The following is a 42,148-nucleotide window of genomic DNA, read 5'->3' on the forward strand; positions in this document are numbered from 1 at the left end:
AGGCCGATACAGCCTCAGCTTCGTCCTCGGCAGTAAGTACGGACCCGAATACCGATAGCATGTCCGTAAATTTGGCGCGTGAGCAAGGCGTAGTGGTACATCCTACGCTCGGTATGAGCGAGCCCTGGCGGTATCGCAACAAAGCCCAGGTGCCGATTGGTGTCACCGAGGGCGGACTTGTCGGCGGCTTCTACGCACGTGGTAGCCATCGCATCGTGGATATGGACACCTGTCTCATTCAGGATGAGCGCAACGACGAGGTTGTCGCACGTGTCAAAGAGATTGGCCGAATGCTGGGTATCAGCGCATATAACGAAGAAACTGGACGTGGACTGCTGCGCCATGTCGTCGTGAAGACCGCTTTTCGCACAGGTGAAATGATGCTGGTCCTCGTCACGAATGGACGAGATATTCCGCATGCCGATGCCTGGATCGGCAGCATTCGTGAGCATGTCCCACACGTGGCAAGCATTTGCCAGAACGTGAATACCAAGCGAACGAACGTTATTTTTGGCGACGAAACTCGTGTACTATGGGGCCGTGACGTGATCTACGACTATATTGGAAACGTTCAGTTTGCGATTTCCGCCAGATCATTTTATCAAGTGAATCCCGTTCAAACGGAAGTGCTGTACAGCAAAACCGTCGAATATGCCGGGCTTACGGGCAAAGAAACGGTGATCGACGCGTATTGCGGTATTGGCACGATCTCTTTGTTCCTCGCTCAGCATGCGGATCAGGTGTACGGGGTGGAGATCGTCAAAGAAGCCATCGAGGATGCGCGGAGTAATGCGCTGCTGAACAACATGCGTAATGTGAAGTTTGAGGTTGGCGCGTCCGAGGACGTCATTCCGGCATGGAAAGAGCAAGGTATCACTGCGGACGTCATCGTCGTCGATCCGCCCCGTAAGGGCTGCGATCCACGCCTGCTCGACACCATTCTGGAGATGAAGCCAGAGCGCGTGGTGTACGTATCCTGCAATCCAAGCACGCTGGCGCGGGATTTAAGGATATTGGAGGATGGCGGGTATAGGACGGTGGAAGTACAGCCCGTAGATATGTTTCCGCATACGGTGCACGTAGAATCGGTTGCATTGCTGGTGAGGGATGGTATACATCGCTGAGAACGCAGTGATGAAGAGTAGTACAGATGATAATAGAATATGAAACAGGGACAAGGAAATAAGAGGATTGACAGATTGTTGACGAATTCAATAGATGGATATTAGATAACACCCGTTGTAAAAACGGGTGTTTTTCTTTGAAAATAACTATAACTCTGTTCTGTGAAAAGGTATAAGAGGCTTGAGTATATAGTAACCTAGGTAATAGTGAATTACAGTAAATAAATATCATGGGGTAATTTTTTATGTAATGCTTGTTTCGTTCATAGTAAGCGAGGTTAGAGATGATGAAGGATGATATAAATTGTATTTCCATAAGTAACACTCAATCTGTGTAATAATGTTACACAGTAATTGCAAATTATAGAGTAACTTGGGATAAGTAAAACATGCGTTGTTTGAAAATTTAATACTGGACTACCGAAGGGAGATGGATTCAATTTTAGAGGAAATCAAATTTTCTAATGCAGAGGAGTTGGCCAAAACTTGGAGGCCGATATATCCAGCAAAATGGTAGACTATGCTATATCCTACAAGACAAGAGCTGCTTGAAGAAAATATGTTTGATTGACGTAAAGGTTAAACTAAATGAGTACGAGGAAATGTTGAATACACGCCCTAAAACTAAGAGAACAAAAAAACATGTAATAGAGGAGCATTAATAGTTGACTACAACATCAATGCTCCTTGTTAAATGACAGCAATTATTTAAAGTTATTTTAGCAGTCCTTTCGAGTCTCCTATTTTCATTGATGGTGGGCTTTCCTTTTTAAGATCACATCAAACATTTTTTCTATGTCTTCAAAAGTAAGCAGAGAAAAAAGACCATCAACCGCTCTCTCAGGTAAAGAATTCACATTAACAATGGTATGAGTTGCAGCTGTTTGTAAAGCATCATCGTCAGCACCGGTTATCATCTCACTAGATGCGCCAAAATACTTAAAGGCTGCTTCACGGTCCCAGTGACGCATTTTCAAATGAGCAAATAGTGACTTAAGAATGTTGCCTTCATGTACTACCTGAAGTCTTCTATCGGGGCGCAGAGATGTTTTGACTCCTATTCCTGCTTTCAAACTGTCCCAATGACATTTACTTTCGAGAACCTTATACAAATTGACAGCTTTCATAATGCTTTGAGTGTCAAGACAGGATATAGGTATATTGTGTTCTTCCAATACAAGTTTTTCTTGTTCAACTATTAATAAATCCGGGTTTGAAGTGATTAACCGTACATTGCTCTTAAGTAACGATAATTCAAGTTGCTTCAGCATCTTATCTGTCTTTTCTTCAAAAATTCTTCGGAAATTAAATGAGCTTACGTTGGGCATTTTTACTATTAGCACTTCACTTAGGTTCTCTTTAATTCGATAATTCCAAGCATAGACAGCTATGAAGACTTCAAACCAAAATCCCCGGGTATTTGAGAAAGCTTGTGAATTAGGAACCATCATTCCTTGTGCCAATGCTGCATTCTTTGTGTGCTGCTCAAGTTTATCAAGATTCTCCTTGATGGTCCCAGTTGGGAGAATTTTTCCAAATACCTCAGCCAAAGCGAAATAGGGTTTTATCCGTGTTTTTTGTTTTTTTTTCGGACCGTACAGTTCAACGCTATTGCTTTTAGAGTAGTCAAATTCTATTATTCTGAGCTACCTCCTTTTATTCTTTGTTCCAATCTTAGTAATTCTTTAGCAATGTGAATTAAAGTTTGTCGCCCTTCGGAGCTCAGATTGTTAAATGTGTTTTGTAAAGCAATAAAATTTTCATCGAATAATAATCGCTTTTTTTGATCAAATAAAATGAAGTCGATTGTTACATGAAACTCATCTGCAATTTGAGAGAGAATTTCAAAACTTGGAAAATTATTCCCAGATTCAATGTTGTGAATGTGACGCTCGGATATACCTAACACTTCGGCAAAAGCCTTTGCAGTTTGGTATCGTCCCTTTCTCAAGAATCTAATCCGTTTACCCACTTCTTTTAAGTTCGGATTCACCACCGCACCTCCGTAATAGAAGTATATCCATAAAAAGGACGGCATAAAATGAACCATTTTTTCATATAAAAATGAAAAATAAATTCATTTATTTCAAGTAAATACTCATAAACTCATGGATTTTCCCATTATTTAAATGCATTTTTTTGAAATTAACGAACGGCATTATGATCAACAGTATTAAGAAGAAAATGGATATTTGTCATTTATAAGTCAAAACTGTATTTGAATGTAGTGTAAAAAACAGAAAAAAGAGCAGCTTGCAAATTTACGCAAACTGCTCTTTTTGGGGCTGGGTTACAGAATCTTTAGTCATACTTTCATTTGTTATTCTTATTAATTCTCTTCGTTCCTTAATTGCATGGTCGTAGTTATCCAGCACGATTTTAATTTCTTCCGCTAATAAATTTGCCAATTTATAAGCGACTCCGTTGCTTATCATTTTAAACATCTTATCAAGTGGTGTACCTTCTTCAAAGTGAAACCAGTCAGGGACAGATTGTAGTCTCAGTGCTTCACGCACGGTTAAGCGCCGAGGCAGGGTTGGATGCAGGTGCACCTCATTATTACCATAAGCTACGGTAGGGCTATATCTGAAACGATGCAGGCGTTTAAACGATTTTCTCTTAACGTCCCCTTCTAGTACAGTGAAAAATCGTTGAGAATAAGGTTTAAATGAAGTATGGTTTGGCAAACTCTCTAGTTCGTTTTCATTTCCAATAACCGAATGAATAGTTAATTCATAAGGTGCCTGTAATTTAGCGATGTAGTCCGCTTCATTAACTTCTGTCCCAATTTCCCATACATCTGGCCATACAAATGTTTTTTTAGGATCTTCATAGATGGGGGTTGGCCATTTAAAAGTTTCATAGCCACGCTGTCTTAATGTTATAGGAATATACTTTCTAAATCCAACAATAAATACTCTTGATCGGTCTTGAGGAATTCCATAATTAAGAGTATTAAGAACTTTAAATTGCACTTCGTAGCCAAGCTCATTAAATTTATCAATAAGCGGATTTAAGGCCTGAACCCGGTGTTTCTTCGTTTTGTACAAAGCTTCAACGTTTTCAAATAGAAAAAAGTCAGGCTGCAGCTTCTCAATTTTATCTAAAAAATCCCAAACGAGTTTTCCTCTATCTCCCTCAACACCTGGGCTATTAGCATTTCCAATCGAATAGTCCTGACAAGGGGGGCCCCCAATGATACCAACTGCTCCTTTAGGGATATCTTTTAAAGGGTCAATTTGAGTAACGTCAGCTGTGATAACTCTATCAAGATGGCCATAGCGTTGCCTCATGTTGTAGTTATTCGATTGCGCAAAATCCTTTATTAACTCTGTTCCCCAAAGAATTGAAAAGGCATGCGTCTCGGTAAACCCTAAATCGAGAAAGCCTGCACCTGAAAAAAGTGATATAACGGGATAAGTCATCAGTCTAATAGGTCTCCTCTGTCGTAAATGCTCTTTCTATTATCTCTGATTATTGAAGGATATTCAATAAACTTCTGAGAAAAATCGAATATATGTTCCCTGGTTGATTTTGGGCATAGTATGTACATAGATGGTGAAGGTGTATTGGTATCATGAATGATATGTATACTATTTATTTTAAGATCTCCGTAAGCCTTGTAATTAAGCTATAATTATACCTAATTACGCGTGACTCGTGTATTGAGTTTGAAAGGATGTTATAAATGAATAATAATCAAAGTAATAATATCCCGATCTTATCATTTTTTACTGGAGCTGGTTTTTTAGATATCGGTTTCATGAAAGCCGGGTTTCAGATAGTCTGGACTAATGAATATGATCCGCATTTTGTGAAGGGGTTCGAATATGGGCTTAGTTCTATGACGGGAAAACTTCACAAAATTGCAAACAGTTCATCAATAGTAGGGATAGGACCCAACCAAATTGCCAGAGAGGCTTTTCATAACACCCCAATTCCTGAGACTTTTGGGATAATAGGAGGGCCTCCATGTCCGGATTTTTCTGTAGGAGGAAAGAATAAGGGGCGTACTGGAGAGAATGGAACTCTCTCTAAGGTATACGTTGATAAAATAATGGATCTCCAGCCAACCTTTTTTCTATTTGAAAACGTGAAAGGGCTCTTTAAAACGGCGAGACACCGTGAATTTTTTGATAGTCTGAGGCTGCAGTTTTCAGAACACTACTTAACGGATGTGCGCATATTGAATGCCCTCGATTTTGGTGTGCCACAAGACAGGGAGCGTGTGTTTATGGTGGGATTGAAAAAGAAATGGTTAAAAAAGAAACTCAGTGTCCGGAATATTCCCAAGGACTATAGCTGGTTTCAATGGCCGATGGATCATCGTTTCGCAGGTTCAAAACAGCGTTTTGTTTGGCCGCGGGAAACCCCGTTTGGAATTACTCCTGAGAAACCCATTAGCATTCCAGAAGAATTAATGGTGGGACCTATTATATGTAATTTGGAAGAGATAGCTTCATTACCAAACGGTCTTGAAGGATTAAGGCCGTTAAGCGATAAGTATTATGTTATACATGAAGGGGATGTATCCCGAAAAAGTTTTAAACGGCTGCATCGTTGGCGGTATAGCCCTACTGCAGCCTACGGGCATAATGAGGTTCATTTGCATCCGACACAGCCAAGGAGGCTTACTATCCGGGAAACCCTAAGAATTCAAAGTGTACCTGATACCTACATACTGCCACGAGAAATGCCACTGACGTATAAGTTCAAAACAATCGGGAACGGCGTGCCAGTGAAACTGGCTCATGTAATGGCGGTTGCAATCAGGAATATGATAGAGGGGGAAAAGAGATGACACAATCCGGGTTGTTTTTTGATTTTACACCGGATCCAAAAGTGCTGATAGCTTTAACTCATACACCAATGCTTCCTTTAGATGCGTTATGTGAATTGGTCGATAATGCGATAGATTCATTTCAGGCTGCGAAACTTACAGGTGTAAAAATAGATAATCCTTTAATCTCAATTGAATTGCCAAGAAATACAGATCTCAATAAGAATGCCGGAATAGTACGTATTCGTGACAATGGGCCAGGCATGACGGCCGAAATGGCTGAGAAATCAATAAAGGCGGGATTTTCCGGTAATAATCCATACGACAGTCTTGGATTATTTGGTATGGGATTTAATATTTCTACAGGTAAACTTGGCAGGGTAACCCGGCTGCTGACAGCGCGAAAAGACGAGAAGAATGCAATAGAGGTAATAATTGATCTAGATAATATTAATCAATCCAAAAATTATCAGCTTTCTGTCAATATCGTTGATAAACCAAGAGAAGTCAATCATGGGACTGTTATTGAAATAAGCCAATGGTGGCCTGAGGGGAATGCAAACAGCCAATTTGTCAAACGCCTGGTTCAATACGGGCTTCCTAAAGTCCGTTCTGAGCTTGGTCGGCGGTATGCCTCAGTGTTATCTAAACGTGAAATCAGAATTTTGGTGAACGGAGAGCCGTGTGAAGCATTTGAGCATTGCGTTTGGGACTCTAATAGGTTTGTTGAACGAAAGGGGCACGGCCAAATTCAGGCAAGATATGATTTTGATTATACTATTGGAGTACAGAGGAGATGCAGCAATTGTACAGCTCTAGTTCCGGCCGAACTGATTGAATGTCCAGTTTGTAAGTCTTCAAGCATCCGAAGTGTTGAGGAACGGGTAAGAGGTTGGGTTGGTGTTCAGAGATTTGACGACAGTACGGAATATGGAATTGATTTAATACGGAATGGCCGTGCAATCCGAATAGCTGAAAAAACAGCTTTCTTTGAGTATGTGGACGAATTTAAAAAAACAATTAAGGATTATCCTATTGATGGGCCCTATGGAAGGATTGTAGGTGAAGTACATCTCAATCATGTTCCTGTAGATTTCCTCAAGCAGGATTTCCAGCGAAGCAGTCCTGAATGGCAGCGGGCCGTCTCGTACTTAAGAGGTGAAAGCTCCCTACAGCCTAATAAGCCTGGTGCAGATCAAAATGAGAGTTATATTTATAAACTGTTTCAAGGTTTCCGCAGAGTCAGAAAACCTGGAAAAGCTGATTTGTATATGGGTTATTGGGATAAGGAAGCGAATGAACCAAAGAGAATATCTAGAGATGTGGAAAAAGAATACTATCAAAAGTTTCTTGATAAGCTCCCAGGGTATTATGATGATTCAGAGTGGTGGAAATTGGTGGAGCAAGCTGATTATCCCCCACTTGAGGAACTGGTTGAATGTCCAGCCTGCAGCGCACAGAATCTAAAAGAACATGATACATGTGCGGTGTGTGGCTTTGTATTAATAGGAAAGCCATGTATCAATCCGGAATGCAAACACGAAATACCCAAATCTGCGCACTCTTGTCCGAAATGCGGAATGTCACAGCAGCCTAAAGTTGAAGAACCGTGGACATGTCAGGTTTGTGGTACGAAAAACAGAGCGACAGAAAAAAAATGTACATCATGCAGCGTAGAGAAAGGGACTGAAAATACACTTTCAAAAGAGTTTCTTTCGAAAAATGCCAATAAATCTGATGATTTGTCCATACCAGGGTGTTCGATTCTGTTGGCAGATGGCACATATAGTTCTCCCGTGAACGTAAATGTGTATATAACACAGCTATCGATAAAGGCTAATCAGCAACAAGATGGAATTCCTCTAATTGTATTTAAGGGAGAAGAAATCGACATATATCTTGATAAGATCCACAAAGTATTTAAATCTTTCCGAATCCGCCCTGAGCAAATGATAGCTGCAGAAGTAGCACTTTACATCTACGATATGAACAGGAGACTTTCTGGAAAACAATTTCAGGGTCAACATACGCTTTCAAATATTGAATGGCAGATATTAAATAGTAGATGGTCGGACAAGCTGGAGGATAGTCCTGAAAAAATTAGAGAAGAGATCAGTAGATTTTTTATGCAATTAAAAGATAGATTTCCAGAAATACTCAAAGATATGGCTGTTGATATATTTAATGAAATGTCCGAAGAACAGAAGAAGGCAATGGTTGATAACATGCTTAATCAAAGTGCAGATATCAGCCAGCTTGGGGAGATGAAGGAAAGTGGGACATTTCTACTATACATTGATGAGGAAGGAATAACCGATATATTCAAAAGGTACCCGCACGTGTTCTTTGATGGTGGAATTTGGGATATTTCCTATTCCGTTTCGGCAGAACTAACAGGTGCTATTTTGCAGCAGACACAAATAAGAATTCGGAACATTTATCTGAACTGTTTAAACGATATAGCGAATTATATAAAATACCGTTCCTCTGAGGCAGGTATTGCTCAAAAAACAAGGTTGTCTTTGGACTTCCTGCAGCAAAAGGTGATAAAGTGAGCATTTTTATCAATGATATAAATCTGAGGTTCGGTACTTGGCAGGCATTTGAAAGAGTGGTTTCACGTTTATTAGCCCATGAAGGCTTCGATGGAATAAGACTTGTTGGACAGTCTGGTGACCGGGGCGCTGATGTGCTTGCGCACCGGGCCGGTAAGCGGTGGCTTTTCCAAATGAAGCATTGGAAGAACAAAGTTGGTGTCGAAGTCGCAGACCAGACACTGGAAGCTATGAGAATATACAGGGCTCAAGTGCCGGTAATTGTTGCTTTAAGTGGCTTTGATGAGAAGTTAAAAGTACACCAAAGAGCTCTTATGAGCAGAGGAATCCCGCTTCAGCTTTGGGATACAAAAGCCCTTGTCAACAGGGCGAAGAAGCTTCCTGAAATGCCCTTGGTTGATAGATTCCCAAGGGAGTATCAAGAGCAGGCTATCCGTTCTACGATACGAGCATATAACGAAGGGACTAAGAGAGCTCTTGTCGTGATGGCTACAGGTCTTGGTAAAACATTCGTGGCATGCGAAACGGTTAAACGAATTAATGCAGTATCTCCGGTAAGAGTTCTGGTGATAGCTCATACCAATGAACTTGTCTATCAGATAGAGAAGGCTTTCTGGCCATTTTTCTCTAAGCAGCAGGAAACAGCAGTATGGAATGGATATGAGCAGCCAAGCGAAGAACGGCTTGAAAAGAGCAGTGCTGTCTTTGCATGTTTAAATACCGTAGCTGATTATGTGCAACGGGGAAGAGAATTGCCGCATTTTGATCTTATCATCATAGATGAATGTCATCATGTAGGCGGACAGATGTATAGCACGGTTTTGCATGATACTATGGCTGGATTGGAAAATGGCCCTTTTCTATTGGGACTAACAGCAACCCCTTGGCGTCCTGATGATATTAACCTCTATGATTATTTTGGTGAACCTTTAGTGAGTGTGGACATTGTTACCGGCTTACGAAATGGCTTTTTATCAAATGTTGATTACAGAATGTACACAGACAATATTAACTGGGAGGCGCTAGGAGAGCTAGATGGGAAGAATTTTTCGCCGCGGCAGATCAACAGGACATTATTTATAACCGAATGGGACGACGCAGTTGTATTTGAACTGAAACGGGTCTGGCAAGAACAGCATAAACCACGGGCAATAGTATTCTGTGGAACGATAGATCATGCTGCTACTATGAGGGACCGGATTAATTCACTCGGCTTTTGTAATGCCTCGGCAATATATTCTCAAACTTCTACAGGACGTTCAATGGACCCGGCAGAACGTAACCGAATACTCTGTGATTTTCAAGACGGAACTATTGATGTGTTATGTGCAGTTGATATCTTAAATGAAGGTGTTGATGTGCCAGATGTCAATATTATCGTGTTCCAGAGAGTAACTCATAGTCGTAGAATATTTATTCAGCAGTTAGGCAGGGGGTTAAGATTATCGAAAGATAAGGAGAAGGTTATTGTTCTCGACTTCGTATCTGACATCCGAAGATTTGCCGCAGGTATTGATTTAAAAGATGGTCTTGCGGCAGGCGGTCCCGCTCCTGGTAATCCGGTCAGAATCAGTTTGCCGCATAAAGTTACATTCAGAAAAGCTGGAGGGGAAGACCCGCAGGCTGAGTCATTTTTAAGGCAATGGCTTGAAGATGTTGCAGCCGTTGAGGGAGCGGGCGAGGATACTAGCATACTTAAATTTCCGCCAGAGTTCCCGGGAGGGCGAAAATGATATTCGATGAACTTATTAATGATATAGAGAAAATGGTCGGTCTGGAGTTGGAAAGTATTAAGCCAGGGGCAAACATTATCCTGACAGGCGTTGACCGGACGGCCAAAAGAATAGAGTTAATTACTTCCGCAGGTAAAGAAAAGACAAGGCCTTTCAGTGAACTAAAAAAAATATGGGATAAACTATGTTCTTCACCGGCTGCCCATGTAGATAGCGTGCTTGGGGGTTCCGGCTCAAGCAGAAATCAGCCAGAAACTATAATGGCTAATTTGCCATATATAGAGTGGTTTTTTATGGACAGTAAGAAGCATCTCGCTTTAATGAAGGAATCGACGCATGATTATGGGACGCTTTTTAGAATGGATGAAGTAACCGCAATTGAGATAAAAGATAAACTTTCGAATGCAGAAAATACTGCCTGTGAAGTTGTCATAGTCACAGAGGATATTAAAGTAACAGCTGCTGCTTATGAGAAAGTTACGGGTATACCCCTGAGACCTGTTTCTCTGGGGGTTTATGAGCAGTACAAGGATAAAGTTAGATTTATTATTGTTTCAAAAAGCAATTTGAATGACCAAGTAAAAGCTGGGACATACACAGTTGTAACTGGAAAGGCTAGTATTAGTACAGGCCCGTCTATCTTTATAAATGAACGTGAATTTCTATTATTTAATGAGGGAGGACTTCAATTTCTAATATCAAAATAACTATGCATATATTATACACCCATTTTATAGGGTGTATTTTTATTATTGACAAAATTAGGAAGTGAAATGTATGCCATGAGATACTGGAGCGGATTGGAAGAGGTGAATTTGGTTAGTTAGCTGATCAAATTTAAAGTTTATTTAATCAAATGTGTCATGATTAATATTCCGAGGCAGAAAAAAGTATCTATTCAGGAGAAGGTTGCTACTCCAGAAAAATGGCCGGGCTATAATATACGTCTTGCTCGTCTTAAGATTGTCAGGAAAAAGTTATGGCTAGATAGAAAGAATTCGGTGATCAGGAATTCGAGGCAATTCTTAGAACAACATGTAAAAGCATTTGATGGAAAGCTACGTGGAAGACCAGATCGTTTTACCTTCTTCTCCTCGGATGAAATTTTAATTGAGGACTACAAATCAGATTTAATTTACGATAACGATTTAAAAGTACAGGAGGCTATAAGGCAACAAATATATTATTATACGTTGGATTACTACTCAATGTATTTCCAACTTCTTAATCTGTTTTCGTATTACCCTTTTTAAGGATCCTATTTTTGAAGAATTCGTTAGAAATGATGAAGCTCTAAATCTTGTAATGGATGCAATTAAGTTATTAGATAGTATTAATTCTAATCTTAAACAATTAGCTGTATTTAATGAATCATATAGTGTCTTAGCTAATCCTAGTAAGGATAATTTCTCTTACTATCCATTTAAGCTTAGGTATGGACGTTTTTTTGAATGTATTTGGGGCTTCATTTTAAGTATTAAGGGAAAACTTGAATACGTAAACCAAAAGATCAATTTATTCAGGCTGTTGTAATAGTGAAAGATCAAAGAGTTCATATAGATGTTTATCAATTCAAACATTGGCTTGTTATTACTAGACAAAAAAAGCTGACCAAGGTGTCAGCTCTTTTTACATATAAATAAAGTTAAATTTCGCAGAATATAACTAGTGCGTTCAAACGTCTTTGGCGTTGTCCTTTTGACCGTGTATTATATGACATGCTGTTCTTATACTGCCGAATCGGCTCGTTTGAATAGTCTTTATTCCTTAACAGACTGAAGAACTCTAATAATTTAACTTTGATACGTTCGGGGGGAATGTTTTTACGAACGCAATTCGTCGAGAGTCCCCACAACCCGTACAAATGACTGACACCTTCGATTTTGTATGCTTTATAATCAAGGGTTAATCCTTCAAGAAATGCTGTAATTGTTTTAAACTCTTCGGTTACTTTTTTAAATATATCATCATTTTCTATTAATGTTTTATTCCAATTAGAATATAAAGTGTCCAATGTCTCTGGTTTAGAATCGACAACATCGTCTTCAAGTAAGGTGAATAAAAGTTCTGATATGAACTCGTCATCTTCCATTCTTGAAGTATCTAAGTATTCAGAAGCGCGGATTTTCCAATAATCAATTTTACTAAGATCTTGTACAAGTTTTATTATTTTAGAATTGTTATATTGAGCATGACGCAATTCTTGTCGGTTTAACGGTTCTCCATTTCTGTTTAATCTATCAAATATTGTATTAACAACTTCCACATTATCAGTATCTACATACTCGATGGGGATTTTATATTTCCAAAAATTAGATTTAAATTCGGCATTTATCTCACTAAATTTAAGGCCGTTAAGATCTTCTGATCCGAACTTATCGTCCCCGAAGTTCTCAGGCAATTCAATCTCGTCATTTATAAATTTCACTATTGAAGTTAACCGTTGTTTCCCGTCTATTACGTCATAAAACGTTTTTCCTGTTTCTGCCTCTATCTTTGCATGCAAGAAAATAGGGGGTATTGGATAATTTTTGATAATGCTGTCAATTAAAAATGCTTGCTTTTCTATACTCCAGGCATCTCCTCTTCTTTGATAAGGAGGGGAATAGTTATATTTATCAAGAGAGTGATTCTCATAAAATTCTGAAATTGTAATGTTATTTGTATTTCGACTTAGAACGAGAGTCTTCTTTTCTTTTTCTTCCATCTATAGCGCCCCCAAGATATCAGAATTATTATAACCTATATGACGGTTGAAAAGACTTGTCAGAACTGCATTAAGTACACTTGGAGTACTGGGATTAACAGCCTTTACATTAATGTCAGCGTTTATGTTAATTAATAGCTGATCGATTTCGGTTCTATCAACATGCCAGTAAGAAATGCCACACATAATAAATTCGTCGGCATAGGTTAATTTTCGTGCTTCTTCAATTGCTATATTTCTAAGTTCATATGCCCAGCTTGTATTAATTCTTAAAGAATCTCCGGCAGGTGGGATCATTGCATTAAACATATAGATATTGTCCAAATTTGTATAATTAATATGATAGTTAGCTAATGTGCCATTTGTTAAAGCTCGTTGGGTTGATGTAATAATATAACTGCTTGGATCTATTGGTTGCATATATGAGAAACTTATTGATCCATGTGGTTTAATAATGCTGAATTTATATGGCTGTGTTGAGTCATATAAGCCATTTGTAAATCCGGAAATGTTAAAATTTATCCCTTGTGTTATTAAGATCCTTTCCAGCCATATATCATAATTTAAAGTAATGATCGTAACAGATCCGCAGTCAGGTGAAGTATTTAATTTATTAAATAATTTACACCATCCCCAATCTTCAATAGAATCCGAAATCTCTTGATCTGTTATCTTTTTGTTATAGAATATAAAAAGATACTTAAGGTATGCTTGGAGTTCTTGATATGCCTGGATATATTTGGAATCCAAGTGGCGAACTCCAGCACTGCTAGCTGTATTTGCGCAGGAAATTATGTCCTCAATTAAAGTAATGGAAGCCTCTTTGCTCATATTAGGTCTTGCCCCAAGATGCCATAAGTTGGGACAGCGTTTATAAGAAAGAAATCCTGGTTCATTATCAGCTGGCCAAGGCACGCAATCTCCGTAGGAAAACAGATTACCTACATCGACCGAGTTACTTTTCTTCAAAAAGTTGATAAAATCTATCGTAAAGCCATTACCAAGTAAAATGAAGTAATTTTTCATCATTTCTTCCCCAAATTCATATTTAAATACTCTTGGAAAATTATATCGAAAAAAAGAAAAAACTAAAACTATTTTTTCAGTTTTTATGATTTCCTATTGGCTGCCTATACTCAAATGTTTGAAGTAGCAGATGATGGAGCAAGTCTATATGTATTCCATGCAGATAGCGAAGGTTTGAATTTTAGGAAGGCATTTATTGAAGCTGGATTCAAACTGGCCCAGTGCTGCATATGGGCAAAGCAAGCGATGGTAATGGGCAACGCCGATTATCACTGGATGCACGACCCCGTATTATATGATTGAAAGCCGACAGGTGGACACTACTGGAATAGTGATCGTAAGCAAACGATACTATGGCAATTTGATCGTCCCTTTCGGAATGAATATCATCCCACGATGAAGCCGATTCCCTTGATCAGCTACCCGATTAAAAATTCCAGTAAGCTTGGTGATATCGTGTTTGACCCATTTGGTGGTTCAGGTTCAACGTTGATTGCTTGCGAGGAAACGGATCGGATTTGCTATACCAGTGAGCTTGATCCCAAATATGTAGATGTGATTGTGAAGCGATATATTGCCCACGTTGGCGATAATAGTAGTGTATATTTGATTCGGGATAGTAAGCAGTATGACTATCAAGAAGTTGTTGCTGAGTCGGCAAAGTCAGAGGTATCATGTGCTGACTAAACCGAAAGGGTGATTCAATTGGGTAAGGCAAAAGTGAATATGGTGATTCGGTTCCTAAAGGGTATGCAAGCTGAAAAGGTAAATGTGCTAGGTGCTGAGGAGGCTCAAGAGGATAACGAGTTGATTCAAAAGTTGATTGAGGATATCGAATTGTTTTACGAAGCTGAGTTAGAAGGGTAAGCTGATACATATAGGGAATGAACTTCTGTTTTATATGTTTTCGCACTAAATTTATGAATAGGAATAGACCCTACATAATTGTGCAGGAATTGTCGGATGGATACATTCAACTACTGTTATTCTAATGATGAAGGAGGTCATATAGTGGATTTGCTTAAGAGCATGAATGAAGCAATCAAGTATATTGAAGAAAACCTGACTAACGATATTGACTTTAAAGAGGTAGCAAGGCTGGCTTACTGCTCTGAATTTCATTTTAAAAGGATGTTTTCTTTTCTTGCAGGTGCTACGTTATCAGAATACATCCGCCGCAGACGCCTCACTCTTGCAGCATTTGAGCTTAAAGATAGCAATGTAAAAGTCATTGATATCGCGATTAAATACGGGTACAATTCACCAGATTCTTTTGCGAGAGCTTTTCAAAATTTACATGGCTTAACGCCGTCTGAAGCCAGAATTAATGGCCGTTCACTTAAAGCATATCCACGAATGACCTTCCAGTTATCAATTAAAGGGGGAAGTGAAATGAACTATCGAATTGAAGAAAAAGGGGCATTTCGCATCGTTGGTATCCAAAAAAGAGTTCCTATTATTTTCAACGGGGTCAATCCAGAGATTGCCGCGATGTGGGAAAGTTTAGATGGTGAAACGATCAATAATCTTAAAAGACTTTCTAATGCCGAGCCTATGGGAATGCTTAGTGCATCCACGAACTTTTCTGAAGGTAGAATGAAGGAAAAAGGGGAGCTTGACCACTATATTGGCGTTGCAACAACAAAGGAGTGTCCGGATAGCCTAACACAGCTTGAAGTTGCTGCCTCAACATGGGCAGTATTCGAAGTAATCGGGTCATTTCCTGATGCGCTACAAGATGTGTGGGGACGTATTTATTCCGAATGGTTCCCATCCTCAAACTATGAACAAATAGAAGGCCCGGAAATCTTGTGGAATGAGAATAAAGATATAACCTCACCGAATTTCAAAAGTGAAATATGGATACCCATTTTGAAAAAGTAACATAATGCGTGTGATTATTAAGTATCCGTTGAGCTGTTTCGGCAGCTCTTTTTTTATTCTTCTATTAGAGGAGGATCAGAATGAGAGAATCAAAGAATGAGTCGATGAAATCATACAAATTTTAAGCTCACGGCAAGATATACTGGAACAATTTGATGATAACCTATTCAATGCGTTGGTGGAGAAGATAACCGTTCTCTCACCAGCGCATTTTGTTTTTACCTTGAAGAGTGGAATGAGTATAGATGAAATATTGGACTAACAGAATCATATGCTAATTAGATCATTGTTAAAAGCATTGATGAGCAAACGAAATCATAGACTAAACTATAAATGGGCTAACAAGTAACAGTGGGTTGTATGACGGGAAGAATCAATCGAATCCCGTCTTTTACTCCTTCCATATAGATGGACTGTTTATCTTGACTTAGTTGATAGCCTATTGCTTCTTCCCATTCAAATAACAGGCGTTGAATATCCTTGTTTTGGTTGGTTTTGAATTGATTCATTTTAGTGAATAGATTTTTGTTCTCTGATGAAGCCTCTTGTTCATTAGCGAGTTCTAATTGATAAAATCGTTGGCGTAATGCTTCGAGAAACCAATCTGGCCAATTTGACATAGCGTATTTTCCCTCTCGTTGTTTGAGTGTGTTTATGTTAACTCTGATGGGGAGGAACGACAAGTTATTGTTTTGGTTTTCTTTGGGGAATCGTGAGATAGAATGTGCAACGCCTTATAGACCTAAATAGCATTAAATACTTAAAAACTTAATTACTAAAATTTATCTCTTTGATTTTTGGCATATGAAAATAAAATATAAAAAATGGAAGGGGGTATCTAAAATGTATGTATATTGAATATATATAAAAATTTTCATAATCGAAGAGGGCAAAGCATTATAAACCTTTTTTTATTAATCATCTTTAGGAGGAATAACAATGAAGAAAAAATTAACAATACTTAGTCTGGCTGTAGCTATCACAGCCTTCTCTACTGTAAGTCTAAGCGCTTCTTACGCTTCTGATTATGACGTTTCCTCTGAAAATTCTTCTCCCTTAATTAGCGCGAATGCAAACGGTGCTGCTGTTGAGCCTCAAGCAATAGCATCCCTTGCTCGTAAAGCAGTACAAGTTGGTAAAGCAGCTTATGAAGCTAACAAGGATGCTTTGAGGGAAGCGACCCGCCTAGGAAGTTTATTAGGCACAGGTGTCTCTAGTAGTGATGTAGAGAATGCAGAAGTAATCTTCGATAAATAGTTGAAACAGCAGGGAGAGGATCAGATTTTTATATTTCTCTCTCCCTGATGTTATTTAAAAGAGGTGATTGATTAAATGAAAAAAAGAAGTGAAACATGTATTTTAAATGCTACGTTACTCTCTTTATCGTTGTTCTTGATGGTTCATTTCTTCTTTATTTTTCTTCACGCCGGACCGCTTAACCCGGTCTCTGTTTCATTGAAATCAGTAACTGATAATTATGTCGGACGATTTTTCCAACAAAACTGGCACCTATTTGCTCCCCAGCCTATGACTCAAAATCTAAAATTATATGTACGTGTGAAGTATAAGGAGGAGGGCAGTAACAAAACTGTTATAAGCAATTGGTATGATGTTACTGAACCTATGATCAGGACGAATGAGGCGACAGTATTTTCACCTTATAATAGGATGCTCAGAATTGGAAGTGGATACATACACCAATTATATATAGGAGGAAAAGATGATCTAACATATAAATTAATGGAGAAAATATCTAAAAAAGATAATGTCGCCAAAGAAATAAATGCTTCTTTAGAAAAGGATTCGGATCAAGTTAAACAAATCATATACCGCTATGCCTCTGCGTTTGCGAAAAGGAAGTTTTTGGAGCATGAAATAACCGATGTCCAGTTTATGACCTCAATATCGAATGCGATTCCATATTCAAAGCGAGATGATCTTCATTTTAAAGTGAAAGAAGATAATGGCGTATATGGTTGGAAAGGAGTTGTAAAGGATGTTGTTGAACTACCGTAATTTTTTTATAAATGAACGCTTTCTTATTGGTACAAGTATCCTTCGGATATGTATCGGGTTGATATTACTTTTCAATTATTTTATTCATTATAAACAAAGGTATTTTTTTTGGCACGAATCTGGAATTAATATATATTCTGCTGGGTACAAGTCATTAACGTGGTCTTTATATAATTTTAATTCATCAGCTTTATTTTTTGACTTTATCTATCATCTAGGAATTACAGTTACTATTTTTTATTTAATTGGATATAAAGGCCGTCTTTTTTCAATTCTGGCCTACCTATTTTTTTATTCATTGTATGTTCGCTCTTTTCATATTAGTGACGGAGGAGACAACTTACTTATAGTGAATATGTTTTTTCTGTTGTTCACCAATAACACTGCCTATTTCTCTTTGGATTCTAAAATGAACATCTCACGTGGAAAAGACTCGAAAGACTCTTTACTCTATAAGTTATCCGTGATAATCCACAATTTTGCAGTACTCTTTTGTATTATACAACTGTGTATCGTTTATTTTTTCTCAGGAATGTACCAGCTTATGGGCGAAATGTGGCAAAATGGAACGGCGCTTTATTATATATCTCAAGTGAGAGAGTTTAGCAGACCTATTTTGGATTATATGGTTAACCATTATGTTGGACTCACCATTGTATTCACTTATTTATCCATAATTATTAAAATTGCTTTTCCTTTTGCTGTGATTAATAAGAGACTTAAACCGTTTGTAGTTATTGCTATGATATTGTTTCATGTAGGTATCGCTATAGGGATGGGTTTGCTGACATTTTCATTAATTATGATTGTTATGGAATTATTGTTGTTTACGGATCGAGAATATAAAAAGTTATACCATTTTATAAAGATCAGTTTCCGGAAAATATCAATTACAATTCGAAGAAAAACAAGAAGATTAGGATATGCAAGCTTTCAACACAAACAAATTTTGGTTTTCTATGATGGTTGGTGTCCTGTCTGTACAAATATAAAGGACAATTTGTACAAGCTGGATTATTTTAGAATGCTACGGCTTGTTAGTTTTCGGAATTCTTCATTGGTTCAAGCATACAAATTAGATGTTAATGAATTAGAAATGCGAATGCATAGTTTCTCAATGAATGATTCCAGTAAAATACAACGTGGAATTGACTCCATTGCACAAATTTGTACAAGGATACCGTATCTTTGGTGGGCGGTTCCTTTTATAATTATTTTCAAAAAGATGGGTATAGGCGGTTATTTGTATGATTATATAGCTTCTAAAAGAAAAGTGGTTCCCGTGGGGAACTGTGACGACTTATGTGAACTTCATCCGAAGCGTGTCCATTAAGGAGCAAAGTATGAAAATAATTTTATTGATAGTAGCTATGATTTTAATATTTGCGTTCATATGTATCCTGTTTTTGTTCATTGCGAAGGGGCAAAATAATAGGAAAACAGAAATGGATGTTCTAAGCTTTTTGAAAGAAAATCCGAGTAAAGCATCTTTGTATATGATCAAAAATGGTATGGAGAAAATCAGCTATAACTCAGAAGTTAAAATGCCGCTTGCCAGCACGGCCAAAGTAATCATTGCTATCGAATTTGCTCTCCAAGTAGCGGCGAAAATATTAGATGAGCGGGAACTTGTCCCTTTAGTGGAATTAAATAAATTTTATATCCCTGGTTCGGATGGTAACGCTCATAATAACTGGATCAGTTCCATTCGCTCCAACCATAAAGAAGTTCGAGGAAAAATCACGTTATTGGATATTGCTCACGGAATGTTAGCATATAGTTCCAATGCCAATACAGAATTTCTGATGGCGAAAATGGGTTTGGATAAGATCAATGAGAATATTATGAAACTCTCGCTTTCCTCCCATGATAAAATCTTTCCTTTTTCATCTGCGGGATTCATGTCTCCTTATATCCAAGAGACCGAAAACATAGGATTTACAGAGACGATACAAAGAATAAGTGAGATGAGCTATGAGGAATACATGAAGAAATCTATTGAAATTCATCAGATTTTAAATCGTGATCAGGGGAAAGAATGTATTCAGAAATGGAACACCAGGAAAAATTATGCACGAAAGCTTCAAGTGCTGGAATCGTGCAAGCTTCCTCGTTCAACGACTAAAGAATATGCTTATCTCATGAAGCTCATACACAAGGAGGAGTTGGTTCCTCCTACAGCAAATTCATATCTGAAACAGCTAATTCAGCGGCAAGTAGATGATTCCAAGCTAATAGAGTTTGGAAACAAAGGAGGATCTACCATTTCTGTTCTAACCGAGGCTTTATATTGTACGGATCTGGAAGGAAACGATATTCAATTAGCTCTGTTTATTCAAGATGATTCTGGGATGGATCATATCTGGCTTAAACAGAAGTTAGATTTGTTTTTTTATAAAATATTAACGGATATTGAATTTCAAGAAGAGGTAAGTCGCAAATTATCAGATAATAAGGAATGAATTTGAATGTTCTATTATATCGTAAAAATGCTGCTGATTCCGATTATGCTCTATTGGATAATGGCTTGCTTCCCATTTAGAAATCGTTCCTTGTGGGTCATACACACTTTGTTTACAAGTGGATATACGTTCATGATTTTATTCATAAATGATTGGACAGAAATCAGCTATTATTTACGTCTTGTTTACATCGTCTTGTTTGGATGCGCTTTATTTCGCAAAATGACCTCTTTACGCTCTTTTGAATCTAAAGCTACAAATAAAAAAACAAAAATATTCACGATCTTTTACGGCTTAATAGCGATTTATCAGGTTTCTATATGTATTTTATTTAGCATGTCGTACATTATATCCACTCCTAAACACGAAGAGGCAGTTGATTTAACATTTCCTTTAAAAGGAGGGATTTACGAGGTTGTGAATGGAGGAATGAGTTCATCTATGAACTATCATTTTTCGCATCGTACTCTGAAATATGCGGTGGATATAACCAGGCTCACCCCTTTAGGATCAAGAAAAAAACAGTTTGAGAGTCCCAAATCTTTGAAATCTTATCCCATTAATGACGATTCAGTATATAGCCCTGTTGAGGGCAGAATTATCGAAGTTGTGGATGGAGTAGATGATAATGTGCCAAATACCCTGGGTGGTAGTGCTACAAATATGATTATCATCAAGTATAAAGAATATAATGTTTTGTTGTTACACTTGAAAAAAAATAGTCTGCTAGTTAAGAAAAATGATTTTGTCAAGATTGGACAAGAAATAGCGAAAGTAGGGAACTCAGGTTACAGCAGTGAGCCGCATCTTCATGTACATGCTATAAAACATGATAATAAGGGAGATTATTTCAATGGAACTTCGGTTCCTATTACTTTTAATGGTAATTACTTGAAGAGAAATGATTTACTATTTAATCAAACACTTATTTTTCGATAAAAATGAATATCCACTTAGAAAGTCGGTTTGAGAATTTGTTTACCAGGTTTTCAGTATCGGGAGGACACAGCACGATTGTCGAGCATTGGATTAATAACACCAAATTGGACAATAATTATGAGGAATATCTTTTCCTTTTATTTTGATTATCTATTAAATTAAGCGAGAGGGAGTATATCCCTTCCATCGTTTCTGCTCAAAGGTAAAATCCCAGGTGTGAGAAGCGTTTGTAAAGCAGCCGTGCTTTAGTTTTCAGAACGAGATGATCTATGGTCAGAGTGGGAGCGACAATATAATAATTTGCAGGATGAAGACAGGATCAATACGGCCTTGTCTTTTTTTATAGCTCATGAGGAGGAAATGCTTAAGGGTACGGAAATCCTGTGGAACGAGTATTTGGACTATTATTATTTGATGTGCAAGAAACAAGCCATGGGTGAAAAGAGCTTATATAAAGAATTACAAAATGATCCGCGTTCAACGGACGAATACATATTTCAGAATCTCATGTATTGGGACAGGTTGTCTGAGTCGGTCAAGAGTCTGAAATTTTATGAGCGCAGTTTGTTATTTTGAGGCTTCTGCTAAAAAATATATATTGAATCACTCGTTAAGCAAATGGACAGTTACCTTCATTAACCATAAAGATTGAATATTAATTGTTTAGAATTTGGTGTTGCCATTCGTTTATGGCCTCAGGCTCGTACTCTTTTTAAAACCTTTATATAGGCAAGTGCATAGAATGAAAATAAACAATAAATGCTGAGAGGAGAATGAATATTGTACCGTAATTCATGCTATCCATATCAATGGCATGCTCCAATGCACGACTATTGGAATAACATCCGTTGGAGTAATTATTGGAATGGTCATTACTATAATGGAGCCAATACGAACGGGTATCTTTATAAATCAACAGATTATGGGCAAAGACCATTTGTAGTAAATATTGACCAAGCTGCTAAGCAAAATAATACTTACCGCACTGCTGTGTGGACAGGGAAACACCTTCAAGTAACCCTGATGAGTATTAATGTTGGAGATGATATTGGTTTAGAAGTTCATCCTACAACGGATCAATTCATACGTATTGAAGAAGGTCAGGGACTTGTTCAGATGGGTGAAAGTAAAGATAATTTGAATTTTCAAGCAATGGCCTGTGGTGGGTATGCAATTATGATACCTGCTGGAACATGGCACAATGTTACCAATACGGGAAATACCCCACTTAAAATATATGTCATCTATGCGCCGCCTGAGCATCCATATGGTACGGTTCATGTAACAAAAGCGGATGCCATGTCTGCTGAATAAAGCCAATATTATTAATGGATCAAGTAAATGAGGTTGGAATGAATTACTAACGGTGAACGTTAATTAACAAGGAACTACCTTAGTAAAGGTGGTTCTTTTCTTTATTCAAGCAACTGAAAGGAAGGATGTATTTGCAAATAACCGACAAGAACTATGCGATGCAAGAAAGTCGAAGCAATCAAAAGCTTATTTTTAATTTCCCTCGTAAGTTCGTGGATAATGAAGTTGGTTATCTGCTCGGTAAGTTTTAGGAAAAAGAAGGAATTCCATTCAAATTTGTTGAATTAACCCCGATAAGACAAATCAACATGTTCAACAGCATGAAAAGGGGAAGCTATATGATCTGGAATATAAGAAATTTTGTCATAATTGCATTTGTCATTTTGATGTGGATGATTGTGGATCGTTTACACATCAATAATGCGTTAGCTTTTGTAATCATTTTTATCCTGATGTTTTTGATACTATATGTGCCTATTCTTTTTGCTGTATTATGGGATTCTAATTTGAAGAGAATAGAGAAGTTTTTAATGTCGAATAAGAGTAAGCCAGAATACCATCTATTTTATGCTCTAGCCCATGAAATCGATGAAGAAGTAGAAGACTCAATCCGACTATTGCTCCAAAAGTATAAGGGAATTCACAAACAAGCGTTATATAAAACCGTTTTTGCTTTCTATAAAAAAGAAATCCTGACGGTTAAAGAAGAAATCGAGTTCATCAAACCACTGGCATATAAAAATTACTATCGAGCTATCGTGTGTATGGAAGAAGGAAATAATGCGGAAGCTCACAAAATCATTCACGAGATTCCAACGCCTTGGATGAGAAACGCACTTCTCTCTGAATTGGAGTTGAAATCAAATCATCATGCAGCAGCAGCTGAACTGGCACAACAAGCCCTGCATCAATCCAAAGGTTTACAAAAGTATGTGTTATTTAAAACGTATCAACGGAAATTCCCTAAGATGAAGCCTGTTAAGGCAAGGTAACCTTAAAGAATTTGTGGTGAGATTATTCTAGGACTGACTGTATTCCTGAATCGGAGTAGAGGTTCACATCGTGAAATATATGCGCGGGAGCTCTTTATGAAGGTATCTATAAGAAAAGGTTTTGATCAAGAAATTGCAAATCACATAAAAAATCTATTTCAATGTAAACATGAATCTAAAGCCCTGTTATAATCATTTGAGTACTGGTGTATTCTCAGTCTTATTTAGGCTGGGGATTTTTGTTTTAAGGGAGGAATTAAATTGTTAAATGATTCTGAAAGAGAAGGTATATTTAAAGCCATTTTTGAAAGGAGAGATATTCGATCCTTTAATGGAAAACCCATATCCAAAGATAAGTTAAACAACATATTAATGGCTGGTCATCATGCCCCTTCTGTTGGTTTTATGCAACCTTGGGATTTTATTGTCATTGACTCTCAAGGGGTTAAAGAACGATTGGCGCATGCATGTCATAAAGAAATACAAGCATTGTCCATACACTATGAAGATGAAAAAAAGACAAGATTTCTCTCGCTAAAATTAGAGGGTATAAGGGAAGCACCTATAACGATCTGTATTACATGTGATCCCACAAGAGGTGGCGGACATGTAATTGGACGGAATTCTATTCCTGAAACGGATATTCTATCCGTCGCCTGTTGTATTCAAAATATGTGGTTGGCGTCTTATGCAGAAGGAATAGCTATGGGATGGGTTAGTTTTTACAAGAAAACAGACGTACGAGAAATACTAAATATCCCGCCACATATTGACCCTATTGCTTTGATTTCATTAGGATATACGGATTTTTATCCTGCAAAACCAATCCTAGAGCAAGTAAATTGGGAGAGACGTCGAAATCTAAATAACCTAATACACCATAATGCCTGGGAATGATTTGAGTTCAACAAGATTATGTGCTTTTTAGAATGCGCCAAGATTATTGCACCGTTATTTGGGTGATAAACGTCTTCATTGCAGTACTAAGATAGGAGGTTTTGCGATAAACCAGACCAATCTTCCGTGTAGGAGCAGGATCTCTGAGGCTGATTTTGGTGATGGCAGGCTGGTTAACTGTCTGAAGGTAGGAGCGTGGCAGCACGGCTGCGCCAACACCTGTTATCGCGACCTGCAGCAGTGATTCCAGAGTGGAGAGCTCCAGGATCGGCTTGGCGTGGAAGCCAACGCTCTCACAATACTGGTCAAAGAACTGACGTACGAGAAACTTGGGCTGGAGCATGGCAAAGGGATACGCTTGAAGCTCTGCGAGGGGGACGGTATCTGCTGCGGCGAGCGGGTGCCCTGCTGCGACGACCAATTGCAGCTCGTCCTCGAACAGCTCAATGCTCTCTAGCTGTTCGTGATCCAGCGGTAGATAGACAATACCGAGATCAATCCGATTGGTTAGCAGTTCCTTCTTAACTTCTTCGGTCGCCAGTTCCTGGACCGACAGTTCAATCTCTGGATATTGCCGATGAAACGCAGCGATGGCAGGCAGAAGTAAATGATTGCCCGCACAGCCGATCCGCAGGCGGCCTCGCTTCATGCCTCGCAGTTCTTCGATGGCGGCCCGAGCTTGATCCAATTCGTGAAAGGCGTTTAACACGTGGCTCCGCAAAATGTGCCCAGCCTCGGACATATAGACCTTCTTACCAATACGGGTAAACAAGGGCATGCCTAGCTGGTGCTCTAGCAACTGGATTTGGTGGCTGAGCGTTGGCTGGCTGATCGACAGTCGTTCAGCCGCCCGCGTAAAATGAAGCTCCTCGCAGACCATTAAAAAATAGGCCAATAACCGATGTTCCATTGGGTTGCCACCGTCCAATCATAGATTTTATCTATGATCTTAATATGAAAATCGACATTGATCAATCGTTCGTTTTTTTCTACAGTGGAGTAAAGCATACAAGAGGAGGAAACATATCATGCTCGAAACAGTACTCACGATCACTTCGATGAAGACGACCAATGAGACTCATGCCTTTAAAACTCTTAACGAGGAATGGATCACTCGTTTCTTCACGATTGAAGAGGAGGATCGGGTCATCCTTGATAATCCGGTGGAGAATATCGTGAACAGAGGAGGAGATGTGCTCATCGCTCGTGCTGGAGATTCGATCGTCGGATGCGTTGCCCTCGTCCCGAGCGGAGCTGGCGTGTTCGAGCTATCGAAGATGAGCGTTACACCCGAGGCGCGGGGACGCGGATACGGACGGAGAATCATCGATGCCGCCATCGACCGCGCACGCGAGCTTGGTGCAACATCACTCTTTTTGGGCAGTAGCACCAAGCTGCCGAACGCCGTTCATCTTTACGAATCGGTTGGGTTCAAGCATGTTCCTGTTAAGCGAATCGGACCCATGCCCTATGTAAGAGCGGATGTGTTTATGGAGCTGAAACTAAAACGTGTAGATTTTCTGTGAACATTCAATTGCTGTTGTATCAGCGATTGATACGGAACTGTTCATTTTATCGGGATGATATTGATTTGTTTTAATATTAAGTTTAAATTGTAGTAATAAGATATCAAGGAGGCGGTCCCAATGGTAAGCATGAATAAACGGGCAGTTTTTAGAAGGATAGCGCCTATTCGTCCTTAAACTGCGTGTTTCCTTCTTGATGAGGCAATCACAACTAACATGCAAAAATATAAAATTACTAAAATGAATGACTTTTCCAATCATCAAATGGCTCAAATTCGAATGTTAGAACAACAGTAAACCTCTACCAATCGGCAGGGTTTGAGATTTCTGCTGAGTCTCATTATTATGTGACCACTCTTAAATAAGATGTAGTAAGCGGCGAGGCGCTACTATGCTCCTGGGATAACGATATTTTAATAATCAAAAATGAAAAGGCAACCGAATGATTCGGCTGCCTTTTCCCGCTAAAGAGCAGAATAGTATGGGGAATAGTGGATAATAAATGGACGGAAGTAAAAACTAAACTGGTGAAGCCTGAGATACTACAACGGAAAAAGGAGACGCTATGACGGAGAAAAAAGAAATAGCAGATAAAACAGGATGGAACTTCGACAATAGTTATTCTCGTTTGCCGGAATCATTGTTTACAAGGCTCAGCCCCAACCCTGTTCGCTCACCAAAGCTGATTATTTTTAATCATCCGTTGGCAGCATCGCTGGGGTTGAACGATTCAATGCTGCAGCAAAAGGATGAAGTTGCAGTGCTTGCCGGCAATCGGGTTCCCGAGGGGGCTGCGCCCCTTGCCCAAGCCTACGCAGGCCATCAATTTGGGCATTTTAACATGTTGGGAGACGGTCGTGCTTTGCTGCTTGGCGAACAGATTACTCCCTCGGGGGAGCGAGTTGATATTCAACTCAAGGGTTCAGGCAGAACGCCATACTCCCGCGGTGGTGATGGTCGGGCGGCACTTGGGCCGATGCTCCGCGAATACATCATTAGTGAAGCGATGCATGCGCTAGGTATTGCTACCACCCGCAGTCTGGCGGTGGTAACAACGGGTGAGTCGATCATCCGGGAAACCGAGCTGCCTGGTGCGGTTCTGATTCGTGTGGCAGCCAGTCATCTTCGCGTCGGCACCTTCCAATACGTCGTAGCATGGGGGACTACCCAAAATCTTCGACTCTTGGCTGATTACACATTGGAAAGGCATTATCCGGAAGTTGTCGCTGACGAAAACCGCTACCTTTCCCTGCTTCAGGCAGTGATCAAACGTCAGGCCGAGCTGATTGCCAAATGGCAGCTTGTGGGATTTATTCACGGGGTGATGAACACTGATAACATGACCCTTAGCGGGGAAACTATTGATTACGGCCCTTGTGCCTTCATGGATACCTATGACCCTGAGACCGTATTCAGTTCCATTGATATTCAGGGCCGCTACGCTTATGCCAATCAACCGCACATTGCCGCATGGAATCTCGCAAGATTTGCGGAGACCCTCTTGCCGCTGCTGCATGACAACAGGGAGCAGGCTGTCAAACTGGCCGAGGATGCGATTTCAGATTTTGCAAAAATGTTTCACCATCATTGGCTCGCGGGAATGAGAGCGAAGCTCGGGATTTTTAACGAAGAGCCGCAGGATGAATCCCTGATTAAAGACCTTCTTGGCATGATGCAGAAGTATCGTGCGGACTACACCAATACCTTCCGTGCCCTAACTTTGGACAAGCCCGAGGATACGGTCCTGTACAACACTGCGGAATTTACGCAGTGGAATGAGCAATGGCAGGCGAGATTGGGCAGACAGCAGGAGTCACAAGCCTCCGCTCATCAACTGATGCGCAGCAGCAATCCCGCCATCATCCCGCGCAACCACAGGGTAGAAGAGGCGCTGGAGGCTGCGGTGGAACGAGAAGACTATCGTGTGATGGAGCAGCTTCTTGGAGTTCTTTCGAACCCGTATGCCTACTCTGACGAACAGGAGATTTACGCTACATTGCCTGAGGAATCCAGCTGCACATACCGAACCTTTTGCGGTACCTGATGTGAAGTGAGCCATTTGCGGATAACCTATTTCATGCGTTGGTGGAGAAGATAGCCGTTCTCTCACCAGCGCATTTGGTTTTTATCTGGGGATTTGGCAAAATCCAGCTCCTGAAAAGTGGGTAAGTGACAACCGTTAATCCAGCTCCTGACCGTCATTTTCGATTTGAATATGTCCGCAATACAGACACTGATGAGTACAGTTTTGCGTTAGAGCGGGTTGGCCTTCAATTCTCATGTCGCTTTTCCCGTTTAGCCAAGGCATCGTAAGGACAGGAACGCATGGGGCCTTTTTTACCCCATAAATATCAACCATCTGACTGGCTTGTACAGCCGGATTGAGTGGACTGGAGCAATTACCAAAAGATTTGATGTTTACCCCCGGCACGTAATCTCCAATATTCATCTGTGCTTTATTTTTGACATACACCCCGTGGCTAAAAGGGCGCTTCAAACGGGTAGGCTGTGTACCGTAGCTGCAGCTTAAAATCGCACCTGCCACGACGTAGCTTTTTTTCGCGCCTGTTCCAGGCTGCACACTTGCTTCTTCCATCCTGTTATTCCTCCTTAGTTGCCATCTCTAATTTTTGCACTCGAACTCCTGTAAATGGACGACGTAGCAGACTTTCAGCCACTGCGAGATTGATGTAGATATGAGCTTCCATTAAACCGGCAATCCGAAATATAGAGGGCTCGATTTTCTCGTGTCTAAGTACCAAGTGCTTTAAGGTATGGTCGGGATACCACTCGGTTTTTGAGGAAAGACAATCCACCACCGGAGGACGCAGTACCCAGTACACGTCCTGTCTGGCCTGCTGAAAATCGGTAAGTATAGCTGCTTTCCATTCTAATCCCGGCATATATTTCTCCAATAATGCTTTCATCGAATCTGAAACCAGCGGTAAAGGGAGCTCCAGAAAATCCGGATATACGGTCCGTGAATCTGTATGTACAGCTAAAAACAAGGGAGTGTCCTCCGCCTGAGTTCTGCTATCCGAAAGAATATCCTCCACCTGCAATGGAGACAGGGAAGCAGGCTCCACCCGATGCTTGACGCGCTCGTCCACCATGAGTCGAAAATATCTCAATGTATCAGGTCTCCTTTACTCACCGTATCTGTTGCCTGTATAGCCTTAAGACGAGGATGGGACGGAGGAGGTGCTTCCACAGCGAGACCTATAGCTTGGCTTAATTGTTCCTCTGTAAAGCTTACCCGGTTGATCTTTGCTCCTGTAAAATCAGCTCTTACTAAGCAAGCGTCTGTGAAGGAAGCACCCGTTATATCGGCCCCCACAAAGCAGGCGTCTGTCAGATCCGCTCCAATAAATAAAGCACTTTGCAGCGAGCTGTCTTGGAAAACGGCCCCCTGAAGCTGAGCATGTTGAAAGCTGGCTCCTTGTAAACTCGCTCCTGTAAAATTGACTCCATCCCATCCTAATGGCTCCCAGTCCAGCCAAGCACCTGAACCACCATATTCGCTATTCCCGGAAACGGTGTCCAGTATAGCCTCTTGCAGGGAGCAACCACTAAAATCGGCTCCATGAAGCAGGCTGTATGAAAAGTCGGTTCCATCCAGCTGAGCCACTTGCCACACAGTTCCTGCGAGAATGCAGCTATGCAATCGACTATGTTCCATCCTGATCTGGCGAAAGGCTGTATAGCGAAAATCCAGCGAGCTGTAATCTCCACCGGATAGGTCGACTTGGGTCAGCGTTTGGTAGCTGTAGGCCCCCTCTTCTTTTTCCTCCAGCCAAGACTTGATTACGTTCGCATCCATTGGTTTGCGATCTTCCCGGTACACAGACACGCTGTGATCCATATACTCTCCGACCCGAATCTCAAAAGTCTCTTCACGATCCAGTGCCTGAAACTCTGGTAAAGCAACTGCTTGTTTCATAGCCTGCCGAATCAGGCTAACGATCATCGTATGAAGATATCCCGCTGCTTCCAGCATGATTTGCTCCAATTCTAGCCCGGACAGAGATACCTGCTGCTTCAAGGCTTCGGCCAAAAGCTGTTCACGTAGCTGAGTCCAATAGGAAAAGACCCAACCTGCATCGTACTCCAACGCAATAGGCTCAGCATCCAGCATCCATAAGGCGTCCGTAGCCTCGACGAGATAAACAGGCTTTTGCTCAAGCCATGTGGTGCGCAGCATGGAATAGGTGATGTAGCCAATATTGCCTTTAGGATCTTCTAGCTGCTTTGGCCGAGCGAACTGACAAAAGGTGCGAAAATGTTCTACGATATGCTGGAGTCGTGATCCTTGTGTGGCTCTACATTTTAACGCCCATTCTTGGCGAATGAGAGACCATGCCCGAAGCAGGGTCGCTTGTTGCTGACCTAACACATCTGTTTGCTTTTCCATTTAAAATCATCCTTAATTAGACTTCACTTCGCTGCCCTTCATGTCCGCCGAACCGCTTAATTCAATATGACTGCCATTACAATCCATACGGAGCTGGCTACCTGCGGACAGGCTCATCGTTTTACCCGCAGACAGGCTGAGATTGCCTCCCGCTGAAATATTCACTTGCTTGCTGCTCGTGATATGAATGCCTTCTTTATCGTCCAGCTTGATATAAATAGCGCCGTCCTTACCTGTAACGACCAGCTCATCCGGCCCGAGCCGAATTTCCTTGCCGTGCGGAGTACGCCATATTTTCATTTGCGGGTTGGAAAAATGGTTATGTGTACTCTTGCGATCTGCCCGCCTTACCGCACTGCCTGCCACGCCGTCTTCTTCCCGACTGCCAGGGAAATAAAGGGATACCGAATCGCCTTTTTCCGGCATAACGTACCAGCCGGTATGGCCACCGCCACTGTACACGGTTGAATAGTTGAACCAATGCGCTTTGCTTGCATCCTGCTGTTCATCGCAATCGAGATGGATACGTACTTGATCCTGACGGACGTCCAGTACAACACCACTTAACGAGGCTCCTGCCAGCTTATCCTGGTAGTAGCTTTTTTGCCGAAATCCCTGGTAAGAACCCAGCACGTATTGATGCTGCAGCAGTCCTTGACTCATTGCGGTGTAGGCTTCCATCACATACAAGTTGTGCCCCTGAAAATTCAATTGAGCGCCTAAGTCGAGCACCTCATCCGTTTCTACCTCATAAAAAATAAAATCATGCTCACTCAGCTTGGTCTGCTCATTCTCCTGAAAATAACGAAAAGGCAGCAACTGCTTGCGTACGGTATAACGGGTATGATCCAGTACCGCCTGCGCAGGACTATCTTCAATGCCAAAATAAAACTTGGGACTGTCAAAACGGGCCACAGGCATCAGACTCGTATGATAGCGAGAGGCTATACGTCTCAAGAACGCCCAATCTGTCTCCTGGTATTGAATGGCAATCCGCCCGATAGCTTCTCCGCCAGTAGCTCCGTCAATGACATCCAGCCCTTCATAGTCCTTGCCTATATGCTCCAGCATTTGAGGAATCGTCATTTTCGTATATTGAAAAGAACGGGTACGCTGCTTAATGTCCATCCGGTAAGTATGGGAAATCGCCTCCACCTCCAGATAGTAGACACCCCGCACGACTTTGACCTCGACCGAGAGGGCAATCCCACTAAATAGCGGCTTGCTGGCACCAGATTCATCCCGTTGGCTCACCTCAATTACAGTATTTTTTTCTGTCGCTTCCACGTAGCTGTCCTGCAAGTCTTCAGGAATCACACCTGTAAAATAAAGTCGGGTATGCTCGTTAATTTTTTTTGTTAAGGTAAGCTGCTCCAGATCGATTTGGTCATAAGGGTGAATTTGAATTTGATCGTATCCCAGACTCATCGTGAAATCATTCCTTTCTCATTTGCAGAATAGGGGGAGGGCATAAGGACACGAAGGGACTGGCCCCAATATTCCGCTACAGGCAACCATGCTTCGAGCTCTGCTTCCAGACAGCTGAAGGAGCCTATTACAACTCGTCCCTTGTGGATAAAAAGCAGCAATTCGTTGTATAGATTCCCGTCTATTCCCGCTGCTATAAAACGAATCCGTCCGATTGAAAGCCCGGAATGATTGATAAACATTTCCGAGCCGAGCCAGTTGCGAATGGGTTGTACCGACCGTAAAACGTCTGCCATTTGTTCCACGAACTCGGAAAGCTCATCCACTTCTAAAAACGAATCCGTAGGATTAAAACTGATATTAATCGTTCCTTCTGCTAAGGTATAAATATCCTGTGGACGATGCTCGGAGGGATATTTGATTGCAGCCTGCTCCACTGGCATAGGACTAAAGGATTTGGGAATATAGAAGCCGATTTCCCCATCCAGTATCGTTCTTGGCTCTAACGCGAGGTGTTCATTTTGAATATGAAAGAGCTTATTTTGTTCAGACATGGAACCATTCTGTTCCGATTCCTGATTTTGAGCTGGAATGGATTGTAAACCACCGTTATTAGCTGTCGTCTGATCCATCAATTTAGCTTTGAGGCTAACAATATGCTCGTCTAGATAGTTCACAGGAAGCCCCCTTTTTTATGAAAAATAAGAGATGATACTTAAATCTTGGAGATAGAAGGAGATATTGAATTGCGAACCCAGCATATGTTTTTATCGGTTAAAAGAGAAATTTAGTTTACAAAATGACCCATTCCGTTGGGAGGCAATGTGTATTTTTGGAAGGAGGCGATTCATTCTATCATCCCTTTTTGTTGTAACAATTCTTTAGTAGCACTCCATAGTTGACGTTGCATAATGATATCCCCACCAGGGTAAGCTGGAACAATGGGCCTTCCAGTGCCGACATTAAAGTATCCACCTGTCACTTCTTGATATTGAGATTCTGTAGCTAAACGAATAATAATGTCCGCTCCTTTTCGCGGATCTCCGATATGCAAAGCATTCAATATTTTGGCAAGTACCGAAGAAAAACCTAACTCACGGCCAAGCCCGGTCACGTTAAATCCTGGATTAAGCGCGTTAACAGTGACCCCAGTTCCATCCAATTGACGTCCAAGTTCTCCCGTATACATAATATTAAGAAGTTTAGTCTTTCCGTAAATTATAGAAGAACCTCTTGCAGTAAAGGCAGATGTTTCTGTCAAATCCTCTGGCAATTTAAGCTTGCCATGGTTACGTGATGCTTCAGAAGCCACATTGACGATCCTTGCATTTTTTGAATTCATTAATGGCTGGAGTAATGTATGTGTTAACAGCCATGGTGCAAGATAGTTTACTGCCATCATTTCTGCAAATCCCTCTGAGGTCACTCGCTGTTCAAAACCATGTAATCCTGCATTGTTCACTAATACATCAATCTTTGGATAATTAGCTTTAATCTCATTTCCAATGCGCCTGACATCTTTCATCAGAGACAGGTCTCCGAAAAAAAAGTGTACCTTAGGATTGGGTACAAGATCCTCTAGAATATTTTTAGTTGTTTCAGCACGCTTTTCATTTCTGGCTGTTAAGACCAGGTGTGCCCCGCGTTTGGCTAATTCAATTGCTGTCAATTGTCCAAGACCGCTAGTAGCACCAGTAATTACTATAATCGGATATGTCGACATATAAATACTCCTCCAAAATCTTGAATAAATTGCATTCATATTACCGTTCTATCGTTTTAGACGCGTTCTGCTTGACAGTTAACCAAATCAAAAATATGATTGATATATATCAAGTATATGCATTTCGATTGATATATGTCAAATATATTTAAGCTAATTTATAATGAGGTGTGTAAACCTATGGAAAATAAAATTCAACATCCAAATTCTACAAGAGTGCAATTAGAACTGGATCTTGGTAAACAGCTTAATGCACTTATAAGTGCATCACATGCACTCAATGTAAGAACTGCGGCACTTTTCGATCCAGCATTACAACCTGCAGCTTTTCTGATTGTACGTTGTCTTCTTTCATACGGTTCGGCGAGCGCTACATTTTTGGCGGAATCCACCGCTATGGATCGAAGCTCTGTCAGTCGGCTTGTTTCTCAGCTTAAGCGCTTGAATTATGTAAAAAGTGAAACCCATCCTGAGGATCGCCGGGGTGTATTGATATCCCTGACAGCTTTTGGCCGTGAAAAAGCCCTGAATGCTTTAAAAGTAAAAGAAAATGAATTTTATCAACGCATTTCAACATGGGAGGATTCCAAGCTTGAAGCGTTTATTGGGATGCTTAAGTGTTTTAACGGACAAACCATAGTTAAAGAAGATGCCTGACTATTTTGGATGAAACCAAGCCTGTGAGCAGGTTCAATGAACCGTAAAAATAGGAGGTGTGCAAAAATGAAAGGAAAACAGATTAGAGAAATCAGGGTATAGGCAGCATGTTGATTGAGCGGCTTGAACAGTGGGGAAAGAAGCATGGATTTTCCGGAATTAAACTGTTATCTCACCCAAGTCGAATACATGCGCACAGGTTCTATGAACAACGTGGGTATCAGTTTACTAAAGACCAAAAAAATTTTATAAAAAGGTTCAAATAATACGTATTTTCATTGGATAGCTGTGTAAGCTTCGTGACACGAGACTCAATGAGGAAATAGCACGAGGCTGTCAGGTAAACAGGCAGCCTCGTGACTGAGGATAGGCGATCATAAGGTTAAATGAGAGGGGAAAAGCCCGTTTAGCCAGGCTTTTGAACCTATTCATTTACAGATGAGATCCGCCACTTGCATCAATCAACTGACCCGTTACCCAGCGGCTGTCTGATGAAGCGAGAAAGGCAGCGATATCCGCGACATCTTCAGGTTCCCCCCACCTTTTGAAGGTTGAAAGGCCAGCGGCAAATTTCTGCCCATCGGGATCTTTTAACGTGCTGTCATTCATTTCTGTATTAATAATGCCAGGCTGGATGGCGTTCACCGTAATATTGCGGCTCCCAAGCTGAAGAGCCAAAACGCGCGTAAGTGTGTCGACCGCACCCTTTGACATGCTGTAGGCAAAAACACTGGGAGAGGCTACACGTGTAACAAATGATGAGATATTGATGATGCGCCCTCCGTCTCTTAGGCGCGGCAAAGCTTGCTGGGTAACAAAAAGCGGTGCTTTGACATTAATGTTCATGACTTCGTCAAGAGATGCTTCTGTCGTCTCTTCCAAGGTTACAATTTGGCCGATTCCAGCGTTGTTGACGAGAATATCGAGTCGATGGTCGCCAGTACGTTCCTTAAGAGCTTCATCCAAGCTCGCAAATAAATCATGAATGCCGTCAAGGGTGCTTAAGTCGGCTCCTATCGTAAAGGCGTTCCCTCCACTTTGCTCAATCTTATGAACCACCTCCTCTGCTTCATGCTGTTTTCTTCCATAGTGTACGGCGACGACGGCACCCTCCTGTGCCAGACGCAGCGCAATGCTGCGACCAATCCCTCGGCTTGCGCCGGTTACTAAAGCAATTTTGCCTTCTAGCTTACTCATATTTTCATCTCCTTAGTCTGGAATTCATGTTTAGTTATATCATGAGGTGATTTTTGAAATGTTGCTCTTATATTCGAATTCAGGGAGATATGCAGACTTCAATAAGGCAGAAATCATGATATTTATCATTGAAAAAAACACATGTGTTTAAATACTTTTTCTAATCTAACTGATTGGTTTAAATTGACCAATGTTCAGAAAAAAGAATCTTCTTCCTTTCCATTTCATCCCTAAAAATGTCTACCAATTAGCAGTTGTATTTAGGCGTTTTTTGTCATACAATTCACCTAATGCTACGGACTCGGTCTTAGAAACAGTAAGGTTTGGACGGTGAATAGGGCGTGGTCTCTTTGTTTATTTACGAATCGTGGAGCTATTTTGTAGTCCGTTCGGCCAGGACTGCGTCAGTCTGAAAAATTAATAATGTTTTGGGGGCAGTTTTCCGGGTCATTAACGTTTGATGATAAACATTTACGAAGGGGAGCGTTCTTTTGGAATCGAAACAATTAACGAGAGGGCTAAAGCCACGGCATGTTGAGCTGATTGCGCTTGGAGGAACAATTGGTGTTGGCTTGTTTATGGGATCAGCAAGTACGATAAAATGGGCGGGTCCCTCTGTGCTGCTGGCTTATCTCTTAGCTGGGATTATTATGTTTTTTATCATGCGGATCATGGGGGAAATGCTGGTTCTCGAACCGGTGACGGGCTCATTCGCTACTTTTGCCCACAAATATATCAGCCCTTTGGCTGGTTTTTTGACCGCTTGGAGCTATTGGTTCTTATGGGTTACGGTAGGTATGGCTGAGGTGACTGCGATTGGGGTGTATGTGGGTTATTGGTTTCCGGATATTCCGCAATGGCTGCCAGCTCTGGCAGGTGTAGTTATTATCGCGTTAGCTAATTTGGCGGCTGTAAAGTTTTATGGGGAATTTGAGTTTTGGTTTGCCATGATTAAGATTGTTGCTATTATCTTTATGCTGGTTGTTGGTACAGGCCTGATCTTTTTTGGTTTAGGTAATGGCGGGCAGCCGATTGGTCTCTCCAACTTATACAGCCATGGTGGTTTTTTTGCAGGTGGTTTAAAAGGTTTTCTATTCGCACTATGTATTGTGACGGCGGCCTATCAAGGTATAGAGATGGTAGGTATTACAGCGGGTGAAGCAGAAAATCCGAAAATGACACTGCGAAAAGCCATTAAAAACATCATCTGGCGTATTCTGATTTTTTACGTGGGTGCGATTTTTGTTATTGTTACGATCTATCCTTGGAACCAGATTGGCGAGATTGGCAGTCCTTTTGTTCTAACCTTTGCCAAAGTAGGGATTGTGGCCGCTGCGGGTATCATTAACTTTGTTGTTCTTACAGCAGCGATGTCAGGTTGCAACAGTGGTATTTATAGCGCGGGAAGAATGTTGTATACGTTGGCTAAAAACGGACAAGCCCCTAAGTTTTTCGGAAAAGTCTCCAAAAGCGGTGTCCCTAAAAATAGTATTATTACGACGATTTCCCTACTGCTGATCGGAGTGCTTTTTAATTACTTATTACCTGATTCAAAACTGTTTCTGTACATCTACAGCGCCAGTGTTCTTCCAGGCATGGTACCGTGGTTTGCGTTAGCAATCAGCCAATTTAAATTCAGGAAAAAATGGAAAAACGAAATGAAGGATCACACTTTTAAGTCTCGTTTTTTCCCAATCAGCAATTACATCACCATTGTCTTCTTATTGCTAGTGATCGTAGGGATGTGGTTCAATCCAGACACACGTATGTCATTGATTGTGGGTGCATCATTTATGGCGCTCGTCGTTGTTGGATATTTTGTCTTTGGCATAGGAAAGCGGCAGAGAATTGAAGACTAGAGGAAAACTAGAAGCTTGTTAAATATGTAAAATTTGCCGAGTGTCATTCAGGGTTATATCCTGATTTCGCTCGGCATTTTTTACGTGAGGTTATCCTTTTCACACAGTCAGCCTTAATATAAATAGAATCTAGTGTATTCTATATTCTAAAGGACAGACTGTGGTACATCAAATGAATAAAGAACAAAATTATTCTTATCTCTTTCTAAAATTTAACTGTCAGTATAATTACTGAAACGCTATAATGCATTGTATTAAGAAAAAAGAAGGAGAAGGTATGATGTTGAAAAAATGGCCATTATTATTCATGCTAGGTATTATCATGCTGGCATCTGTAGGCTGGAACAGTGGAGTATCTCATGCGAGTTACTATTTTGAATACACTTGGGAGAAGTACAAGGGGACTGAGGTCAGGACCTACAAGTTGACTCCAGTACCTGGCAGAGCAGGACAAATGGATCAGGAAAAGTTCTTTGCTGCTATTAGCAAAACCCCGAATGTGTATGGAGGGTTCAGCGGCTATAGAACAGAGAAAACAACCGGAGTTGCGACCAAGAGTGTAACAGATGGGGTTTATAAATATTCGGTTATTGATTCTGCTAGCAATCAGGAGCCTGAGGTCGTAGAGTATATAAATCCTACTAGTGGAGTTCCACACAAATGGAACGGAACCGATGATATTCGCGTTTTTATGAGAGGGTCTGAAGCGGCTTCTTTGGCAGAGCTGTTTTATGAGGGGACTCCAACGGAAGAACGATATCATTTTAATGCTAACGATGTCTATTTAGTTACATTCCGGTCCAGTACAGTAAAACCGATCAGTGAAATGTCTGCTGAAGCGTTAGTTGAAGAAGGAACCCCTACGTTTATCAATCAAGAGTTGGTAGGCCAAATAAAGGGCAAAGATCCTGCTGCTTATCCGGCAAATGGAATTTTAAACGGCTACTTTTATGTTTATAAAGGTTCTGAAATAAAAGTGAATTAAAAGAGCAGGCAGGATTTAATAAACTTATCTACACAAGAACGAGATAACATTGTGTATTCTTCATACTCATGAGGATACATGATGTTATCTTTTGTTTTATTTGTAGGCGTGACCAAAATAGCAGTCTAATAAGGTGATAAGCATTTAATTCCCAATGAAAACCATTGTTAAGTGATTGGGATATACGGCTTTAAAAGTATATTAATTAGCATAAGGACAGAATTACTTTTTTTTACTGGCCTTATTCAATTCCAGGGGGATTATTCCGATAATTTAATTATATACAGTTTGGTGTTAATGGAAATGAAAATTCGTTTTGAAAACAAGTGGGGTTATTTTCAAAGTTGAAACAAAGGAACAGGTGAAAATGATCCAATGCTATCTCTTAAAGGTGGTGTAATGATCTAAAATAATGAGATGTGAGAAAAAGTTAAAACGAATTAGGCAATACATGACTGGTTTACTGGCTGTTTGGTTGTTCTGTATACATACTGTGCCTGTTTTTGCAGATAGGGCCTTTAACGATATTGAACATTCCTACGCAGCGGATGCGATTGAGGCCATGGCTGCTCAAGGTTATGTTACGGGTTATCAGGATGGCAGTTTTCGACCTGTATTTTTTATTTCGCGGCAGGAATGGGCTAGCATCTTCGCTAAAACCTTAATACGTACACCGAATGACAAAAACGTTATTTCTTTTCGTGATGTTTCTCCCTGGGCTCTACCTTATGTTCAGATCTTGCAGAAAGAGAACATTACGAAAGGAATTAGTGATCAATTATTTGGTGCCAAGCACAATATGACTCGTCAGGATATGGCCGTTTGGTATGCCCGGTATTTTGGTGTTTCTGAAGATACCCGGTTTGCCGGTATATCCAGTTTTGTGGATCAATCTGATATATCAGACTATGCACAAACGAGCGTGTGGCTGATGGAGCGATTAGAGCTGATAGAGGGAGATACGAATCATTATTTCCATCCCAAAAAATTTGTGACACGACAAGATGCCACGTTGGTTGCTTATCGGGTATGGCTAGGCGGTGACGATCTGAGAGGGCGTGCCAAGCGTTTGCTGGAGTCAGGTAACGGAGCTGGAACGATGAATCAGCCGCCTAGCCTGCCGGAACCGGACAAACCAGTGGTCGACTTGGCACCGGAAATTAGGCCCCAACCTGTGAATCCGGAAATTGAGGAGCCTGAAAGACACAGCTCAAAGCCCAAGCCACCGGTACCTGATCCCAAGCCACCGGTACCTGATCCTAAGCCACCGGATCACTCTTCGGATTTTGTAGTGGATGAGGTCGTAATCAAGGCGCCGGAGCTCATAAATCAACCGGAAACGTATCCTTCGTATCAGCTGTCCTTTCAGCTCTACAAAGAAGGGCAGCCGGTAAGCATTCCCGCTGCCAGCGTTACAAGTGTTACTTATACATTTAGTGATGCATTAGGTGTGTTTGATGAACAGGGGAAAATCGCACATGCTGAAAATATCCCTGCTGCAGATGGTATGATTCCTGTCGAGTTGGAAGTCACCATTGCCAAACCTTATCGGGTGCTTAAAGCACAGACCAAGCTGATTGTTAAGGAGAAGACTCCTCCACCAGAGGCTCCGAATGTAATCAGGTCCGTATACTTGGCGACGTACACCATTTCACAGGCCACTAATCTAGACCCTGCAGCCTGGAGCATGCCCTATGTATTTCACAATGCAAAGGGAGAGGTCATACCGCTCGGTTCGTTGCCGTCAGACTTGAAGCTTCGGATAGAGGATTCCAGTGGAATATTTGATGAGGATGGACGTATTGTCAATCTGCATTTGATTCCGGCAGTGAACTCGGTCATTCCATTCAAGATCGAGGTTGAATCACCATCACAGGGAATTCACTTCATATCCGATGCCGAGTTAACTGTAGTACCAGGTGAACGCAAAAAGCAATATTTTGCTGTCTCCATAATGCTGCAGGGACAAGGAGGCAGTGCGACCACGGTAGACCAAATTAAGCAGGCTCGTCAGTTGCTGATGGATCACTTTGGCCCCAACTTAAAAGTGACCTGGGCGATGGAAAATACATTTGTTTTTGTAGACACGAATCGCCCGCAGCTTAAACAGGTTTTGGCATACGTGGATCAGTATGGCGATGAAGTCGGGATTATGGACGGATATGCGAATAACCTGTACAATCTTCCTATTTGGGAAGCACGGATGGACGAGTGGCTGTATATGTATCGTTATAATGCACTCAATGAGCTGCACCAAGGCGGTACGATGGGATCACCTTCGGTGTTTGAAAGCATGGATACAGACCAATATCGGAAGTATCTGCCTAAATCATTGACCAGCTTTACAGTGAATCCTGAGCAGGCCCAATGGCTTAAAGATCATTATAAGATCACTTCAGCCATGGGGTGGTCGGCTACACAGTATAATGCTAACGACATGTATGGTGAGGGTTCACCTTTGATGCCTTACTGGTCCAATAAGGATAATCCGATTGTTCCCGCACAGGGGCTTACTGATAATAGCGGTATCGTGTTTATGAACTCGATTACGATTGATCCCATTGGATCGCGCTATACAGGAGTTTCCTCACGCTGGACGCTCCATCCAGGTGACCCATATATGAATGAAACGGATGCGGCACCACAACTGTATATAGCACAGCAATATCTGGATAATCCTTATCAACGTTTAAATACGGTAAACTACATGTCCATTATTCTGGGTATCAACTCGTTTGCCCAGAACCAAAACTCTTCTCAAATATGGGATAACTTTGTGAATCACTTCCCTGTTGACCGTGAGGTCGAGATTGTGGGAGTGGACGGACTGAAGCAGATTTATGAATCGTCAGCTGGATCGAATAATGATCACTCGGAATTTACACTCATGTTTAGGGGCTCGGGCTTTAAGACGCCCATGGGCTCCAATAATTCGCCGGCCAATCTGCGTTACTTGTGGACTGAAAACGCCTCACAGCGGATCATTTTATCCAAGGAGGATGGAGATGCGGCATGGTCCATTATTGATTTTACTGACTATACCCGCAGTCCGATTCCGAAGTTACCATACAACCTGGATAAGAAAACGGATGTAAGCTATGTCACCGGAAGGAACTTCAAGCTAGCTCCTACGGCTCCGTTAACAGCAGATGAAATCCAGCGCGTAAAGAATCGTTTGAAGGAGATTTATTTCTCAGAAAAAGTGAACTATCAGTAAATGTTTGGAGCAACAGGATATTTTAAGATTTGAGAGGTTTTATGAAAAAGGGGGCGTCCCAAAAGCCATGGAAATGGCTAGAGGACGCCCCTTTGCATTAGAGAAAGATATTCGTTGGTGGTTAGACCCATTCAATAACCTGATCCACAGACCGCCGGGTTTTTCCGCGCGGCTCATTCAGGCGGTATCCAAAAGCCACCATGCAGGAAATACCGAAATGCTCGGCATCCATGATGCCTTCCTCGGAGAGAATACGTTCGATTTCCTGTTTATTAAAGCCTTCGATCGGACAGGAGTCAATGCCGATTTGAGCTGCGGCTGTCATCATATTGCCCAATGCGATGTAGGTTTGTCGACAGGCCCACTCGAACATCGCTCTTTCATTGTCTTCCAGTCCAAAATCTGATTTCAGGAAGGCGTCATATACTTTCTCTTTGCCTTGCATAACTTCAGCAGGCAATTGCTGTACGTTTTCCATCATACCCTTGATGTAATCGGATGAGGCTGCCATATCTTTAGGCAGTCTGGAGAGGATGAGTACAAAATGGCTTGCTGTTGGCAGCTGTTTTTGGGCACCCCAGGAGTAAGGCAGCAGCTTCTCGCGCATAGCATTACTTTGGACGACAACGAACTTCCAGGGCTCAAAGCCAAATGAACTCGGGGATAAACGACCTGTTTCAAGAATAAAATCGAAGTCGGAATCGCTAATTTTTTTA

General features: G+C 41.0%; 39 protein-coding genes and 1 pseudogene. 25 read left to right on the forward strand and 15 right to left on the reverse strand.

Translation table 11 applies throughout. From position 1 onward, the window contains the following. Positions 1-1,124 (forward strand): 23S rRNA (uracil(1939)-C(5))-methyltransferase RlmD (gene rlmD / locus WG8_RS27945; RefSeq protein ID WP_007428889.1); only part of this gene is annotated, 1,124 nt, incomplete at its 5' end. Positions 1,125-1,870: 746 nt separating this feature from the next. Here rlmD and WG8_RS04355 read toward each other — a convergent pair. The 3 genes from WG8_RS04355 to WG8_RS04365 form a co-directional block, all read right to left on the reverse strand. Beyond that, on the reverse strand, positions 1,871-2,764 hold the full coding sequence (locus WG8_RS04355; RefSeq protein WP_083837535.1) for a Cfr10I/Bse634I family restriction endonuclease: 894 nt from the start codon (positions 2,762-2,764) through the stop codon (positions 1,871-1,873). Next, a complete protein-coding gene (locus tag WG8_RS04360) occupies positions 2,761-3,117 on the reverse strand; it encodes a helix-turn-helix domain-containing protein (RefSeq protein WP_043890773.1) in 357 nt (118 codons plus the stop codon). Before WG8_RS04360 ends, WG8_RS04355 begins: the two co-directional genes overlap by 4 nt. A gap of 268 nt (positions 3,118-3,385) precedes the next feature. After that, on the reverse strand, positions 3,386-4,549 hold the full coding sequence (locus tag WG8_RS04365; RefSeq protein ID WP_007428890.1) for a DNA cytosine methyltransferase: 1,164 nt from the start codon (positions 4,547-4,549) through the stop codon (positions 3,386-3,388). Between the two features lie 263 nt (positions 4,550-4,812). On the opposite strand from WG8_RS04365, the gene WG8_RS04370 reads away from it, so the two are divergent. Genes WG8_RS04370 through WG8_RS04385 form a run of 4 tightly spaced genes read left to right on the forward strand, consistent with a single transcriptional unit; the run spans position 4,813 to position 10,899 of the window. Beyond that, positions 4,813-5,925, forward strand: coding sequence for a DNA cytosine methyltransferase (locus WG8_RS04370; RefSeq protein ID WP_043890774.1), 1,113 nt, complete (start codon positions 4,813-4,815; stop codon positions 5,923-5,925). Beyond that, complete coding sequence (locus WG8_RS04375; RefSeq protein ID WP_007428892.1) at positions 5,922-8,459, forward strand: ATP-binding protein; 2,538 nt, start codon at positions 5,922-5,924, stop codon at positions 8,457-8,459. The genes WG8_RS04370 and WG8_RS04375 overlap by 4 nt, the downstream gene beginning before the upstream one ends. Further along, complete coding sequence (locus WG8_RS04380) at positions 8,456-10,192, forward strand: DEAD/DEAH box helicase family protein (protein ID WP_007428893.1); 1,737 nt, start codon at positions 8,456-8,458, stop codon at positions 10,190-10,192. The genes WG8_RS04375 and WG8_RS04380 overlap by 4 nt, the downstream gene beginning before the upstream one ends. Then, positions 10,189-10,899: a hypothetical protein gene (locus WG8_RS04385; protein WP_007428894.1), complete on the forward strand. Its 711-nt coding sequence runs from the start codon at positions 10,189-10,191 to the stop codon at positions 10,897-10,899. The genes WG8_RS04380 and WG8_RS04385 overlap by 4 nt, the downstream gene beginning before the upstream one ends. Before the next feature lie 938 nt (positions 10,900-11,837). Here WG8_RS04385 and WG8_RS04395 read toward each other — a convergent pair. Both WG8_RS04395 and WG8_RS04400 read right to left on the reverse strand, forming a co-directional pair. Next, a complete protein-coding gene (locus tag WG8_RS04395; RefSeq protein WP_043890776.1) occupies positions 11,838-12,899 on the reverse strand; it encodes a DUF262 domain-containing protein in 1,062 nt (353 codons plus the stop codon). After that, positions 12,900-13,928 (reverse strand): hypothetical protein, encoded by a 1,029-nt coding sequence (locus WG8_RS04400; protein ID WP_043890777.1) that lies wholly within the window; start codon positions 13,926-13,928, stop codon positions 12,900-12,902. It lies immediately after the preceding gene. 111 nt (positions 13,929-14,039) lie between these two features. Between WG8_RS04400 and WG8_RS27950 the strand changes: the two genes are divergently transcribed. The 4 genes from WG8_RS27950 (at position 14,040) to WG8_RS04410 (ending at position 15,809) form a co-directional block, all read left to right on the forward strand. Beyond that, positions 14,040-14,228, forward strand: a complete 189-nt coding sequence (locus WG8_RS27950; RefSeq protein WP_083837538.1) for a site-specific DNA-methyltransferase — start codon at positions 14,040-14,042, stop codon at positions 14,226-14,228. A gap of 93 nt (positions 14,229-14,321) precedes the next feature. Next, positions 14,322-14,612, forward strand: a complete 291-nt coding sequence (locus tag WG8_RS27955) for a DNA methyltransferase (RefSeq protein ID WP_007428895.1) — start codon at positions 14,322-14,324, stop codon at positions 14,610-14,612. Positions 14,613-14,630: 18 nt separating this feature from the next. After that, positions 14,631-14,792 (forward strand): hypothetical protein, encoded by a 162-nt coding sequence (locus WG8_RS27330; protein WP_007428896.1) that lies wholly within the window; start codon positions 14,631-14,633, stop codon positions 14,790-14,792. Between the two features lie 144 nt (positions 14,793-14,936). Continuing rightward, a complete protein-coding gene (locus WG8_RS04410; RefSeq protein ID WP_007428897.1) occupies positions 14,937-15,809 on the forward strand; it encodes an AraC family transcriptional regulator in 873 nt (290 codons plus the stop codon). A 338-nt stretch (positions 15,810-16,147) separates the two neighbouring features. Here the strand turns inward: WG8_RS04410 and WG8_RS04415 are convergent, their stop codons facing one another. Next, positions 16,148-16,429, reverse strand: coding sequence for a hypothetical protein (locus WG8_RS04415; RefSeq protein WP_043890778.1), 282 nt, complete (start codon positions 16,427-16,429; stop codon positions 16,148-16,150). Positions 16,430-16,748: 319 nt separating this feature from the next. Between WG8_RS04415 and WG8_RS04420 the strand changes: the two genes are divergently transcribed. From WG8_RS04420 to bluB, 9 genes are all read left to right on the forward strand, one after another. After that, the gene (locus WG8_RS04420) at positions 16,749-17,066 is read left to right on the forward strand and encodes a hypothetical protein (RefSeq protein ID WP_007428898.1); all 318 of its coding nucleotides are present in this window, start codon (positions 16,749-16,751) and stop codon (positions 17,064-17,066) included. 75 nt (positions 17,067-17,141) lie between these two features. Further along, positions 17,142-17,825: a DUF5819 family protein gene (locus WG8_RS04425; RefSeq protein ID WP_043890779.1), complete on the forward strand. Its 684-nt coding sequence runs from the start codon at positions 17,142-17,144 to the stop codon at positions 17,823-17,825. 544 nt (positions 17,826-18,369) lie between these two features. Further along, positions 18,370-19,158 carry a DCC1-like thiol-disulfide oxidoreductase family protein gene (locus WG8_RS29470; protein ID WP_411829255.1) on the forward strand — a complete coding sequence of 263 codons (789 nt, stop codon included), beginning with the start codon at positions 18,370-18,372 and terminating at the stop codon, positions 19,156-19,158. 10 nt (positions 19,159-19,168) lie between these two features. Further along, positions 19,169-20,287, forward strand: a complete 1,119-nt coding sequence (locus WG8_RS04435) for a serine hydrolase (protein WP_043890781.1) — start codon at positions 19,169-19,171, stop codon at positions 20,285-20,287. 132 nt (positions 20,288-20,419) lie between these two features. Next, the gene (locus tag WG8_RS04440; protein ID WP_232289050.1) at positions 20,420-21,226 is read left to right on the forward strand and encodes a M23 family metallopeptidase; all 807 of its coding nucleotides are present in this window, start codon (positions 20,420-20,422) and stop codon (positions 21,224-21,226) included. 360 nt (positions 21,227-21,586) lie between these two features. Next, positions 21,587-21,802, forward strand: a complete 216-nt coding sequence (locus WG8_RS04445; RefSeq protein WP_007428900.1) for a hypothetical protein — start codon at positions 21,587-21,589, stop codon at positions 21,800-21,802. Between the two features lie 204 nt (positions 21,803-22,006). Beyond that, positions 22,007-22,540: a cupin domain-containing protein gene (locus tag WG8_RS04450; protein ID WP_007428901.1), complete on the forward strand. Its 534-nt coding sequence runs from the start codon at positions 22,007-22,009 to the stop codon at positions 22,538-22,540. 338 nt (positions 22,541-22,878) lie between these two features. After that, entirely contained in the window at positions 22,879-23,532 is a 654-nt protein-coding gene (locus tag WG8_RS04455; RefSeq protein ID WP_043890783.1) for a hypothetical protein, read from the forward strand. Positions 23,533-23,793: 261 nt separating this feature from the next. Further along, positions 23,794-24,429 (forward strand): 5,6-dimethylbenzimidazole synthase, encoded by a 636-nt coding sequence (gene bluB, locus WG8_RS04460; protein ID WP_043890784.1) that lies wholly within the window; start codon positions 23,794-23,796, stop codon positions 24,427-24,429. 43 nt (positions 24,430-24,472) lie between these two features. On the opposite strand, the gene WG8_RS04465 is transcribed toward bluB, so the two are convergent. Further along, complete coding sequence (locus tag WG8_RS04465) at positions 24,473-25,339, reverse strand: LysR family transcriptional regulator (RefSeq protein ID WP_007428903.1); 867 nt, start codon at positions 25,337-25,339, stop codon at positions 24,473-24,475. A 118-nt stretch (positions 25,340-25,457) separates the two neighbouring features. Here WG8_RS04465 and WG8_RS04470 point away from each other — a divergent pair, with 118 nt between their 5' ends. Both WG8_RS04470 and WG8_RS04475 read left to right on the forward strand, forming a co-directional pair. After that, positions 25,458-25,955: a GNAT family N-acetyltransferase gene (locus tag WG8_RS04470; RefSeq protein WP_007428904.1), complete on the forward strand. Its 498-nt coding sequence runs from the start codon at positions 25,458-25,460 to the stop codon at positions 25,953-25,955. A 565-nt stretch (positions 25,956-26,520) separates the two neighbouring features. Next, a complete protein-coding gene (locus WG8_RS04475; RefSeq protein ID WP_007428905.1) occupies positions 26,521-27,999 on the forward strand; it encodes a protein adenylyltransferase SelO in 1,479 nt (492 codons plus the stop codon). A gap of 135 nt (positions 28,000-28,134) precedes the next feature. Here the strand turns inward: WG8_RS04475 and WG8_RS04480 are convergent, their stop codons facing one another. From WG8_RS04480 to WG8_RS04505, 6 genes are all read right to left on the reverse strand, one after another. Then, on the reverse strand, positions 28,135-28,551 hold the full coding sequence (locus WG8_RS04480; RefSeq protein WP_007428906.1) for a DUF4280 domain-containing protein: 417 nt from the start codon (positions 28,549-28,551) through the stop codon (positions 28,135-28,137). A 4-nt stretch (positions 28,552-28,555) separates the two neighbouring features. Further along, a complete protein-coding gene (locus WG8_RS04485; protein ID WP_043890796.1) occupies positions 28,556-29,068 on the reverse strand; it encodes a hypothetical protein in 513 nt (170 codons plus the stop codon). A gap of 14 nt (positions 29,069-29,082) precedes the next feature. Next, positions 29,083-30,366 (reverse strand): pentapeptide repeat-containing protein, encoded by a 1,284-nt coding sequence (locus WG8_RS04490; protein WP_007428908.1) that lies wholly within the window; start codon positions 30,364-30,366, stop codon positions 29,083-29,085. A gap of 12 nt (positions 30,367-30,378) precedes the next feature. Beyond that, a complete protein-coding gene (locus WG8_RS04495; RefSeq protein ID WP_007428909.1) occupies positions 30,379-31,794 on the reverse strand; it encodes a phage baseplate assembly protein V in 1,416 nt (471 codons plus the stop codon). Continuing rightward, positions 31,791-32,471 (reverse strand): hypothetical protein, encoded by a 681-nt coding sequence (locus tag WG8_RS04500; RefSeq protein ID WP_007428910.1) that lies wholly within the window; start codon positions 32,469-32,471, stop codon positions 31,791-31,793. The genes WG8_RS04495 and WG8_RS04500 overlap by 4 nt, the downstream gene beginning before the upstream one ends. A gap of 170 nt (positions 32,472-32,641) precedes the next feature. Then, positions 32,642-33,517: an SDR family NAD(P)-dependent oxidoreductase gene (locus WG8_RS04505; RefSeq protein WP_007428911.1), complete on the reverse strand. Its 876-nt coding sequence runs from the start codon at positions 33,515-33,517 to the stop codon at positions 32,642-32,644. A gap of 180 nt (positions 33,518-33,697) precedes the next feature. Between WG8_RS04505 and WG8_RS04510 the strand changes: the two genes are divergently transcribed. After that, a complete protein-coding gene (locus WG8_RS04510; protein ID WP_007428912.1) occupies positions 33,698-34,174 on the forward strand; it encodes a MarR family winged helix-turn-helix transcriptional regulator in 477 nt (158 codons plus the stop codon). Positions 34,175-34,260: 86 nt separating this feature from the next. Further along, positions 34,261-34,440: pseudogene (locus WG8_RS26240) on the forward strand (GNAT family N-acetyltransferase); the annotation flags it as partial. A 166-nt stretch (positions 34,441-34,606) separates the two neighbouring features. Here WG8_RS26240 and WG8_RS04515 read toward each other — a convergent pair. Further along, complete coding sequence (locus WG8_RS04515) at positions 34,607-35,371, reverse strand: SDR family oxidoreductase (RefSeq protein ID WP_007428913.1); 765 nt, start codon at positions 35,369-35,371, stop codon at positions 34,607-34,609. Positions 35,372-35,862: 491 nt separating this feature from the next. Here WG8_RS04515 and WG8_RS04520 point away from each other — a divergent pair, with 491 nt between their 5' ends. From WG8_RS04520 to WG8_RS04530, 3 genes are all read left to right on the forward strand, one after another. Next, a complete protein-coding gene (locus WG8_RS04520; protein WP_007428914.1) occupies positions 35,863-37,230 on the forward strand; it encodes an amino acid permease in 1,368 nt (455 codons plus the stop codon). Between the two features lie 277 nt (positions 37,231-37,507). Beyond that, positions 37,508-38,215, forward strand: a complete 708-nt coding sequence (locus WG8_RS04525) for a hypothetical protein (protein ID WP_043890785.1) — start codon at positions 37,508-37,510, stop codon at positions 38,213-38,215. A 412-nt stretch (positions 38,216-38,627) separates the two neighbouring features. Beyond that, positions 38,628-41,432 (forward strand): S-layer homology domain-containing protein, encoded by a 2,805-nt coding sequence (locus tag WG8_RS04530; RefSeq protein WP_043890786.1) that lies wholly within the window; start codon positions 38,628-38,630, stop codon positions 41,430-41,432. A gap of 121 nt (positions 41,433-41,553) precedes the next feature. Here the strand turns inward: WG8_RS04530 and WG8_RS04535 are convergent. Then, positions 41,554-42,148: NAD(P)H-dependent oxidoreductase (locus WG8_RS04535; RefSeq protein ID WP_007428917.1), on the reverse strand; the 595-nt coding region annotated here is incomplete at its 5' end.

It is taken from the genome of Paenibacillus sp. Aloe-11 (genome assembly GCF_000245715.1).
Taxonomy (GTDB): Bacteria; Bacillota; Bacilli; order Paenibacillales; family Paenibacillaceae; genus Paenibacillus; species Paenibacillus kribbensis.

Coding starts and splice junctions, on each gene's coding strand:
- WG8_RS04365 (WP_007428890.1), bottom strand. CDS start 4,549: ATGACTTATCCCGTTATATCACTTTTTTCAGGTGCAGGCTTTCTCGAT.
- WG8_RS04370 (WP_043890774.1), top strand. CDS start 4,813: ATGAATAATAATCAAAGTAATAATATCCCGATCTTATCATTTTTTACT.
- WG8_RS04375 (WP_007428892.1), top strand. CDS start 5,922: ATGACACAATCCGGGTTGTTTTTTGATTTTACACCGGATCCAAAAGTG.
- WG8_RS04385 (WP_007428894.1), top strand. CDS start 10,189: ATGATATTCGATGAACTTATTAATGATATAGAGAAAATGGTCGGTCTG.
- WG8_RS04395 (WP_043890776.1), bottom strand. CDS start 12,899: ATGGAAGAAAAAGAAAAGAAGACTCTCGTTCTAAGTCGAAATACAAAT.
- WG8_RS04400 (WP_043890777.1), bottom strand. CDS start 13,928: ATGATGAAAAATTACTTCATTTTACTTGGTAATGGCTTTACGATAGAT.
- WG8_RS27950 (WP_083837538.1), top strand. CDS start 14,040: ATGTTTGAAGTAGCAGATGATGGAGCAAGTCTATATGTATTCCATGCA.
- WG8_RS27955 (WP_007428895.1), top strand. CDS start 14,322: ATGAAGCCGATTCCCTTGATCAGCTACCCGATTAAAAATTCCAGTAAG.
- WG8_RS04415 (WP_043890778.1), bottom strand. CDS start 16,429: ATGTCAAATTGGCCAGATTGGTTTCTCGAAGCATTACGCCAACGATTT.
- WG8_RS04420 (WP_007428898.1), top strand. CDS start 16,749: ATGAAGAAAAAATTAACAATACTTAGTCTGGCTGTAGCTATCACAGCC.
- WG8_RS04425 (WP_043890779.1), top strand. CDS start 17,142: ATGAAAAAAAGAAGTGAAACATGTATTTTAAATGCTACGTTACTCTCT.
- WG8_RS29470 (WP_411829255.1), top strand. CDS start 18,370: ATGGGCGAAATGTGGCAAAATGGAACGGCGCTTTATTATATATCTCAA.
- WG8_RS04435 (WP_043890781.1), top strand. CDS start 19,169: ATGAAAATAATTTTATTGATAGTAGCTATGATTTTAATATTTGCGTTC.
- WG8_RS04440 (WP_232289050.1), top strand. CDS start 20,420: ATGATTTTATTCATAAATGATTGGACAGAAATCAGCTATTATTTACGT.
- WG8_RS04445 (WP_007428900.1), top strand. CDS start 21,587: ATGCTTAAGGGTACGGAAATCCTGTGGAACGAGTATTTGGACTATTAT.
- WG8_RS04455 (WP_043890783.1), top strand. CDS start 22,879: ATGATCTGGAATATAAGAAATTTTGTCATAATTGCATTTGTCATTTTG.
- WG8_RS04465 (WP_007428903.1), bottom strand. CDS start 25,339: ATGGAACATCGGTTATTGGCCTATTTTTTAATGGTCTGCGAGGAGCTT.
- WG8_RS04470 (WP_007428904.1), top strand. CDS start 25,458: ATGCTCGAAACAGTACTCACGATCACTTCGATGAAGACGACCAATGAG.
- WG8_RS04475 (WP_007428905.1), top strand. CDS start 26,521: ATGACGGAGAAAAAAGAAATAGCAGATAAAACAGGATGGAACTTCGAC.
- WG8_RS04480 (WP_007428906.1), bottom strand. CDS start 28,551: ATGGAAGAAGCAAGTGTGCAGCCTGGAACAGGCGCGAAAAAAAGCTAC.
- WG8_RS04485 (WP_043890796.1), bottom strand. CDS start 29,068: ATGGTGGACGAGCGCGTCAAGCATCGGGTGGAGCCTGCTTCCCTGTCT.
- WG8_RS04490 (WP_007428908.1), bottom strand. CDS start 30,366: ATGGAAAAGCAAACAGATGTGTTAGGTCAGCAACAAGCGACCCTGCTT.
- WG8_RS04495 (WP_007428909.1), bottom strand. CDS start 31,794: ATGAGTCTGGGATACGATCAAATTCAAATTCACCCTTATGACCAAATC.
- WG8_RS04505 (WP_007428911.1), bottom strand. CDS start 33,517: ATGTCGACATATCCGATTATAGTAATTACTGGTGCTACTAGCGGTCTT.
- WG8_RS04510 (WP_007428912.1), top strand. CDS start 33,698: ATGGAAAATAAAATTCAACATCCAAATTCTACAAGAGTGCAATTAGAA.
- WG8_RS04515 (WP_007428913.1), bottom strand. CDS start 35,371: ATGAGTAAGCTAGAAGGCAAAATTGCTTTAGTAACCGGCGCAAGCCGA.
- WG8_RS04525 (WP_043890785.1), top strand. CDS start 37,508: ATGATGTTGAAAAAATGGCCATTATTATTCATGCTAGGTATTATCATG.
- WG8_RS04530 (WP_043890786.1), top strand. CDS start 38,628: ATGAGATGTGAGAAAAAGTTAAAACGAATTAGGCAATACATGACTGGT.